This window comes from Streptomyces javensis (genome assembly GCF_039525925.1).
In the GTDB taxonomy this organism is placed as follows: domain Bacteria; phylum Actinomycetota; class Actinomycetes; order Streptomycetales; family Streptomycetaceae; genus Streptomyces; species Streptomyces asiaticus.
Genome location: NZ_BAAAIF010000041.1, coordinates 33097 through 88348 on the forward strand (window position 1 = coordinate 33097; position 55252 = coordinate 88348).

A 55252-nucleotide genomic window follows, 5' to 3' on the forward strand; every position below is an offset into this window, starting at 1 on the left:
ACCGCAAGCCGGGGCTCCGCCCCAAACCCCGAACCAGGGCGGCTCCGCCCCGGGCCCGAGCCGGGACCCCGGCCCAGACCCCGAATCGGGGCTCCGCCCCGGGCCCCGAATCTGGGGCTCCGCCCCAAACCCCGAGCCAGGGCGGCTCCGCCCCGGGCCCCGAATCGGGGCTCCGCCCCAGACCCCAAGCCGGGACTCCGGCCCAGACCCCAAGCCGGGGCTCTGCCCCGGGGCCCGGGGGTTCCAGGGGCGAAGCCCCGCCGCGCGTGTGGATACCCCGTAGGGTCCCCACATGATCGCGACACTTCAGTGCACCGTCATCGACTGTCCCGACCCCGCCGCGCTGGCCGCCTTCTACGGCGGGATCCTGGGCTGGCGGCTGGATGACAGCGATCCCGAGTGGGCGACCCTTACGGCCGAGGACGGCCGCAAGCTGGCCTTCCAGCTGGCGCCGGACCACCGGCCGCCGCGCTGGCCGGATCCGGCCCACCCGCAGCAGGTCCATCTGGACTTCGACGTGGCGACGCGCGCGGACGCGGAGCGGGCGCAGCGGGAGCTGATCGAGCTCGGGGCGGTGTTCCTGCACGACAGCGGCGGGGAGCGTTCGGGGTTCCGGGTCTTCAACGATCCGGCCGGGCACCCGTTCTGCATCTGCTACGGACAGCTGGAACCGAGCTGACCGGGGCCGGCACGGTGGCCGGGCCCCGGTCAGTTCCCGTCGAAGGCGATGCTGAGGAGGGGTCAGCCGCCGAGCTGGGTCGCGCCCGCCTTGATGTCCTTGGCGAAGGTGCTCACCTCGGTGTAGACGCCGGGCTTACCGGGCCGTGCGCAGCCCTCGCCCCAGCTGACGATGCCGACCTGGATCCACTGGCCGCTGTCGTCCTTGCGGAACATCGGGCCGCCGGAGTCGCCCTGGCAGGTGTCCACGCCGCCCTCGGCCATCTTCCCGGCGCAGATCTCCTCGCCGGTGACGAGCTCGTCGTAGGCGGACTTGCAGGTGGCGTCGTCGACGAACGGCACGCTGGCCTTCAGCAGGTAGCGCTGCTGGCCGCCGCCCTCGACCGCGGCGCCCCAGCCGGCCACGGTGAAGTCGCCCTTGTTGTACGCCGTGGTCTCGGCGATCTTCAGGGTGGGCTGGTTGATCGGCTTGGCGAGCTTGATGAGCGCCCAGTCCTTGCCGGTGCCGTTGTAGCCCGGGGCCTGGAGCACCCGGGTGGACTTGACCTTGATGGCGCTCGAGCTCTGGAGGTCCACGACGCCCGCGGTGGCGGTGATGGAGGTGTTGGCGCCGGAGCCGTCCACGCAGTGGGCGGCGGTGAGGACGATGTCCTGGGTGTAGAGGGCGCCACCACAGCCCATGGACAGCCGGACCATGAAGGGGAATTCGCCCTGCGCGGCGCGGGTGCCGCCGACCACGGAGGGGCTCGGCTCGGGGCCGGTGGGCTGGGCGTTGGCGCTGCCGGGGGTGAGGCTGAAGGCGGCGAGGGCGACCGCACCGAGGGCCGAGGCTCTCTTGATGTGCTTCAGCGTGTTCCGCAACGGACTGTCCTTTCGTGGGGGGTTCGAGGCGCATGTCAGGCTCATGCCAAGTCGATCCGCGGCTCCGCCGCATGACGGAAATCCGGAAACCTCTCCGAAATCCCGTGGATGAGCCGGTAAAACGCCCTGTGATTATGTGGACCGGGTCAACGGGGTGACAAGGGTCGGTTTCAAGCCAGCGCGGCCTACCCACAGCCCCGCCGAACGACCGTAAGGTTGACCTGAGACAGGGCGCACGGCTGGCGACGGGCACGGGGTGACGGCGTGGCGGCACCGGGCAGCGACATCGAGCACGGCTTTCCCCACCTGGACACCGTCCGGGCCGCGATCACCGCGCTCTACCACCGCCTGTCCCGCGACACGGTGGACACCTTCGGACTCAGCGTGATCCCCGGCGATGTCGCCTTCGCCGACCAGGACGACCTCTACCTGGGCGTACAGCGGGTGGCCCGGGTCATGGTGCAGCACCTGCGGCTGCCGGACGCCCGGATGATCGTGAGCTTCCGGGAGATGCGGCACGCGGGGAACGTGGAGCTGGCCGCGGGCCCGGAGTACTTCATCGAGCTCAACTCCCGCTTCAAGACCCACCGTCGGGACATCGGCGCGGCCCTGGCCCATGAGGTCACGCATGTGTATCTGCACCGCCTGGACCTGTCGTTCCCCGGCACACGCGACAACGAGATCCTCACCGACACCACCGCCGCCTATCTCGGCACGGGCTGGTTGCTGCTCGACGCCTACCGCCAGGACTCGGTTTCCAGCCAGAAACTGGGCTATCTGACACCGGAGGAGTTCGGCTACGTCCTGGCCATGCGGGCGCTGCTCTTCGACGAGGACCCGTCCCCCTGGTTCACCTCTCCACAGGCGTACGAGGCGTACACCAAGGGGCTGGAGCTGGCCCGCCGCGAGCGGGCCCGGCCGCCGCTCACCGCCGCCGGCTGGACCGGCCGCCGCCGCTACGCCAAGGACCGCCGGGCGGCCCAGTCCGGCCACCCCTCCCCCACCGGAGGGGACTACGCCTTCGACACCGGCCCTCCGCTGAGCGTCTCGTTCCCCTGCCCGACCTGCCGTCAGCGCATCCGGGTCCCGGTGCGCGGGCGGCTGCGGGCCCGCTGCGGGCTGTGCCGCACGGTGCTTGAGTGCGACACCTGACCCAGCACCTGACCCAACACGTGGCGCGGCACCTGGCGCGGCACCCGGTGCGGCACACGACGCGGCGCCGGTCCGTGTCGGCGGCCGTAAGGCCTTGGAGTGCGCTCGACGTCGTACGCTCGCCTGCATGAGCCCCTCCATCGCCACCAACACCCAAGTCGGCCTCGACGAGCTGCTGGAGTTCGTACGCCCGCGCCACCGTGCGCTGCTGATGACCCGCCGGACGGATGGCTCGCCCCAGGCGTCCCCGCTGACCTGCGGAGTCGATGACTCCGGCCGGATCGTCATGTCCACCTATCCCGAGCGCGCCAAGGTGCGCAACGCCAAGCGCGACCCCGCCGTGAGCCTCGTCGTGCTGTCCGACGAATGGAACGGCCCGTGGGTGCAGATCGACGGCACCGCCGAGGTGATCGACACCCCGGAGTCCGTCGAGCCGCTGGTCGAGTACTACCGCAATATCGCGGGCGAGCACCCGGACTGGGACGAGTACCGCGAGGCCATGCGCAAGCAGGGCAAGTCGCTGATCCGGGTCACCCCCGAGCGCTGGGGCCCGGTGGCCACCGGCGGCTTCCCGGCCCGGCTGGTGGAGAACGAGGGCTGACGGCGCCCGGCGGCGTTCAGCACTTCCCCGCGCGCCCGTAGAGCACGATCCGCATCCCGGTGACGTCCCGGACGGCGCACCGGTGGAAGTGTTCCGCGAGCACCTCCCGTTTCGCCCGCTCCTGAGGGGTGGCGTCCAGCGGCTGGCCGGGCGGGTCGTTCACCGTGACGATCCGCCCGGCCGTCAGCATCCGGGCCCTGATCAGCGGTGCGGGCAGCTCGATGCCGTGCAGGGTGCCCGAGGGGATCGCGTGCCAGGCCAGCGCCAGCTCCCGCAGGCCCCGGAAGTCCCCCGGTCTTGACATGATCGGCTCCCGGCGCCGGGCGGGCATGAAGAGCACCCCGTCGCCGGGTCGGCTCAGCTCCCGTACGGCGCGCGCGGCCGCGAGGGTGTCGTCGAGCCGGCTCTGCGGGGTCCGCAGCTGGAGCGAGTACGGCAGCAGGGCCGCCACGGCGGCCACCGCCAGCCCCCCGGCCAGCGCCCGTGGGACGGCGACCGTACGCGCCAGCGCGTCCAGCCGGGCCCCGATCAGCAGCGCGAGACCGACGTAGGCGTAGAGCACATACCGGTCGACGTAGAGCGGATGGAGATACGACACCGCCAGCAGCGCGGCCGGTGGCAGGATCAGCAGCGCGAGCGCGAGGTCGCGCAGCGGGACGGGCCCGTGCGCGGGCAGCGGTCCCCGGGCGCAGCCGAGGCCCACCAGGGCGAGCGCGCCGAAGCCGAGCAGTTCGGGCGGGCCCGGCGCGGAGATCCAGCCGACCAGCGCCGCCTGCTGCTGACTGACGATCACCAGCGGCGCCAGCACCACGGCCACCACGGAGGCCGCCTGCGCCCACGCCCAGCCGAAGCGCGCGCCCACCCGGGCCCGGTACAGCGCGACGCCGTGCGCGGCGACGGCCAGGATCGCGAACTCGTGCAGCAGACAGGCCAGCGAGGCGACGGCGGCGTAGCCGATCCAGGTGCGCTTGCGAGGCCGGGCCACCGCGCTCAGCAGCAGATGGGTGGCCGCGACGACGGCGGCGCAGACCAGGGCGTACGACCGCCCCTCCTGTGCGTACCGCTGCACCGCGGGGGCCAGCGGGAAGACCAGCCCGGCGGCGAGTCCGGCGCGGGGCCCGGCGAGCCGCTGGCCGAGCAGTCCCACACCGGCGGCCGCGGCGGCCATGGCCAGCACGGAGGGGAGCCGGAGGGCGACGAGACCGCCGTCCCAGAGGGCGAAGACACCGTGCATGAACAGGTAGTACAGGCCGTGCACGACATCGGCGTCGCCGAGCAGGCGCAGGATCTCGCCCAGGCTCCGGTGGGCGACCTGATACGTCGTCGACTCGTCCCGCCACATGCTGTTCTCGCGGCGGATCCCCCACAGCCCGAGCGCCAGCGCCAGCCCGGCCGGGGCGAGCGCGACGCCGGCCGGGCCGGGGCGGCGGCGCACCGGGGGCGCCGGGTGGACGCGTGGGGCGCCCCGGGCGGTGTCGAGGGCGGGCGAGATGGCCATGGGAAAGGGGACTCCGATCGGAGCGGAAGGAGAAGAGCCGCGGGAAGGTGCGGAGCTGTCGTGGAACGGCGCGCCGGTCAGGCCCGTCTGCGCCCGATCCACCACACGCAGAACGCGGCGAGCGCGACGGCCACGGCCAGGCAGATCCCGGCCTGGATCCACTGCATGGGCCAGAAGTGGCCGATGGGGTGGTAGTCCTCGTACTCCTCGGCCAGCCGGCGGCGGTCGAGGCAGCGGAAGATGGCCGGCCACCCGCCGAGCCCCTTGCAGACCGCCCCGTCGACCCTGGCACCGGACCCGTCGAGATACCCCGAGCCGACGTACCACCCTCCGAACGGCGCCTCCGCGTGGACGTGGACGTCCGCCGTCACGGTGAGCCGGGGCATCAGATGCGGGCGCAGCTGCTGGAGGCCGTACACGACACCGGCGGTGACGGCGAGGGTGCAGGCCATGGCGGGCAGCGTCCGCCGGAGCAGCAGGCCGAAGGCCGTGCCGAGCAGGAGGGACAGCAGGGACAGCGCCACGAAGGCCGGACCCATCACGTCGAAGGGCAGGGTGTCGCCCCAGTGGACGTCCGGGAAGGTGCCGCGCACCGGCCACCACCACCAGGTGAACAGCGCGGCCAGCAGGGTGGTGGCGGCCAGGGTGGCGACGACGGGGAGGGCGAGCGTGGCGATGAGCCAGCGCACCCTGCCGATCGACTGGGACCAGACGAGCGCGGCGGTGCCGCTCTCGAATTCGCGCGCGATCAGCGGGGCGCCGACGAAGGCCCCGATGACGGCCGGGATCGCGAGCATCAGCCGTGCGGTGTCGAGCAGCGCCGCACGGTAGGTCTCCAGCCGGACGAACGCGTCGGACAGCCTGTCCGAGGACTCCAGGGGCGCCCCGTCGCAGTCGCGCCACAGCCGGCAGTCGGCGACGTCCCGGTCGTGGATCAGGGCGGCCATGCCGGTGCGCTGGTACACGAGGTATCCGGCGAGGGCGAGGATCAGCACGCCGCCCGTCACCAGGACGGTCCGCTGGCGGCGCCAGGCCAGCCAGAGCGCACCGCGCGGGCTCAGCGGGGAGCCGGTGTGCCGCGGCCTCGGCGGGGATCCGGTGTGCGGCGGGGCCAGGCGCGGGGCGGTTCCGGTCCTCACGCCGCCTCCTTCCCCGCGGGCCGCCGCCGGATCCACCACACGCAGAACGCGGCGAGCGCGACGGCCACGGCCAGGCAGATCCCGGCCTGCATCCACTGCATCGGCCAGTAGTGGCTCGCCGGGTGCAGCTCCTCGTACTGCCTGTCGGTGGCGCCGAACCGGGCGAGGCAGCGGTCCCAGCCGTCCTGGCCGATGGCCGACGAGCAGCGGTCCGAGGGGATCTTCGCCCCGGAGCGGGTCAGGAAGCCGTCGCCCATACCGCGCCAGGAGGTGAAGAAGACCTCGACGGGGGTGTGGACGAAGTCGCCACTGGCGTTGGAGACGACCGTGCGCGGGGTCATCAGATGGGGGCGCAGGGCGCCGAGCCCGTACTGGACACCGGCGGTGGCCCCCAGGGTGACGGCCATGGCGGGGACGGTGCGCCGCAGCAGCAGCCCTGCCGCCGCGCCCAGGAAGAAGGCCAGTGGGGCGAGGGCGACGGCCGCCGGGCCGGTCGCGTCGAACGGCACGGCGGTGCCCCAGGCGATGTCCTGGAACTGGGTCCGGGCCGCCCGCCACCACCAGGTGTAGAGGGCCGCGAGGACCGCGGTGCCGGCCGTGACGGCGACCAGGGGCAGGGCGAGTTTGGCGATCAGCCAGCGGGTCCGGCTGATGGACTGGGTCCACACCAACTGGTGGGTGCCCATCTCCAGTTCCCGGGCGAACAGGGGCGCGCCGATGAAGACGCCGATCAGCGCGGGCAGCGCGATGAGCAGCCGTCCGGTGTGGAGCAGCGGCGTGCGGTAGGTGTCGGTGAGGTGGCGGAGCGCGTCGATCGTCGGGTCGCCCCGCTCCAGCCGGGTCCGCCTGCCGTGGCAGAACCGCTTCCAGTCCGCGCAGCCCTCGATGTCGTGGGCCCGCAGATAGCCGACCATCCCGGCGCGCTGCCAGACGATGTACGCGGCGATCGCCACGAGCGCGGCGAGGCCGGCCCAGAGGGCGGCCCGGTGCTGCCGCGCCACCAGCCACACCAGCCCTCGGGTGCGGGGCCGGGCGCCGGCTGTGCCGAGCCGTATGCCGACCGAGCTCATGCCCCCACCTCCGTATCGGGTGTCCGCGTGCCGTCCGCGAGCAGCGGCGGGGCGTCGGGAGCGCGCAGATAGCCGAGCAGGACCTCTTCGAGGGAGGGTTCGGTGACGATCCAGCCGTCCTCGCCCGGGGTGCCCTCCGGGCGTATCAGCGCGGTGAGCTGACGGCCCGTCGTGCGGGTCTCGACCACGGTGTGGCGGGCGAGCGCGGCCGGTGTGCCGCCGCCGGTCTCGCTCGGGCCGGTGACGAGGCGGTGGGCGGCCTGGATCTCGTCCGCCCCGCCCGCCAGCCGGATCCGGCCGCCGCCCATCAGCAGCAGGTAGTCGCAGACTCCGTCGAGTTCGGCGAGCACATGGGTGGAGATGACCACGCCGGTGCCGCGCTCGGCGGCCTCGGCCATCAGCACGCCCATCATCCGGTGGCGGCGCAGCGGGTCCTGATCGGACATCGGCTCGTCCAGCAGGAGCAGATCGGCGCGTTTGCCGAGGGCGAGGGCGAGGGCCACACAGGTGCGCTGGCCGCCGGAGAGCGAGCCGACCCGGGCGGACAGCGGCACCTCGGCCTCCGCCACCACCCGCTCGGCGGCCCTCTGGTCCCAGCGGGGGTTGAGCTCCCGGCCCAGGCGCAGGGTGTCGGCGACGGAGAAGCGCGGGTAGAGCGGCTTGTCCTGGGCGACGAAGGCGACGCGCTCGCGGGCGGCGGGCGCGGAGGGCTCCTGGCCGAAGACCCGCAGCGTGCCGTTGGTCGGGGTCAGCAGTCCGGCGGCGAGGGACAGCAGGGTGCTCTTGCCGGAGCCGTTGGGGCCCACCAACGCGCAGATCCGTCCGGCGGGCAGATGGAAGGCGACATCTCTCAGGGCCCAGCCGCGCCGGTACGTCTTGCCCAGCCCGGACGCCTCCAGCGCGCCGGCCGCGTCGTTCTCGTCGGTCACCGGTTCTCACCGTCTTCCTCGTGGCCACGCTCGCTGAGGGTGGCGGTCTCGCCGAAGCGCTCTTCGAGGACCGAGGCCACCAGCGCCGTCACGTCCTCGCGGCCGAGCCCGGCGGCGCGGGCCCGGTCGGTCCAGTCGGCGAGCTCCGCGCGCAGCGGCGAGTCCGCGGCGGCGCCGGGCCGGGCCAGCGACCGGCGGACGAAGGTGCCGAGCCCCGGCCGGGGTTCGACCAGGCCCTCGCGCTCCAGCTCGCGGTACGCCTTCAGGACGGTGTTGGGGTTGATGGCGGTGGCCGCGACGACCTCCTTGGCCGTGGGCAGCCGGTCCCCGGGCTCCAGCAGTCCGAGGCGGAGCGCCTGTTTGGTCTGCTGGACGATCTGTAGATAGGTGGCGATGCCGCTGCGCCGGTCGATGCGGTACTCGACCATCCGTCCACCACCCTTTCACTAATCAGTTAGTGGAATGATGGTGGAGCGCGCCCGGGGCAATGTCAACTCCCGGGCGAGGGCCGACCGGTGAGCGAAGGGCGCAAACGCCACGCGGCGCCTTCCCCCGGTCGGGAGGGGGAGGCGCCGCGCGGCCGGTCCGTACGCCGTTGTACGGGCGGAGATCCGGGAAGGCCGGAAGACCGGGGTCAGACCATGAGGGCCCGGTCGGTGGGGCGGATCGGGGCGGGCAGCTCGCTGGCCCCGGCCAGATAGCGGTCCACCCCGCGCGCCGCGGAGCGGCCCTCGGCGATGGCCCAGACGATCAACGACTGGCCGCGGCCCGCGTCACCGGCCACGAAGACACCCGGCACATTGGTGGCGAAGTCGGCATCGCGCGCGACATTGCCGCGCTCGTCCAGCTCCAGGCCGAACTGCTCGACCAGGCCGTTCTTCTGGTCGGTGCCGGTGAAGCCCATGGCGAGGGTGACCAGCTGGGCCGGGATCTTCCGCTCGGTGCCCGGCTTCTGCTCCAGCTTGCCGTCCTTGAACTCCACCTCGATCAGGTGCAGCCACTGGACGTTGCCGTCCTCGTCGCCCTCGAAGTGGGTGGTGGAGACGGAGTAGATCCGCTCGCCGCCCTCCTCGTGCGCCGAGGTGACCTTGTAGAGCATCGGGAAGGTCGGCCAGGGCTGGCCCGCGTGCCGCTCCTCGCCCGGCTTGGGCATGATCTCCAGCTGGGTGACGGAGGCGGCGCCCTGCCGGTGGGCGGTGCCGACGCAGTCCGCGCCGGTGTCACCGCCGCCGATGACCACGACGTGCTTGCCCTCGGCGGTGATGGGGGACGTGGTGAGGTCGCCCTCCTGCACCTTGTTGGCGAGCGGCAGGTACTCCATCGCGAAGTGGATGCCGTTCAGCTCCCGGCCCGGGACCGGCAGATCGCGCGAGGTGGTGGCACCGGCCGCGATGACCACGGCGTCGTACCGCTTGCGCAGCTTGGCGGCGTCGATGTCGCGGCCGATCTCGGTCTCGGTGCGGAACTTGGTGCCCTCCGCGCGCATCTGCTCGATACGGCGGTTGATGTGCCGCTTCTCCATCTTGAACTCGGGGATGCCGTAGCGCAGCAGCCCGCCGATGCGGTCGGCCCGCTCATAGACGGCGACCGTGTGACCGGCCCGGGTCAGCTGCTGGGCGGCGGCCAGGCCCGCCGGGCCCGAGCCGATGACGGCGACGGTCTTGCCGCTGAGCCGCTCGGGCGGCTGCGGGGTGACATCACCGGCGTCCCACGCCTTGTCGATGATGGTGACCTCGACGTTCTTGATGGTCACCGCCGGCTGGTTGATGCCGAGCACACAGGCCGACTCGCACGGGGCGGGGCACAGCCGCCCGGTGAACTCCGGGAAGTTGTTGGTCGCGTGCAGCCGCTCGCTGGCCTCGCGCCAGTCCTCCCGGTAGGCGTAGTCGTTCCACTCGGGGATGAGGTTTCCGAGCGGACAGCCGTTGTGGCAGAACGGGATGCCGCAGTCCATGCACCGGCCGGCCTGCTTGCTGATGATCGGCAGCAGCGAGCCGGGGACGTAGACCTCGTTCCAGTCCTTGACGCGCTCCTCCACCGGACGGGTTTCGGCGACCTCGCGGTCAGTGCTCAGGAAGCCCTTGGGGTCAGCCATTGATCGCCGCCTCCATCATCTTCTCGTGGGTCTCGGACTCGGAGAGTCCGGCACGCTCGGCGGCGTCCTTGGCGGCGAGCACGGCCTGGTACGTAGCGGGGATGATCTTGGTGAAGCGGGTGCGGGCGGTCTCCCAGTCGTCGAGCAGCGCGCCCGCGACGGTGGAGCCGGTCTCCTCGTGGTGGCGGCGCACCGCGTCGTGCAGCCACCGCTGGTCGGTGTCGTCCAGCGTGCCGAGGGCATCCCGCAGATCGACGTTGACGTTGTCCGGGTCGAGGTCGATCACATACGCGATACCGCCGGACATCCCGGCCGCGAAGTTACGGCCGGTGGGGCCGAGGACGACCGCGTGACCGCCGGTCATGTACTCACAGCCGTGGTCGCCCACGCCCTCGGAGACGACCGTGGCGCCGGAGTTGCGGACGCAGAACCGCTCGCCGACCCGGCCGCGCAGGAACATCTCGCCACCGGTCGCGCCGTACGCGAGGGTGTTGCCCGCGATCGTCGAGTACTCGGCGAGGTGGTCCGCGCCCCGGTCCGGGCGGACGATCACGCGGCCGCCGGACAGGCCCTTGCCCACGTAGTCGTTGGCGTCGCCCTCCAGCCGCAGCGTGACACCGCGGGGCAGGAACGCGCCGAAGGACTGACCGGCCGAGCCGGTGAAGGTGATGTCGATGGTGTCCTCGGGCAGGCCCCCGCCACCGAAGGTACGGGTCACCTCATGGCCGAGCATGGTGCCGACGGTCCGGTTGATGTTGCGGATCGCGACCTGGGCGCGGACCGGCTCGGCGGCCTCGGCGCTCTCGGCGTTCAGCGCGTCGGCCGCCAGCTTGATCAGCTGGTTGTCGAGCGCCTTGGCCAGGCCGTGGTCCTGCTCGACCGCCTGGTGGCGGGCGGCGCCCTCGGGCAGCTCGGGCACGTACAGCAGCGGGGCGAGGTCCAGGCCGCGGGCCTTCCAGTGCTGGACGGCGCGGGTGGTGTCCAGCAGCTCGGCGTGGCCGATGGCCTCGTCCAGGGAGCGGAAGCCCAGCTCGGCGAGGAGCTCGCGGACCTCCTCGGCGATGAACTGGAAGAAGTTCACCACGAACTCGGCCTTGCCGCTGTAGCGCTCGCGCAGCACCGGGTTCTGGGTGGCGATGCCGACCGGGCAGGTGTCCAGGTGGCAGACGCGCATCATCACGCACCCGGAGACCACCAGCGGCGCGGTGGCGAAGCCGAACTCCTCGGCGCCGAGCAGCGCGGCGATCACCACGTCACGGCCGGTCTTCAGCTGGCCGTCGGTCTGCACCACGATGCGGTCGCGCAACCCGTTGAGCAGCAGCGTCTGCTGAGTCTCGGCGAGGCCGAGCTCCCAGGGGCCGCCCGCGTGCTTGAGCGAGGTGAGCGGCGAGGCGCCGGTGCCGCCGTCGTGGCCGGAGATCAGCACCACATCGGCATGGGCCTTGGAGACACCCGCGGCCACCGTGCCGACGCCGACCTCGGAGACCAGCTTGACGTGGATCCGGGCCCGCGGGTTGGCGTTCTTCAGATCGTGGATCAGCTGGGCGAGATCCTCGATCGAGTAGATGTCGTGGTGCGGCGGCGGGGAGATCAGGCCGACGCCCGGGGTGGAGTGCCGGGTCTTGGCCACCCACGGGTAGACCTTGTGGCCGGGCAGCTGGCCGCCCTCGCCGGGCTTGGCACCCTGCGCCATCTTGATCTGGATGTCATCGGAGTTGACCAGGTATTCGCTGGTCACACCGAAGCGGCCGGAGGCCACCTGCTTGATCGAGGAGCGCCGGGCGGGGTCGTGCAGCCGGTCGGAGTCCTCGCCGCCCTCACCGGTGTTCGACTTGCCGCCGAGCTGGTTCATGGCGATGGCGAGGGTCTCGTGCGCCTCCTGGGAGATGGAGCCGTACGACATGGCGCCGGTGGAGAACCGCTTGACGATCTCGCTGACCGGCTCGACCTCGTCGATCGGGATCGAGGGGCGCTCGCCCTTGAAGGAGAACAGACCGCGCAGCGTCATCAGCCGCTCGGACTGCTCGTTCACCCGCTCGGTGTACTTCTTGAAGATGTCGTAGCGGCGCGACCGGGTGGAGTGCTGGAGCCGGAAGACCGTCTCGGGGTCGAAGAGGTGCGGCTCGCCCTCGCGGCGCCACTGGTACTCGCCGCCGATCTCCAGCGTGCGGTGGGCGGAGGGGACGCCGGAGGCGGGGTACGCCTTGGCGTGGCGGGCGGCCACCTCCTTGGCGACCACGTCCAGACCCGCGCCGCCGATCTTGGTGGCGGTGCCGTGGAAGTAGGTGTCCACGAAGGACTCGTCCAGGCCGACGGCCTCGAAGACCTGCGCGCCCCGGTAGGAGGCCACGGTCGAGATGCCCATCTTGGACATGACCTTCAGGACGCCCTTGCCGAGCGCCTTGATGAGGTTCTTGATCGCGGTCTCGGCCTCGACACCGGGCAGGAAGGTGCCGGCCCGGACCAGGTCCTCGACCGACTCCATGGCCAGGTACGGGTTGACGGCCGCGGCGCCGTAGCCGATCAGCAGCGCGACATGGTGCACCTCGCGGACGTCGCCCGCCTCGACCAGCAGCCCCACCTGGGTGCGCTGCTTGGTGCCGATGAGGTGGTGGTGGACCGCGGAGGTGAGCAGCAGCGAGGGGATCGGGGCGTGCTCGGCGTCCGAGTGGCGGTCGGAGAGCACGATCAGCCGGGCGCCGTCCTCGATGGCGCGGTCGGCCTCGGCGCAGATCTCGTCCAGCCGGGCGGCGAGCGCCTGACCGCCGCCACCGACCCGGTACAGGCCCGAGAGGTTCGCCGCCTTGAGTCCTGGCATGTCCCCGTCGGCGTTGATGTGGATGAGCTTGGCCAGCTCATCGTTGTCGATCACCGGGAAGGGCAGGGTGACGCTGCGGCAGGAGGCCGCGGTCGGCTCCAGCAGATTGCCCTGCGGGCCCAGCGAGGAGATCAGCGAGGTGACCAGCTCCTCGCGGATCGCGTCCAGCGGCGGGTTGGTGACCTGCGCGAACAGCTGGGTGAAGTAGTCGAACAGCAGCCGCGGGCGCTCGGAGAGGGCGGCGATCGGCGAGTCGGTGCCCATCGAGCCGATCGGCTCGGCGCCGGCCTTGGCCATCGGCGCCAGCAGGACCCGCAGCTCCTCCTCGGTGTACCCGAAGGTCTGCTGGCGGCGGGTGACCGAGGCGTGGGTGTGCACGATGTGCTCGCGCTCGGGAAGGTCGGCCAGGTCGATCAGACCGGCCTCCAGCCACTCGCCGTACGGCTCCTCGGCGGCCAGCTCGGCCTTGATCTCGTGGTCCTCGATGATGCGGTGCTCGGCGGTGTCCACCAGGAACATCCGGCCCGGCTGGAGCCGGCCCTTGCGGACCACCTTGGCCGGGTCGATGTCCAGGACGCCGACCTCGGAGGAGAGCACGACCAGGCCGTCGTCGGTGACCCAGTAGCGCCCGGGCCGCAGACCGTTGCGGTCCAGCACGGCGCCGACCTGGGTGCCGTCGGTGAAGGTGACACAGGCCGGGCCGTCCCAGGGCTCCATCATCGTGGAGTGGTACTGGTAGAAGGCGCGCCGGGCCGGGTCCATGGAGGGGTGGTTCTCCCACGCCTCGGGGACCATCATCAGCACCGAGTGCGGCAGCGAACGGCCGCCGAGGTGGAGCAGCTCCAGGACCTCGTCGAAGGTCGCCGAGTCGGAGGCGTCCGGGGTGCAGACGGGGAAGATCCGCTCCAGGCCCTGCTCCCCGAAGAGGTCGCTGACCAGCTGGGACTCCCGGGCCCGCATCCAGTTGCGGTTGCCCTGGACGGTGTTGATCTCACCGTTGTGGGCGACGAAGCGGTACGGGTGGGCCAGCGGCCAGCTCGGGAAGGTGTTGGTGGAGAACCGGGAGTGGACCAGCGAGACGGCCGTGGCGAAGCGGCGGTCGGAGAGGTCCGGGAAGAACGGCTCCAGCTGACCGGTGGTCAGCATGCCCTTGTAGACCAGGGTGCGCGCGGACAGCGAGGGGAAGTAGACCCCCGCCTCGCGCTCGGCGCGCTTGCGCAGCATGAACGCCTTGCGGTCCAGGGCCACGCCGGTGCTGGTGCCGTCGGCGACGAAGAGCTGGCGGAAGGCGGGCATGGTGGCCCGGGCGCCGTTGCCCAGCAGCTCGGGGGCGACGGGCACCTCGCGCCAGCCGAGGACGGTCAGGCCCTCCTCGGCGGCGAGCCGCTCGATGTGCTCCGCGGCGGCCGCGCTCTCGGTCTCGCCCTCCGGGAGGAACGCGATGCCCACCGCGTAGGCACCGGCTTCGGGCAGCTCGAAGCCGGTCACAATGGCCCGCAGGAAGGCGTCCGGAACCTGGACGAGGATGCCCGCGCCATCGCCGGAGTCGGGCTCGGAACCGGTGGCGCCGCGGTGCTCGAGGTTCCTCAGCACGGTGAGAGCCTGCTCCACGAGCTCATGGCTGGCCTCGCCGGTGAGGGTCGCCACGAAGCCGACGCCACAGGCGTCGTGCTCATTGCGCGGGTCGTACATCCCTTGGCGGGCAGGGTGGGATGCGGAACGCATCGGCTCTCCCGTCGTCGTCATGGCATTGTGCGTGTGCCGAGGGACGACGTTGGCCCTCCGCGAGAATTTCGTGCAGGTTACATGATGGGGTGAATCTCGGGAAGCGGAAATTCCGTTCCATCATGCGGACACCCCAGCGGTGGGGTGAGGTGAGGCAGTACGGGCATTGGGGATGGGGCGACCGGCGTCGCCATGGCGCGGATCGGGCGACACTGCCCAAGCGCTTCGGGCTTATGCCCGCCCGTAAAAGGATCGAAACCGAGGAGTAACGGCGTGGTGATCGCGGCTCGCCGTATGACCGTCATCCTACGGCCGTTCCGAAGAAAGTGCCCAGGGCATAGGTCACACCCGCCGCCGCGCCACCCAGTGCCAGCTGCCGCAGCCCGCTGTACCACCAGCTGCGGGCGGTCACCCGCGCCACCACCGCACCGCAGCCGAAGAGCCCGATCAGCGCCAGCACCAGGGCCGGCCACAGCGCCGAGGCGCCCAGCAGATACGGCAGCACCGGCAGCAGCGCGCCCAGCGCGAAGGAGCCGAACGAGGAGACCGCCGCGACCAGCGGCGACGGCAGGTCGTCCGGGTCCACGCCCAGCTCCTCGCGGGCGTGGATCTCCAGCGCCTGCTCGGGGTCGCGGGAGAGCTGCTCGGCCACCTCACGGGCCAGGGCCGGCTCCACCCCGCGCGACTCGTAGAGCGCGGCCAGCTCCTCCAGCTCGTCCACCGGGTGCTTGCGCAGCTCGCGCCGCTCCACCTCCAGCTCGGCCTGGACCAGATCGCGCTGGGAGGCGACGGAGGTGTACTCACCGGCGGCCATCGAGAAGGCACCGGCCGCGAGGCCCGCGAGACCGGTGATCACGATCGTCTGCCGGTCCACCGCGCCACCGGCCACACCGGTCATCAACGCGAGGTTGGAGACCAGTCCGTCCATGGCCCCGAAGACGGCGGGGCGCAGCCAGCCGCCGTTCACATCACGGTGGGTGTGGTTGTCGCGGTGGGCGATGTGCGGTGGCTCCGCGCTGTCAATGACGGACATATGAAGATGTGCTCCCTTCGAGAAGGGTGTGGCGATGCGGCCCTCACCCCAACGGTTCGAAGGTACGCACGAATTCCCCTGCTCCGCCAGCAAGGAAGGCCGAACTTACCTCGCTGACCTGCGCAAACGCAGAAGGGCCGCCAAACCCGAGGGGTTCGGCGGCCCGATGGACGCAGCGCGGGCGCGCGTCAGGGGTTCTTGGTGGGCTCCGCCTCGGCGGCCACCGCACCGGCCTCGTCCGCGCCGTCACCGGCCTCGTCCGCGCCGTCGCTCCTGGCCGTGCCGTCGCTCTTGGCCGTGCCGTCGCTCTTGGCCGCGCTCCCGGCCGGGGCGTCGCCGCTCGTCCCGGTGGCCGGGGCCGCGCCGTCCTCGACCGCGGCCGGCTCCACGACCTCCTCGCGGCCCGGTGCCCGCTTCGCGGAGATCACCAGATAGGCGACGGCGGCCAGGAAGACCACGACGGACGTCCAGTTGTTGAGCCGCAGCCCCAGCACATGGTGGGCGTCGTCCACCCGGAGGTACTCGATCCAGAAGCGGCCTACGGTGTACGCCGCGACGTAGAGGGCAAACGCCCGGCCATGCCCCATCTTGAAGCGGCGGTCCGCCCAGATCACCAGCACCGCCACGCCGACGCACCACAGCGACTCGTACAGGAAGGTCGGGTGGTACGTGCCGGCCACCCGGCCCGCGTCGGCGTCGCCGTCGATCTTCAGCGCCCAGGGCAGCGTGGTGGCCTTGCCGTACAGCTCCTGGTTGAACCAGTTGCCCCAGCGCCCGACGGCCTGGGCGAAGGCGATTCCGGGGGCGATGGCGTCCGCGTACGCCGGGAGCGGGATCCCCCGGCGGCGGCAGCCGATCCAGGCGCCGAGCGCGCCCAGCGCGATGGCCCCCCAGATCCCCAGGCCGCCCTGCCAGATCTTGAAGGCGTCCACCCAGTCACGGCCGTCGGTGAAGTACAGCTCGTAGTCGGTGATGACGTGGTAGAGGCGGCCGCCGACCAGGCCGAAGGGCACCGCCCAGACGGCGATGTCGGCGACGGTGCCGACCTGGCCGCCACGGGCGACCCAGCGCCGCCCGCCGTACCAGACCGCGACGAAGACGCCGATGATGATGCAGAACGCATAGCCGCGCAGCGGGACCGGACCGAGGTAGATCACGCCGGACGACGGGCTGGGGATGTAAGCGAGGAGGTCCATGACAGGACCGACGCTACCGTGCCGGGCGGGAGATGCGGCAACCCACCCGGCAACGGCTGCGTAACAAGGATCAGTACAAGGATCAGCCGCGGGCCGCCGCGAGGACCATGCGCTTGAGCTTGTTGGGGCTCAGTGGCTTCTTGGGGTCGCCGTAGATCGACTTGCCGCCCAGCAGCACGGTCGGCGTGGAGGCGTAGCCGGAGTGGGCGAAGACGTCATTGGACTTGCGCACCCAGGCGTCGTGCCTGCCGTCCTCGACACACCTCCGGAAGGCGGGCGTGACCAGCCCGGGGACCTGGTCCGCGAGCTTGATCAGCCTGCCGTTGTCGGCGTAGGTGTCCCGGGTCTCCTGGGACTGGTGGCGGTAGAGCACATCGTGGTACGCCCGGAACTTCGCGGGGTCCTTGTCCTGGGCGCAGGCCGCCGCGTTGGCGGCGCGGAGCGAACCGGTGCCGCCGAGGTTTCCGTCGATGATCGTCACCAGGTGGTACTCGACCCGCATCCGGCCGGTGTCCTGGAGTTCGTGGACGGTCTTGCGGAAGACGTCCTCGAACTGCTTGCAGCCCGGGCAGCGGAAGTCCTCGTAGACCGTCAGGGTCACCGGGCCTGCCTTGCCCGCCTTCCCCTCCTGCGCGGACTTCTCCGACTTCCCCGAGGGGATCACCAGACGTCCCTTGCCGACGGCCCCGCGCGGCGGCACCAGGGCGCTGCTCGACCTGCCCGAGTCGTCGTCGGTCCTGGACGCGACGATGCCCACGCCCACCGCGGCGCCGAGGACGGCCACCACGGCCCCCAGGACGCCCAGCGTCCGCTTGCGCTTCGCGCGCGCCCGGTCCCGCTCGCGCTGTTCCCGCAGGCGCTCTCGGGCGCCGCGCTTTCCCTCACGGTTTCTCTGGCTCACGCCCTCGCCTAACGAGGCGGAGGAGCACCGCTGAGCTCCTCCGCCCCGTTGTTCCCTCGAACGAGCGACCCCCTGACGGGTGACCGGCGGGCCGCGCGGCGGAGCCGCATATCGATACTTCCCCCTCCCCGCCCCTTCCCGCAGCACCGATATGCGGCTCCGCCGCGTGGCAGGGACTCCGCCCCCGGCCCGCGGGGTCTGGGGCGGAGCCCCGCCACCCAGCCCCTCCAGGGGGCACCTCCCAGCGGTAGCTGGGGGAGCTTGAGGAGCGGGGTCTGGGGCGGAGCCCCGCCACCCAGCCCTCCGGCGATTGAGGAGCGGGGTCTGGGGCGGAGCCCCAGTTGTGGGAAGGGGCGGGGAGGGGAGCAGCCCGCCGCAGGCGTACGCGCGCCCCCGGACACTCCCTAACGCGCGGTGCGGACGCCCTCCGCCAGCTCACCCGCGAGCTCGCGCAGCCCCGCCAGACCGGCCTCGGTGTCACCCTCGGCGTCCAGCAGCCGCTTGACGAAGGCCGAGCCCACGATGACCCCGTCGGCGAACGCCGCGACCTCCGCCGCCTGGGTGGCGTTGGAGACGCCGAGGCCCACGCAGACCGGGAGCGAGGTGGTGGAGCGGGTGCGCTCCACCAGCGCGCGCGCCTCCTGACCCACCGATTCCCTCGTTCCGGTGACACCCATCAGGGACGCCGCGTAGACGAAACCGCTGCCCGCCGCCGTGATCTTCGCCAGCCGCTCATCACGGCTGCTGGGCGCGACCACGAACACGGTCGCCAGACCGTGCTGCTCGGCGGCCTTCCGCCAGATCTCCGACTCCTCGACCGGCAGATCGGGCAGGATGCAGCCCGCGCCGCCCGCCTCGGCGAGATCGGCGGCGAACCGCTCGACGCCGTACCGGTCCACGGGGTTCCAGTACGTCATGCACAGGATCGGGGCGCCGGTGCGGGCGTGCACCTCCCCCACCGTGCGGATCACATCGCGGATCCGGACCCCGTTGCGCAGCGCGATGTCGTCCGCGGTCTGGATCACCGGCCCGTCGAGCACCGGATCGCTGTGCGGCAGCCCGACCTCGACGATGTCGCAGCCGCCCTCGATCATGGCGGTCATCGCGTCCACCGCGCCGTCGATGGTGGGGAAACCGGCGGGCAGATAGCCGACGAGCGCGGCGCGCCCCTCGTCCTTGGCGCCCGCCAGGACGGATCCCAGCAGCTCCAGGTTTCCGGCCATCACTTCGCCCCCTCGTCGCCCTGCTGCTCGTAGAGCCCGAAGTACCGGGCCGCCGTGTCCATGTCCTTGTCACCGCGCCCGGAGAGATTGACCAGCACCAGGCCGTCGCTCCCCAGCTCCCGGCCGAGGTCCAGGGCGCCCGCGAGTGCGTGGGCGCTCTCGATCGCCGGGATGATGCCCTCGGTCTCCGAGAGCAGCCGCAGGGCCCGCATGGCCTCGTCGTCGGTGACCGCCCGGTACTCGGCGCGGCCGACGTCCTTCAGATACGCGTGCTCAGGGCCGACGCCGGGGTAGTCGAGACCGGCCGAGATCGAGTACGGCTCGGTGATCTGGCCGTCCTCGTCCTGGAGGACGTAGGACCGGGAGCCGTGCAGGATCCCGGGCTCGCCCTGGCTCAGCGTGGCCGCGTGCTCGCCGGTGGCCACGCCGTGCCCGGCGGGCTCGAAGCCGACGATCCGCACGCCCTCGTCCGGCAGGAAGGCGTGGAACAGCCCGATCGCGTTGGAACCGCCGCCCACACAGGCCGCGACCGCGTCCGGCAGCCGCCCGGTCCGCTCCAGGATCTGCCGCCGCGCCTCCACGCCGATCACCCGGTGGAAGTCGCGCACCAGCGCCGGGAAGGGGTGGGGTCCGGCCACGGTGCCGAAGAGGTAGTGGGTGCGGTCCACATTGGCGACCCAGTCCCGGAACGCCTCGTTGATGGCGTCCTTGAGGGTGCGGCTGCCGGACTTCACGGCGATGACCTCGGCGCCCAGCATCCGCATCCGCGCCACGTTGAGCGCCTGCCGCTGGGTGTCGACCTCGCCCATGTAGATGGTGCACTCGAGCCCGAACAGCGCGCACGCGGTGGCCGTGGCCACCCCGTGCTGGCCGGCGCCGGTCTCGGCGATGACGCGGGACTTGCCCATCCGCTTGGTGAGCAGGGCCTGCCCCAGCACGTTGTTGATCTTGTGAGAGCCGGTGTGGTTGAGGTCCTCCCGCTTGAGGAAGACCCGGGCACCCCCGGCGTGCTCGGCGAACCGCGCCACCTCGGTCAGCGCGCTGGGCCGACCGGTGTAGTTGACCAGCAGATCCTCGAGCTCGGCCGCGAAGGCGGGGTCCGCCTTGGCCTTCTCGTACTCGGCGGCGACCTCGTCGACCGCGGCGACGAGCGCCTCGGGGATGAACTTGCCGCCGAAGGCACCGAAATACCCCTCGGCGCTGGGCACCTGGCCCTCCGGGTCAGGGATGAAGAAATCAGAGGACATGCGACGTACTCCTCGATCGGGGCAGCGCCCCGTGACAGGTCGGGGCAGCGCCCCGCGACGGGTGGGATGGCTGGGGAAGCGTGCGGCGTGCGCTCAGCGCGCCGCCGCCCGGCGCCATCGCCGCCCGTTGATCTGCCCCGGCTCGCATCCGATGTGGTAGCGCACGCGCCGCCCCCGCACCCGCCTCGCGGGCGCGCGGCAGCCCCGGGGCCGACAGCCCCGTGCCAGGCGCGCGTACGTCTCCATGGTCCGCCGAACCCGCCTCGTCGTCAGTCCCGGCCGTGGCGCAGCGCCGGATGGGCGCCCGCCGCCACCAGATCGGCCACCGCGGCCTTGGGGTCGCGCCCGGTCACCAGGGACTCGCCGACCAGCACCGCGTCCGCGCCGTCGTTGGCGTAGGCGATCAGGTCGTGCGGGCCGCGCACCCCGGACTCCGCGATCTTGACGATGTGGTCCGGGATCTCCGGTGCGATCCGGGCGAAGTTCGAGCGGTCGACCTGGAGGGTCTTGAGGTCACGCGCGTTGACACCGATCACCCGGGCCCCGGCGTCGACCGCCCGGGCGGTCTCCTCCTCGTCGTGCACCTCGACCAGGGGCGTCAGCCCGATCGACTCGGCCCGCTCGATGAGCGAGACCAGCGCCTGCTGCTCCAGCGCGGCGACGATCAGCAGGATGACGTCGGCGCCGTGCGCCCGCGCCTCCCACAGCTGGTACGAGGTGACGATGAAGTCCTTACGGAGCACCGGGATGTCGACCTTCGCCCTTACGGCTTCCAGGTCGGCCAGCGATCCGCCGAAGCGCCGCTGCTCGGTCAGCACGCTGATCACGGCCGCGCCGCCCGCCTCGTAGTCCGCGGCGAGCCCGGCGGGGTCGGCGATCGCGGCGAGCGCGCCCTTGGAGGGGCTGGACCGCTTGACCTCGCAGATCACCTTGACGCTGTCGCCCTTGAGCGCCGCGACACCGTCCTTCGCCGGCTGGGCCTTGGCCGCCCGCTCCTTGAGCTCGTCGAGGGTGACGCGCGCCTGCCGCTCCGCGAGGTCGGCACGGACTCCGTCGATGATCTCGTCGAGCACACTCACCGAGCGGCCCCCTTCCGTGACGGGGATGAAGCTTCTGATCTGTACCGGGTGGGGCGGTCCACCGCGTCACCTGGCACTGCGATGGTAGCCGCCGGTAGGCCGAGGTCTCGCATCCGGTTGACGCGGACGCCCGCCACATGCACTTACACAACACCGGTCAGGGCACCAGTAGTCCCCCGAACGGGAAATTCCGGACGATTGTGAAGACCAGGGCCAGCACGCCGAGCGCCCCAGCGTGCCACAGCCGCGGCGCGGGGAAGCGTCCGCGTACGCACCACACCGCCCAGCAGACGGCGAACGCCGCGTAGCAGCCGACGGCGAGGGCGTTGTCGCGCAGCGCGGCCGCCAGATCGCCGTGGGCCAGGGCATGGGCGCCGCGCAGCCCGCCGCAGCCGGGGCAGTACAGCCCGGTGAGCCGCAGCAGCGGGCAGACGGGGTAGTGGCCGGGCTCCCGGGGGTCCACGGCGCCGACGTAGCCGAAGGCGGCGAGGACGCCCGCGAGCACGCCGAACGGGGCGGCCAGACGCCGCACCAGGCGCACCAGGCGCACCAGGCGCACCAAGCGCGCAGGGTGGGCGGGGGCGGTCGGCGGTGGTTCGGTCACACCGCCGAGTCTGCCCCGGCATCCACGAAGGTGCAGCTCAGGGCCGATGTGCCGGCCTCCGTACGGCTCAGTGCCGGACCCGGTGGAGGCGGGCGCGGCCCCGGGCCGCGCCAGGGCTCAGCTCTGGGTCTGCGCCTGCGACTGCGCCTTGGGCTGCGGCTGCGGCGGGTGCTGCGTCTTGGGCATGCCCAGCCCGGCCGCGCGCATCGCCGCGCCGACGACACCGCCGAGGGCGATGATCACCATGCCCGCCCAGAAGCCGAGCGGGTTGGCCGCCACGGTGAACGCGCCAGCGACGCAGAAGCCGATGAAGGCGATGGTGACACCGGTCCAGGCGGCCGGGGTGTGTCCGTGGTCGTGACCCGCCATGAATTCTCCTCGTATCTGTACGCGCCTGGTCCGGGCGCTCGGGGGCGAACGCTCCCACGCCATTGTCCCCGATGCGCGAAACGCCCTTGAGCGGGGGTGGGACCTTACGGTGCGAGGCGGGACGGCGCGAGCGAGGGCGGCGCCCTGGGGCAGGGCCTACGGGGGGTGTCCGGCGGCCCACGGGGGCGGAGCCGGATGCCGATGCTTTCCCCTCCCCGCCCCTTCCCGTTACCAGGGGCTTCGCCCCTGGACCCCGGAGGCCATGGGCGAAGCCCCTGCCACGCGGCGGAGCCGCATACCGATGCCGCGGGAAGGGGCGGAGCCCCGGCTGCGGGCGCTGGGGCGGAGCCCCGGTCCAGGGTCAGGGGCAGAGCCCCGGCTGCGGACGCTGAGGCAGAGCCCCGGTTTCGGGGCCAGAGGCAGAGCCCCGACTGCGAACACTGGAGCAGAGCCCCGGCTGCGGGGCCAGAGGCAGAGCCCCGACTGCGAACACTGGAGCAGAGCCCCGGCTGCGGGGCCAGAGGCAGAGCCCCGACTGCGAACACTGAGGCAGAGCCCCGGCTGCGGGGCCAGAGGCAGAGCCCCGACTGCGGACACTGAGGCAGAGCCCCGGCTGCGGGGCCTGGGGCGGAAGCCCCGGTTTCGGGGCCTGGGGCGGAAGCCCCGGTTTCGGGGCCCGGGGCGGAGCCCCGGTTTCGGGGCCCGGGGCGGAGCCCCGGTTTCGGGGCCCGGGGCGGAGCCCCGGTTTCGGGGCCCGGGGCGGAAGCCCCGGTTTCGGGAAGGGGCGGGGAGGGGGAACAGCCCGCCGCAGGCGGCACGAACCGCCGGGCACCCCTAGCGCTCGGCCTCCCGCCGCGCCGAGCCAGTCTGGGCCTCCGTCGGGTCCTCTCCGCGGTCCAGGGCCTTCCACAGCTCCTCGGGGCGGTCCGGGTCGGAGGAGTCGGCGGCGCGCCGGGTACGGCTCCGGGCCGGGGTGCCCCCGGTGCCCGCGCGCTCGTACCGACCGGACATGGCGGGCCAGTGGCGGCCGTAGCCCAGGGCGAGCACGCCCGCGAGCAGCAGCAGCACCCCGCCCGCCGCGGCGACCCACGGCCAGGGGGTGTACGCCACGTCGTGGATCGGGCTGTGGGTCAGCCCGCTCACCTTGGACGCCTTCTCCTCCAGCGCCGCCTTGTCGGACGCGCCAAGGGCCGCGCTGATCACGATGCCCGCGCCGCTGAGGGTCAGCAGCGCCGCGACGACGACGCGGCCGAGGCGGCGCACGGCGAAGACCGCGACCAGCGCGGCGAGGCCGACGACCGCGAGGGCGCCGGGGAGCCCGGTGATGTCATCGCCGTTGGCGCTCTGCGGGAGGGATCCCTGGGCCACGGATGCGGTGCCTTCGGCCCACTTGCGGCTGGTGGCCAGCAGGACGAGGGCGGCGCCGAGCGCACCGGCGAGCAGGGCGATGGCAAGGCTGCTTCGGCGGCCGCGCGCGGCGGAGGCGGAGGGCTCGTGCTCGGCCCTGGGCTGGGGTACGGCTGCTGCGGTCACGCCTACCACTATCCCCCACCCGGGAACTGGATCGTTCCCGGGTGGGGGATATGGGACCTACCGGGAGCCACCGGCCACCGGGAACCACCACCCTGGGAAGCCGCCGGGCACCGCCGATGGCCTCCCACCCTGGGAAGCCACCGGGCGCCGATCACCTCCCACCCCGGGAAGCCACCGGGCGCCGATCACCTCCCACCCCGGAAAGCCACCGGGCGCCAATGACCTCCCGCCCCCGGGAAGCCACCGGGCGCCGATGAACTACCGCCCCAGACGCCCCGCCGCGTGCACCGCCCGCAGCACCGCCGCCGCCTTGTTGCGGCACTCCGCGTCCTCGGCCACCGGATCGGAGTCGGCGACGATCCCGGCGCCCGCCTGGACATACGCCGTGCCCCCGCGCAGCAGCGCGGTGCGGATGGCGATCGCGGTGTCGGAGTCGCCCGCGAAGTCGAGATAGCCGACACAGCCGCCGTACAACCCGCGGCGGCTCGGCTCCAGCTCCTCGATGATCTGGAGCGCCCGCGGCTTGGGGGCGCCGGAGAGGGTGCCCGCGGGGAAGCAGGCGGTGAGCACGTCGAAGGCCGTACGGCCCTCGGCGAGGCTGCCGGTGACGGTCGAGACGATGTGCATGACATGGCTGTAGCGCTCGATCGACATGAAGTCGACGACCTCCACGCTGCCCGGCTCGCAGACCCGCCCGAGGTCATTGCGCCCGAGGTCGACGAGCATCAGATGCTCGGCCCGCTCCTTGGGGTCGGCGAGCAGCTCCTCGGCGAGCGCGGCGTCCTCCTGCGGGGTGGCCCCCCGGTGGCGGGTGCCGGCGATGGGGTGCAGCATCGCCCGGCCGTCCTCGACCTTGACCAGGGCCTCGGGGCTCGAGCCCACCACGTCGAAGCCCTCGAACCGGAAGAGGTACATATAGGGGCTCGGGTTGGTGGCCCGCAGCACCCGGTAGACGTCGAGGGCGCTGGCCGAACACGGCGTCTCGAACCGCTGCGAGGGGACGACCTGGAACGCCTCGCCCGCGCGGATGCGCTCCTTGATGTCGTCCACCGCTGCCATGAAGTCCTCGCCGCCCCACAGCGCGGTGTACTCGGGCAGCTCGGATTCGGGCAGCGCGGCGGGGTCGGTCGCGACGGGGCGGACCAGGTCGGCGGCCATCGCGTCGAGCCGGGCCACGGCGTCCGCGTACGCCTCGTCCACGCCCGTGTCGAGGTCGTTGTGGTTGATCGCGTTGGCGATCAGCAGCACGGTGCCGTCCCAGTGGTCCAGCACCGCCAGGTCCGAGGTGAGCAGCATGGTCAGCTCGGGCAGGCGCAGATCGTCCCGGCCGTGCTCGCCGACCTTCTCCAGGCGGCGGACGATGTCGTAGCCGAGGTAGCCGACCATGCCACCGGTGAACGGCGGCAGTTGGGCCAGTCCGCCGAGGTCGCGCGGGGTGTGCAGGGTCTCGACGGTGGCGCGCAGCGCCTGGAGGGGGTCGCCGTCGGTGGGGACGCCGACCGGCGGGGTGCCCAGCCAATGGGTGCGGCCGTCGCGTTCGGTGAGGGTGGCGGCGCTGCGGACGCCGATGAAGGAGTAGCGGGACCAGGAGCGGCCGTTCTCGGCGGATTCGAGGAGGAAGGTGCCGGGGCGCTCGGCGGCCAGCTTGCGGTAGAGGCCCACGGGGGTGTCGCCGTCCGCGAGCAGCTTGCGGCTCACGGGGATGACGCGGCGGTCGGCCGCCAGCTTGCGGAAGGTCTCGAGATCCATCGTGACAGCGTCCTGGGTCTGGGGCTGGGGAGCCCGGCGGGGCACGGGGGCTGAGGGCTCGCTGGGAGCTTGGTCGGGGTGGTGGCCGGTCTACCGGCCGGTCCGCGGGCCGAGCGGGAGCTCGTCGGCGTCGAAGCAGGTGCGGTCGCCGGTGTGGCAGGCGGCGCCGACCTGGTCGACCTTGACGAGGACGGTGTCGGCGTCGCAGTCCAGCGCGACGGACTTGACCAGCTGGACATGGCCGGAGGTGTCACCCTTGACCCAGTACTCCTGGCGGCTGCGGCTCCAGTAGGTGCAGCGGCCGGTGGTGAGGGTGCGGTGCAGCGCCTCGTCGTCCATCCAGCCGAGCATCAGCACCTCACCAGTGTCGTACTGCTGGGCGATGGCGGGCAGCAGGCCGTCGGCGCCGCGCTTGAGGCGGGCGGCGAGGGCCGGGTCGAGGGCGGAGGGGCGGTCGGAGCCGGTCATGCGACCATTCTGCACGTCCGGAGGGGGGTCCCCGCGAATGATCTCCGCAGACCCGGGGCCCGGGCTGCGGAACCGGGCCGGAAAACCGGCCGGTAAGCCGGGCCCGTGGGGCGGATTGTCAGTGGAATGGGGCATGCTTCGGGCATGACGTATCCGCCGCCGTCGAACGACCCCAACCGGCCTGGAAACGGCGGGGGGTTCGGTCCACCGCCGCAGCCGCGGCAGCAACCACCACAGCCACCGTCCGCGCAGCCGCAGCAGGGCTTCGGGCCGCCGCCCCCGGCGGACCAGCCCGCGCAGCCCGGTCCGCCCGCGCAGCCGAGCGGCGGTTTCGGGCCGCCCAGCCCACCGGCGCTGCTGCCCGGCGGCCCGCCGCCGGGCGCGCTGCCGCCGGGGTCCATACCCCCGGGCGCGCTGCCGCCCCCTCCCCCGCCGCCCGGCACCGGCGGCTCCAGGACCACGGCGATCGTCATCGCGGCGGTGGTGGCCGTGGCGGTGGTCGTCGGCGCGATCGTCATCGGGACGAAGGACGACGGCGGCAAGGAGACGTCGGCCGACGCCGGACCGTCCGCCTCGGCCTCGGACCGCCCCCTCTCCTCGCCCTCGGACGCCGGGTCGTCCGCCGCCCCGTCGGGCTCGGAGGACCCCGGCGAGGGCGCGCCGCTGGGCGGTGGAAGCGAGGCCCCCGACGGGGATCCGACCGCCTCGGAGTCGGCGGCCCCGGACGCGTCGGAGTCCGGCGCGCCCGGTGACAAGGTGCCGTATGTGGTGCTCGACCCCGGTCAGTGCTTCGACCACCCGGCGATGGACAGCAGCGTCACCAAGGTCGAGAAGCGGTCCTGCCGCGGCCCGCACGACGGTGAGGTGATCGCCAACGAGACGCTGAGTGGCGACTTCTCCACCGAGAAGTCGATTCAGACCAAGGCGCTCGCGCTGTGCGCGACGGATGCCAAGAAGCGGCTCAAGAGCATCCCCAACGACGGCCGGATGTACTACTACTACGCGCTGTACCCCGCGCTGGGCACGTACTCCATCCAGGGCGAGGACCAGGTCTCCTGCGCGCTCACGCTGAGCGCCGGGCGCGACGGCAAGAAGCTGGGCAAGCCCCTGCCGGGTTAGGGAGCGTCGGGCGGTGCGCGTAGGCATGCGACGGGCTGCTCCCCTCCCCGCCCCTTCCCACAACCGGGGCTCCGCCCCAGGCCCGCTCCTCAATTGCCGGAGGGGCTGGAAAGGGGGCTCCGCCCCAGACCCCGGACCCAGGCGCCACTCCAGACCCCGGGGTCCAGGGGCGGTGCCCCTGCCACGCGGCGGAGCCGCACCCCGTAGGCCGGGCGGAGCCGCCCCGCCGGGGCGCGCGGCGGCGCTCCTCATGGCAGCGGGCGGGCCCCGGTCGTAGGCTGGACGCATGTCCACTCACGCGAAGCGCGAACGCCTGCTGCTCGCCGACCTCTTGGACGGCGCGGGCCCCGGGGCCCCGACGCTGTGCGAGGGCTGGAGCACCCGCGATCTGGCGGCCCATCTGGTGGTCCGCGAGCGCCGCCCCGACGCGGCCGCCGGGGTGCTGGTCAAGCCGCTGGCCGCGCGGCTGGCCCGGGTGCAGGAGGAGTTCGCGGCGCGGCCGTACGAGGAGCTGCTCCAGCTGTTCCGCACCGGCCCGCCGCGGATGTCGCCGTTCGCGCTGAAGCAGGTGGACGAGGCGGCCAACAGCTTCGAGTTCTACGTCCACGCCGAGGATGTGCGCCGCGCCCGGCCGGACTGGACGCCGCGCGAGCTGGACCCGGTCTTCGCCGACACGCTGTGGGCCCGCATCGAGCGCGGCGCCCGGATCTTCGGCCGCCGCTCCCCCGTCGGCCTGGTGCTGCGGCGCCCGGACGGCCGTACGGCGGTGGCCAATCGCGGCACCCCGGTCGTCACGGTCACCGGCGAACCGGGCGAGCTGGCGCTCTTCCTCACCGGCCGCCAGGATTCCGCCCGGGTCGAGCTGGAGGGCGACAAGGAGGCCGTGGCGAAGGCGCACGAGGCCAAGCTGGGCATCTGAGCCGCCCGCCGCACACGAAGCGTCCCCGCCCGCGGGGCGTCCCGCCGCACACGAAGCGTCCCCGCCCGCGCGGGGCGGACGGGGACGGCACCAGGGGATCCCCTAGCAGGTCTCGCGAACGTAGCCGTCCTCGCCCGCGGGAGAGACGTCCTCGTCCCGCCGGACGACGCTGAGCCGGTCGCCCCAGCCGTCGCACGCCTTGGCGAAGCCCTCGTCGCCGTACTCGACCACCACGACGTGGTCGTCGTACGCCTTCGCGAACTCACCGCACTCGTCGTACTCGCCGCACTCCTCGACCACCGCGAAGTCCAGCCCGGCCGCCTTCCGGTCGGGCAGCAGCTCAGCGGTGTTCTTCTGCGCGATGGCCAGCCCCTGGGCGTGGGCGTGCTCCGACAGCAGGGCCATGAACGCCTTGGCGTGAGCGGTGGTCAGCAGCTTCTTGGAGCGTTCGTAGCTGTCGTAGTTGTCGGGTTCGACGGCGTCGAAGCCCTTGTCGGCACAGCCGTCGATCCAGCCGTCGACCTTGTCCGCCACCCGCTCGCGCTTGTCGGCGGTACGGAGGTCGAGCAGCGGTTCCTTCCACTTGGTGTCGATGACGAGATCGCCGTTGCGGTCGCGCAGCAGCAGGTCGTCCGGCCACTGGTCGCGCTCGCCCGGCTGGACCTGGAAGGCGTTGACGTAGCAGATGTTGTACAGCCCGTCCGCCGGGGAGTCCCCGCGGTCGCGGCTGACGATGTCGACGCCCTTCGGCGGGGTGTACGCCCCGCCGATCTGGTAGTCGAAGCCACCGTGGACGGGCGGCAGCGCCACTTCGGACGCGCTGGCTCCCGAGGACATGGACACGGTCACGACGGCGGCCGCGGCGGCGGCCGTCACCACCGACGCGAGGGCCCAGCGGCGACGAAGGCGTGCGGCATGGCTGGCTGGCATGAAAGCTCCAACACTCGCGGGTAGCGTCCCCGCCTCGGATGGCATCCGCCGTCCTGGCGACTGTGTCCGGGCTCGGGACCGGCACCGGGTCCCCTACCGGCTGGGCGCACCTCTTGCGCGGCACGGGGCAGGTACACCGTGCGGCTGCTGCGATCAAAGCGGGCCCCGGCAACGGCGTCAAGTCGGCCGTCCCGCCGGACCGGACGGCACCGAGGCGGCCGTCCCCCGGACCAGATGGCGTCAAGTCAGCAGACCCCGGACCAGATCCGCTGGAGCGGCCGGTAGTCGATCACCACAACGCCCTCCTCCGCCAGCAGTTCGCGGGCCCGCGCCGACGTCAGGAACGCGTGGTCGCCGTGGCGCACCCGCCATCCGCCACCGGGCTCGGCGGCCCTCGACCGGGCGTCGTCGAGACCGGGGTGGACCGCCCACTCGCTGAGTCCGGGCGGAAGAGCGCGCAGCAACTCGGCGTAGCGGGCCGCCTTGCCGTCGATGTCGAGGGCGAAGCTGTCCAGGAAGTCGTGGTCGGTGACCGGCAGCCCCCGCCCGCGCGCCGTCCGGCGGCCGCCGTCGAGCCAGACCCGCACCGCCAGTCCGTACTCCCCCGCCAGGGCCACGGTCACCTCGAAGACGTCCTCGTGGCCGCCGTCGGCCAGACAGTGCCAGTCCAGGTGGGTCGGCGTCAGTCCCGCGTCGGCCACGGCCTCGATCTGGGCCCGGAACTCCCGCTCGACCTCCTCGGGGCGCGCCCGCGCGAGCAGCTCCTCCCGGCGGTCGGCGGTGAAGAGCTCGCCCCGCTCGTCCAGCAGCGAGGCCACCGTCGCCCGCGCGCTCAGCGGTCCCCACCGGAGGTGGTCCGCGTCGCGGACGAGCGTGAGGTGGATGCCGAATGGGACGTCCGGCCGCGCGCGCAGCATCCGCAGGGCCTGCGGCGCCCCCGGACACGGCACCATCAGACTGCATGAGCTGGCGATCCCCTCCTCGATCGCGTCGATGACGGCGACGTTGACCGACTCGTGCATGCCGAGGTCGTCGCAGTTGAGGATGAGCACCCGCGCATCGGGCGGGAACCCCAGCAGCTGACTCGACGCGACTCCATCCATGCCCTCAGTGTGAGCCGCCGTCACTGATCGCCCTACCGGTTTTCCGCCCTCCCCTACTGGACGACCCGCCCCTACTGGGCGCTCGCGGCCGGGCGCACCACGATCTCGTTGACGTCGACCTCGGGCGGCTGTCCGATGGCGTACGCGATGGCGTCGGCGATGGCGGAGGCGGGGATGGCCACCGAGCGGTAGGTCTTCATGGCCTCGCGGGCGCTCGGATCGGAGATGGACTCGGCGAGTTCGGACTCGGTCACGCCCGGGGAGACCAGGCTGACCCGGATGTCACCGGCCGACTCCTGGCGCAGCCCCTCCGAGATGGCGCGTACGGCGAACTTGGTGGCGCAGTAGACCGCGGCGGTGGGCGACACCTCGTACGCGCCGACCGAGGCGATGTTCACCATGTGTCCGCCGCCCTGCTCCTTCATCACCGGCAGGGCCGCCGCGATGCCGTACAGCACACCGCGCACGTTCACATCGAGCATCCGGTCCCACTCGTCGACCTTCAGCGCCGCCAGCGGCGAGAGCGGCATCAGCCCGGCGTTGTTGACCATCACATCCACCCGCCCGAACCGCTCCCGGGCGGCGGCCACGAAGGCCCGCACATCGTCGGCCGAGGTGACATCGAGCCTCTGGTACGCGGCGGTGCCGCCGTCCGCGGTGATCTTCCCGGTCAGCTCCCCCAGCCGCTCGGTCCGGCGCGCCCCCAGAAAGACCCGGTGCCCGTCGGCGGCGAGCCGACGCGCGGTCGCCTCCCCGATCCCGCTGCTGGCCCCGGTGATGAGTACGACCTTGCCGGTCCCGGTCCCGGTCCCGGTCGTGGTGTTCGTGGCGTTCATGGCGGTAATCCCTTCCGTCCTGGTGCGGCTCTGTGCTGACTCCACCGAGTCTGCGCAGGTCAGAGCCCCCGTACCAGGACGTGCTCCTCCTGGGTGCGACACTCCCAGTCAGCACGGCACGATGGGCGGGAACCAGTTCCGCCACCGCTGGGACACGAAGGGGAGCGCACAGACGATGGGCCGACAGCACACCTACCGCGCCACCGTCCGGTGGACCGGTAACACCGGTTCGGGGACCAGTGGTTACCGGGACTACGGGCGGTCGCACGACATCTTCGGCGAGGGGAAGCCGACCCTGCGGGGCAGCGCGGATCCCGCGTTTCTGGGGGATCCGGAGTGCTGGAACCCGGAGGAGTTCCTGCTGGCCTCGCTCTCGCAGTGCCACATGCTGACCTACCTCTCCGTATGCGCCCGGGACGGGGTGACGGTCACGGCGTACGAGGACGTCGCCGCCGGGGTCATGGAGGAGACGGCCGGGCACGGCGGGCGCTTCACCGAGGTGGTGCTCAATCCGGTGGTCACCGTCGCGGACGAGGCGATGCTGGAGCGGGCGCGTTCGGCGCATCACGACGCCCATCAGGCGTGCTTCATCGCGAACTCGGTCAACTTCCCCGTCCGCCACCAGCCGGCCGTCCGGGTCGGCTGAGCTCAGATTGCCGCCAGGGTGGGGTAGTCCGTGTAGCCGGTCTCGCCGCCCACGTACATCAGGTAGGCGTCCCGGATGGGGTTGAGCGGGGCGCCGGTGCGCAGGCGGGTCACCAGGTCGGGGTTGGCCAGGAAGGTGCGGCCGAGGGCGATCAGATCGGCGCCCTCGGCCAGCAGCGCCCCGGCCTGGCGCATACCGCCGTCGGCGGGGACGCCGTCGCCGGGCAGTGCCGGGTTGGCGATCAGCGTGGCCGGCCAGGAGGCGCGGAGCTCCCGGAAGAGGGACTGGTCCGGCCGGGCGCGGACGATGTGCAGATAGGCGAGGCCGGTGTCGGCGAGCTCCTTGATGAGGGCGGGGTAGAGGGCCTCGGTGTCGCCCTCCTCGATGCCGTTGACGGTCGATCCGGGCGAGATGCGCAGGCCCACCCGCTCGGGGCCGATCGCGTCGGCGACGGCGTGGACCACCTCGGCCACGAACCGGACGCGTCCGGCCACCGAGCCGCCGTAGGCGTCGGTGCGGCGGTTGGTGCCCTGGGCCAGGAACTGGTGGAGGAGGTAGCCGTTGGCGGCGTGCACCTCCACTCCGGCGAAGCCCGCGTCCCGGGCATTGCGCGCGGCGGCGGCGAAGTCGGCGATGGTGGAACGGATCTCCTCGAGCGTCATCTCGCGCGGTACGACGGCCTCCTGATGGCCGCTCGGAGTGAAGATGGTCTCCGGGAGCGGCACCGGCGAGGGCGCCACCGGCGTCAGCCCGCTGTTGTCCGGGTGGCCGACCCGGCCGCCGTGCTGGAGCTGGAGGAACATCCGGCCGCCCGCCGCGTGCACCGCGTCGGTCACCCGGCGCCACCCGGCCACCTGCGCCGCGCTGTGGATCGCGGCGATGTCGGGGTAGGTCTGCCCCACCGCGTTGGGCGTGGCGGCCTCGGCGACGATCAGCCCGGCCGTGGCGCGCTGGGCGTAGTAGGTGGCCATGATCGGCAGGGGCACGCCGTCGGCGGCGGCGCGGTTGCGCGTCATCGGCGCCATGACCAGGCGGTTGGGGAGGTCGAGGGGGCCGAGTCGGGCGGGTTCGAAGAGGCTGGCTATCTCGGGTGTGTGCGTCATGCGGGTACGGTAGAACTTGCCATTGATGTCAGATTCAAGCCCGGACTCGGATTCAAGCCCGGACTCGGATTCAAGCCCGGACCGGCAGACGAGGTGTGGAATGCGGATCGGTGAACTGGCGCGGCGCACCGGCGTCAGCGAGCGCTCGCTGCGCTACTACGAGCAGCAGGGCCTGATGACGGCCGAGCGCACCCCGGGCGGCCATCGCGAGTACGGGGAGGGCGCGGTGGACCGCGTCATCCGCATCCAGGAGCTGTACGCCGCGGGGCTGTGCAGCGAGAAGATCGCCCAGTTGCTCCCCTGCATGCGGGACTCGGACGGCGGCCCGTCGCGGACGGCCAGCGGGAAGCTGGTCTCCGATCTGACGGTGGAGCGGGAGCGCATCGACCGCATGATCGCGGACCTGCTCCGCTCCCGTGAGGTCCTGGACGAGGTGATCGAGGCGGCGTCGGTCCCGGCCGAGTAACCGGGCGCGACCGGACACCCGGTAAGCGCCCGCGCCCCCATGTGGCGCAGGTCACGGGAACCACCTCCGCCGTGCGGAGAGGCACGGGTGTGAGGTGTGAACGAGATGAGTGATGGTCTGCGCGCGCGGGTCCGGGCGGGTGACCGTGAGGCGTTCGCGGAGCTCTACGAGAGTTACGCGCGCATGGTCTACAACCATGCCTTCCGGCTGACCGGCGACTGGTCGGTGGCCGAGGAGGTGATGGGCGATACGTTCCTCGACGCCTGGCGCACCCGGGCGCGGCTGGAGCCGGGCGACGGCACGCTGAAGCCGTGGCTGCTGGGCATGGCGACGAACAAGGCCCGCAACGCCAACCGCGGCATCGGCCGCCGCCTGGCCTTCCTGGCCCGCCGCCCGGCCCCCGCCCCGATGGCGGACTTCGCGGACGAGGCCGCGGGCCGGATCGACGACGCCCGCCGGCTCGCCGCCGTGCGCACGGTGTTCGGCCGGCTGCGGCGCGGGGAGCAGGAGGTGCTGGCGCTGTGCGTCTGGTCCGGCCTGGACTACGCACAGGCGGCCGAGGCCATGGGCATCCCGGTGGGGACGGTGCGTTCACGGCTTTCCCGGGCCCGCGCCCGGCTGCGCACCCTCGCCGACCAGCGGCTCGCGGAGGAGAAGAAGGAAAAGGCGGAAGAAAAGAGGAAAAAGAAGGAACCGCGGCGCCGCCGCGGAGAGGTACAGCGTGAGGCCGCGTTCGCGGCCCTGCCCTTTCAGGAGTTTCAGGAGGACCCCCGATGAACGCCGTCGGCTCCGGGCCCGCCCGGCCCGAGCGCGAGCGCGAGGACGCCGCGTACGAGGACACCGCGCGCGAGGAGCTCGCCCGGCTGCTTCCTCCCGTCCCGGCCGAACGGGACGTGCCCTCCGCTCCGTACCTCCACCACAAGGACCGATTGATGCAGCACATCGATGACGACCAGAACCGCACCCCCGCCGCCCGGAAGGTCCGGCGGCTGCCGCGCCCGGCGCTGCTGATGCCCGCCGCGGCGCTGGCGTTGGCCGGGGCGCTGGCCGTCACCTTCACCGGGGGCGGGACGTCCGGCGACACCACCGCCCAGCCGCGCGAGACCGCCACCGTCCTGCTCGACCGGATCGCCGGAACCGCGGCGAAGTCGGACGTCAAGCCGGTGCGACAGGACCAGTTCGTCTACGTCAAGAGCCTCACCGCGGGGGCCGAGATGAAGGAGGACGGTTCCTCGACACTGGAGCCGCGGCATGAGCGCGAGGTCTGGATGTCGCAGCAGGTGAAGCGGATCACCAAGACCGGCGAGATAAGGGAAAACGGGGAGTGGGGCCGGATGGCCGAGTTGGGCGGGTCCCCGGCGGGCGCCTACCGCCCCACGTACCAGTGGCTGGCGTCCCTGCCGACCGACCCGGACGCCCTGCTCGACGAGCTGTACCGGATGGCCACCCCGGACGAGGACGTGGAGAAGGCACAGGCCGTCTTCAACCGGATCGGCTCCTTCCTGGGCGAGACGGTGATGCCGTCGGAGAACGCCGCCGCGCTCTACAAGGCCGCCGCGAAGATCCCCGGGGTGACGCGGAAGGAGGACGCGGTGGACGCGGCGGGCCGCCATGGGGTCGGGATCGCCCGCGTCGACAAGGAGTCGGGGGAGGCCACCGAGTGGGTCTTCGACCGGGACAGCCTGACCCTGCTCGGTGAGCGCAGCTACCTGACGAGGGACGTCAGGGCGGGCAAGAAGGGCGACGTCATGGAGAAGACCGCGTACCTGAAGCGCGGGATCGTCGACCACTACCGCGAGCGGCCGGCCGGCTGAGACGCGACGCGGCGGGGGATCACCGTCCGGTGGTCCCCCGCCGCCGTGACGTACCTCAGCGGACCGGGTGCCCCGCGTCCCGCAGCGCGCCCTTGACCTCGCCGATGCGCAGGTCGCCGAAGTGGAAGACGGAGGCGGCCAGTACCGCGTCCGCGCCCGCCGCGACCGCCGGGGCGAAGTCGGTGAGCTTGCCCGCGCCGCCGCTGGCGATCACCGGAATGGTGACGTGCTTGCGGACGGCCTCGATCATGGCCGTGTCGTAGCCGTCCTTGGTGCCGTCCGCGTCCATGGAGTTCAGCAGGATCTCCCCCGCGCCCAGCTCCGCCGCGCGGTGGGCCCATTCGATGGCGTCGATGCCGGTGCCGCGGCGGCCGCCGTGGGTGGTGACCTCGTAGCCGGAGGGGGTCACCGTGCCCTCGAGGCAGCGGCGGGCGTCGACCGAGAGGACCAGCACCTGGCTGCCGAAGCGCTCGGCGATCTCGCGGATCAGCTCGGGGCGGGCGATGGCGGCGGTGTTGACGCCGACCTTGTCCGCCCCCGCGCGCAGCAGCTTGTCGACGTCCTCCGGGGTACGGACGCCGCCGCCGACCGTGAGCGGGATGAAGACCTGCTCGGCGGTGCGGCGGACCACGTCGTAGGTGGTCTCGCGGTCGCCCGAGGAGGCGGTGATGTCGAGGAAGGTGAGCTCGTCCGCGCCCTCCTCGCCGTAGATCTTGGCCATCTCGACCGGGTCGCCCGCGTCGCGCAGATTCTGGAAGTTGACGCCCTTGACGACCCGGCCGTTGTCCACGTCCAGGCAGGGGATGACTCGGACCGCCAGGGTCATGACCGTCGTGCTCCTCGGAATGCTTCCAGTTCGACTTCCACCAGGACCCGCGAGTCGACGAAGCCGGACACCACGACCAGCGTCGCGGCGGGGCGCACGGCGTCGAAGAGCTCCTTGTGGGCGCGGCCCACCTCGTCCACGTCGCGGGCGTGGGTGATGTACATACGGGTGCGGACCACCGACTCGACGCCGAGGTCGAACTTCTTCAGCGCGTCCAGCGCATGGCGGAACGCCGCGAGCGTCTGCTCGTACGGATCCCCCTCGCCCTCCAGTACGCCGCGCTCCGCGAGCGGCATCGTCCCGGCGACGAGCACCAGGTCACCGGCCTCGACGGCACGGGCGAACCCGATGGTCTGCTCCCAGGGACTGTCGGTCTGGACCCGTCGCCCGATCTCGGGTGAGGTCATACGGCCACCGCCTCCAACGCCTCTTCCAAGGTGAACGCCTTGGCGTAGAGCGCCTTGCCCACGATGGCGCCCTCGACACCTTCCGGTACCAGGGTCGCAAGGGCACGCAGGTCGTCAAGCGAGGAAACGCCGCCGGACGCGACGACGGGCCGGTCGGTCGCGGCGCAGACATTGCGCAGCAGCTCCAGGTTGGGGCCCTGGAGGGTGCCGTCCTTGGCGATGTCGGTGACGACGTAGCGGGCGCAGCCCTCGGAGTCGAGGCGGGCCAGCGTCTCGTACAGATCGCCGCCGTCGCGGGTCCAGCCGCGGCCGCGCAGCGTGGTGCCGCGCACATCGAGGCCGACGGCGATGAGGTCGCCGTGCTCGGCGATGACCTTGGCGACCCACTCGGGGGACTCCAGCGCGGCCGTGCCGAGGTTCACCCGGGTGCAGCCGGTGGCCAGGGCGGCGGCCAGCGAGGCGTCGTCGCGGATCCCGCCGGACAGCTCGACCTTGAGGTCCATGGCACGGGCCACCTCGGCGATCTGCGCGCGGTTGTCCCCGGTGCCGAAGGCGGCGTCGAGGTCCACCAGGTGCAGCCACTCGGCGCCCGCCCGCTGCCAGGCCAGGGCGGCCTCCATCGGATCGCCGTACGACGTCTCGGAGCCGGACTCGCCGTGGACGAGGCGGACGGCCTGGCCGTCACGGACATCGACGGCGGGGAGGAGTTCGAGGCGGTGCGTGCGCATGCGGACAACCTTCGGTGAGAGCGTGCGGGCGGGGGGAGCTGACGCGGGGCGCCGGTCAGAGCGTGTCGAGCCAGTTGCGGAGCAGCCGCGCCCCGGCGTCGCCCGACTTCTCGGGGTGGAACTGGGTGGCCCACAGCGGGCCGTTCTCGACGGCGGCGACGAACGGCTCGCCATGGGTGGCCCAGGTGACCTTGGGGGCGGGGATATGCGGGTTGGTGACCTCGAGCTCCCAGGTGCGGACCGCGTAGGAGTGGACGAAGTAGTACCGCTCGCCCTCGTCCAGGCCCGCGAAGAGCCGGGAGTCGCCGGGCGCCTTGACCGTGTTCCAGCCCATGTGGGGGACGACGGGGGCGCGCAGCGGCTCGACCGTGCCGGGCCACTCGTCCAGGCCCTCGGCCGGGGCGCCGTGCTCGATACCGCGCCCGAAGAGGATCTGCATGCCGACGCAGATGCCCATGACCGGGCGGCCGCCGGACAGCCGACGCCCCACGATCCAGTCGCCGCGCGCCGCGCGCAGCCCCTTCATGCAGGCGGCGAAGGCGCCGACACCGGGGACGAGCAGACCGTCGGCGGCCATGGCCTTGTCGTAGTCACGGGTGATCTCGACCCGCGCGCCGACATGGGCGAGGGCCCGCTCGGCGGACCGGACGTTGCCGAATCCGTAGTCGAGGACAACGACGCTCTTGTTGCTCAATTCCATACCTCAAGCCGCAGGACGCCGGCGAGCAGCGCCATCGTGGCGCCGATCCCGAGCAGCGTGATGATGCTCTTGGACATGCCCTGCTTGACGAAGGAGATGACCCCGCCGAGCAGAAACAGTCCCACGAGGATGAAGACGGTCGACAGGCCGTTCACGTCAGAGCGCGCCCTTCGTGGAGGGGAGGATCCCGGCGGCGCGGGGGTCGCGCTCGCTGGCGTAGCGCAGGGCCCGCGCCAGCGCCTTGAACTGGCACTCCACGATGTGGTGGGCGTTGCGCCCGTAGGGCACGTGGACATGCAGGGCGATCTGCGCCTGGGCCACGAAGGACTCCAGGATGTGCCGGGTCATCGTGGTGTCGTAGGTGCCGATCATCGGCGCGATGTTCTCCGGCTCGGTGTGCACCAGGTACGGGCGGCCGGAGAGGTCGACCGTCACCTGGGCCAGCGACTCGTCCAGCGGCACCGTGCAGTTGCCGAAGCGGTAGATGCCCACCTTGTCGCCGAGCGCCTGCTTGAAGGCGGCGCCCAGCGCGAGGGCGGTGTCCTCGATGGTGTGGTGGGTGTCGATGTGCAGGTCGCCCTCGGTCTTGACGGTGAGGTCGAAGAGGCCGTGGCGGCCGAGCTGGTCGAGCATGTGGTCGTAGAAGCCGACCCCTGTCGACACATCGACCTGGCCGGTGCCGTCGAGGTCGATCTCGACGACGACCGAGGTCTCCTTGGTGGTGCGCTCCACGCGTCCCACGCGGGTCATGCGCTCGTCTCCTTCATCAGCTCGCGTACCGCGTCGAGGAACGCGTCGTTCTCGGCCGGGGTCCCCGCGGTGACCCGCAGCCATCCCGGCACACCGTTGTCCCGGACCAGGACGCCCTGGTCCAGCAGGCCCTGCCACGCCGCGTGGGCGTCCTCGAAGCGGCCGAACTGGACGAAGTTGGCGTCGGAGTCGGTCACCTCGCAGCCGATGGTGCGCAACTCGCTCACCAGCCGGTCGCGCTCGGCCTTGAGCGCCTCGACGTACCCCAGCAGCGTATCGGTGTGCTCCAGGGCGGCCAGCGCGGTGGCCTGGGTGACGGCGGACAGGTGGTACGGCAGGCGGACCAGCTGGACGGCGTCGACGACCGCCGGGTCGGCGGCGAGGTAGCCCAGTCGCAGCCCGGCCGCGCCGAACGCCTTGGACATGGTCCGCGAGAGCACCAGCCGCGGCCGCCCCTCGATCAGCGGCAGCAGCGACGGACGGTGGCTGAACTCCCCGTACGCCTCGTCCACGACGACGAGCGCCCCTGCGGTGTCCGCCCTGGCGTCCTGCGCCGCGTCGTGCAGCGCCAGCACCGCCTCGGCGCCGACCGCCGTCCCCGTCGGATTGTTCGGCGAGGTGATGAAGACGACATCGGGGCGGTGCTCGGCGATGGCCTTACGGGCGGCATCGACATCGATGGTGAAATCGGCGTTCCGGGGACCGGAAATCCAGCCGGTGCCGGTGCCACGGGAGATCAGGGCGTGCATCGAGTACGAGGGCTCGAAGCCCATCGCGGTGCGGCCCGGTCCGCCGAAGGCCTGGAGCAGCTGCTGGAGCACCTCGTTGGACCCGTTGGCCGCCCACACCTGGGCGACGCCGACCTCGAGACCGGCCGTACGGCTGAGGTAGCGGGCCAGCCCGGTGCGGAGCTCGACCGCGTCCCGGTCCGGGTAGCGGTTGAGGTTACGGGCCGCCTCGACGACCCGCTCGGCGATCCGGGCGACCAGCGGCTCGGGCAGCGGATAGGGGTTCTCGTTGGTGTTCAGCCGTACGGGCACGTCCAGCTGCGGAGCGCCGTACGGGGATTTGCCACGGAGCTCGTCCCGGATCGGGAGATCGTCAATGCCGGTCACTTGCTCGGTGGCACCTTCCAGTCGAACCTTGCCTTCACCGCGGCGCCGTGGGCGGGCAGATCCTCCGCCTCGGCCAGCGTCACCACATGGCCGGCGATCTCGGCCAGCGCGTCCCGGGTGTAGTCCACCACATGGATGCCGCGCAGGAAGGACTGCACGGACAGCCCCGAGGAGTGGCAGGCGCAGCCGCCGGTGGGCAGCACATGGTTGGAGCCCGCCGCGTAGTCACCGAGCGACACCGGGGCGTAGGCCCCGACGAAGATCGCCCCGGCGTTGCGCACCCGGGCCGCGACGGCCGCCGCGTCCTCGGTCTGGATCTCCAGGTGCTCGGCCGCGTACGCGTCCACGACGGCCAGGCCCTGCTCCAGACCGTCCACCAGTACGATGCCGGACTGCCGCCCGGCCAGCGCCGGACCGATCCGGTCCGCGACGTGCTTGGTGGCCCCGACCTGGACCTCGAGCTCCTTCTCGACCGCTGCGGCCAGCTCCTCGGAGTCGGTGACCAGCACGGAGGCGGCCAGCGGATCGTGCTCGGCCTGGCTGATCAGGTCCGCGGCGACATGCACCGGGTCGGCGGTGGCGTCGGCGAGGATGGCGATCTCGGTCGGCCCGGCCTCGGCGTCGATGCCGATCCGGCCCTTGAGCAGCCGCTTGGCCGCCGCGACCCAGATGTTGCCGGGCCCGGTCACCATCGAGACCGGACGGCAGTCCTCGGTGCCGTAGGCGAACATCGCCACGGCCTGGGCGCCGCCCGCCGCGTACACCTCGTCCACGCCCAGCAGCGCGCACGCCGCGAGGATCGTGGGGTGCGGCAGCCCGCCGAACTCCGCCTGCGGCGGGGAGGCGACGGCCATCGAGGCGACCCCGGCCTCCTGCGCGGGCACCACGTTCATCACCACGGACGAGGGGTAGACCGAGCGCCCGCCCGGTACGTAAAGACCGACGCGCTCGACCGGCACCCAGCGCTCGGTGACCGTGCCGCCCGGCACCACCTGGGTGGTGTGGTCGGCGCGCCGCTGGTCGCGGTGGACCAGCCGGGCCCGCCGGATGGACTCCTCCAGGGCGGCCCGCACGGCCGGGTCCAGCTCGGCGAGGGCGCTCTTCAGCGCCTCCGCGGGGACCCGCACCCGCTCTATGGTCACGCCGTCGAACCGATGGGCGTAGTCGATCAGCGCAGCGGTACCGCGATGGCGCACGTCGTCGCAGATGGGCCGCACCTTCTCCAGGGCGGCCTCGACGTCGAGCTCGGCACGGGGCAGCAGGTCGCGGTCGATCCCGCCCTCCGGGAAGGCGGTACCGCGCAGATCGATACGGGAGATCACGCGATCAATTGTCTCAGACCCGCCACGAGGCCCCTCCCCCCGTATCAGCCAGTGATACGGACCCCCTAAGTTGACCCTGACCGTTAGCGTTCAACCGGTTACTCAGCGGGAATGTGCTCCGTACGGGGACACGGAGAATCAGGAGGGGACACGGCTGTGACCGAGCCGCACGATGGCGACCCACCCCCGGGCCTCGACCTGACCACCGCCGAATGGGGCATGTGGCAGGCGTTCCGCAATGGCAGCACCCATGATCTGCGCACCTCCCACCCCCAGCGGAACGACCCCTCAGGACCGTACGCCTGGGGCCCGGAGCGCAGTGTCCGCGCGCGTGTCGTGGCCCTCCTGCTGCTGGACGGACCGCCCGCGCAGCCGGGCCGGGTCTCGGCGCTCAAGCTCAACGGGGTGCACATCACCGGCACCCTCGATCTGGCCGGCGGGAACATCGAGCCCTATGTGGAGCTCAAGAACTGCCGCTTCGAGCGGGAGGTGCTGGTCCCCGAGGCGCAGTTCACCACCCTGCGCCTGGTGGGCTGCTCGCTCCCCCGGCTGGAGGCGGCCCGGCTGCGCACCGAGGGCGATCTGCATCTGCCGCGCTGTGTGGTCGAGCACGGCATCCGGCTCACCGACGCCCATATCGGCACCGATTTACTCCTCAACCAGCTCATCGTGCGCCGCGACCGCCGGGGCATGTCGATCAGCGCCGACGGGCTGACCGTCGCCCAGGACTTCCAGGCCGACATGATCGAGTCGTACGGCGAGCTGAGCCTGCGGGGGGCTCAGATCGGCGTGTCGCTCAGCCTGCGCGGCAGCCGGCTGCGCAATCCTTACGGCCGCCGCGCGCTGAACGCGCCGCAGCTGACCGTGGAGCGCAGCCTCTACCTCACCGCGGGCGGGGTGAGCACCTACTCCAGCGGCTCCACCCCGCCGTACGGCACCGCCTCCACCCCCACCCGTGGCACCCGGATCCAGCGCTTCGAGTGCGAGGGCGGGATCCGGCTGGACGACGGGCGGATCGGCGACGCGATCGACTTCGACCAGGCCCGCTTCATCATGGAGAACGACCAGGAGCTGTCGCTGCGCCGGGTCCAGACGCCCGAGCTGCGCTTCCTGGGGGAGCGGCCGCAGCGCGGACGGGTGATCCTCTCCGGCGCCCGGGTGGTCAATCTCGTCGACAAGTCGGTGAGCTGGCCGGGGCCCGGCGGGCTGACCATGGCCGGGTTCAGCTATGAGTGCCTGATCCCGCGCGGCCACTTCCCGCTGGCCCGGCGGCTGGAGTGGGTGGCCGCCGCCACGCCCGAGTACGCGCCCGAGCCGTACGAGATGCTGGCCAACACGATGCGGGCCAGCGGCGAGGACGCCGACGCGCGCGAGGTGCAGCTCGCCAAGCAGCGCCGCCGCCGGGAGACGCTGCCGCTCGCCGGGAAGGTGTGGGGCTATCTCCAGGACTGGACGGTGGCCTACGGCTACCGTCCGGGCCGGGCGGCGGTGTGGATGGCGGTGCTGTGGGCGGTCGGCTCGGTGTTCTTCGCCCACAACCGGCCGGAGGCGCTGAAGCCCGATGAATCGCCGAACTGGAACGCCTCGCTGTACACGCTCGATCTGCTGATCCCGGTCATCGATCTGGGCATGGACGGCTACTGGAAACCCCAGGGCGCCGTCCAATGGGCGTCCATCGTCATGATCCTGCTGGGCTGGGTGCTGGCCACCGCGGTCGCCGCCGGCGCGTCCCGGCTGCTGCGGCGCCAGTGACCGTTGCTCCGGCGCCAGTGAAAGGGAACGCGCGGGGCCATTAGGCTTACGCCCCGTGACCTCCGCGCGCCTTCCGCTCTTCCCGCTGAACACGGTGCTGTTCCCGGGGCTCGTCATGCCCCTGAACGTCTTCGAGCAGCGGTATCGCTCCCTGATGCGCGATCTCTCGGCGCTCCCCGAGGACGCACCGCGCCGGTTCGGGGTGATCGCGATCAGGGACGGCCACGAGGTCGCGCCGAGCGCGATCGGCCTCCCGGACACCCACACGCCGCCGGACCCCGGCCCCACGGCCGGGTTCGGCCCGGACCCCGCCAAGTCCTTCTACTCCGTGGGGTGCGTGGCCGACGCGGCCACCATCCGGGAGCAGGAGGACGGCACCTTCGAGGTGCTGGCCACCGGCACCACCCGCTTCGAACTGGTCTCCGTGGACTCCTCGGGCCCGTATCTGACGGCCGAGGTCAAGGAGCTGGAGGAGGAGCAGGGCGAGGGCGCCGGGGCGCTGGCCTCCGGGGTCGTACGGGCCTTCCGCATGTACCAGAAGCGGCTCGCGGGCGCCCGGGAGCGGACCCTGGCCGCCGAGCAGGACCTGCCGGGCGAGCCGTCCGTCCTCTCCTACCTGGTGGCGGCCGCGGCGGTGCTCGACACGCCCGCGAAGCAGCGGCTGCTCCAGGCGCCGGACACCGCGAGCCGTCTTGCCGACGAGCTGAAACTCCTTCGCGCCGAGAGCGCGGTCATCGGTAAGCTCCCGTCGCTCCCCGCCGTCGATCTGACCCGCGGTCCCACCAGCCCCAACTGACGCGGACGAACATGCCGAAGAAGCCCAGGAAGAACTCGGCGGGCACCCCCGCCACCACCGCCCTGACCGCCGCGGGCACGGACTTCACCGTGCACTCCTACGAGCACGACCCGGCGGCCCCGTCCTACGGCGAGGAGGCCGCCCAGGCGCTCGGCGTCGCACCGGAGCGGGTCTTCAAGACGCTCGTGGCGAGCGTCGATGACCGCCTTACGGTCGCCATCGTGCCCGTCTCGGCCACCCTCGACCTCAAGGCGCTCGCCTCGGCGGTCGGCGGCAAGCGCGCCACGATGGCCGACCCGGCGGTGGCCGAGCGCACCACGGGCTATGTACGCGGCGGAATCTCCCCCCTCGGCCAGCGCAAGCGCCTCCCGACGGCCCTGGACGCGTCGGCCGACGCCCACGAGACGATCTGCGTCTCGGCGGGCCGCCGCGGCCTGGAGGTCGAACTGTCCCCCAAGGACCTGGCATCGCTGACGGACGCGGTGGTGGCACCGATCGCCCGCTCGTAGCTCCCACGGCGGGACCGCTCATGGCTCGCGCGGCAGGTGCGGGCCCGCACCACGTGCCCGTCGCGGATCTCCACGTCGTACCAGGCGGCGGGACCGAGCGGGCCCCGGACGGCGAGGGCGTCCCCGTCCAGCCGGCCGCTCTGCCGGATCCACTCCAGCCGGACCAGCGTGTCGGCGGCCAGGGCGCAGGGGTCCGGGCCGGTCGGCGGTGGCCACAGGGCGGGCGCGGGACGGGCCCAGGCGTCCGCCACGCCCTCCACCCGCTCCAGATAGCGGCGGGTGGACCAGCGGGGCGCGGCGAGCGCGGCGATGACGGCGCTGGCCGTGGCCCCGGAGTCCACCACCGCCACCGTCCCGGGCGCCTCCAGCGCGGCGTCGGCGCTACGGGCCCCGCCCGGGGCGACGCGCAGCACCACGCCCCGGCGCCGGTCCTCCTCCGCGGGCACGGACAGCGGCCCGGACGGCCGCGCGCGGTCCGGGGACGCCGGTTCCGCTCCGGGGGCCCAGCGCCGTACGGCGGCCACCAGGGCGACCAGCCCCGCACAGGCCGTGGTCGCTCCGGTGGGTCCGGTCACCAGCCAGCCGCCGCTCCCGACCGCCACCCGCACCCCGGGCCGGTCCACCGTGCCGACCGCGGCGGCCACCGCCCGGCGGGCGGCGGCCCCGCTGACCCAGGGCCGCGCCCAGTCGAACGCGCCCCGCTCACCGCAGGCCCCGCACATCCCGCCACCTTCCTTCTTCCGCCGTTCCCGGCTACGGCATCACGTCGCCGCTGTTGGGGCCGAGGGTCTGGCCGACGTACAGATTGCCGCCGGGGTCGCTGGCGAGCAGCACGGCGGTCGGGGCGACCTCCTCGGGCCGGCCGAACCGCCCCAGTGGCAGTTCGGCCTGTTTGGCCGCCTTCCACTCCGGGGTGATCCCGGCGACCAGCGGGGTGTCGATCGGCCCCGGCGCGATGGCGTTCACCAGGACGCCCCGCTCCGCGACCTCCAGGGCCAGCGACTTGGTCAGCCCGATGACCCCGGCCTTGGCCGCCGCGTAGTGGGACAGCGACCGGCCGCCCTTGATGCCGAGCTGCGAGGCGACGTTGATGACCCTCCCCCAGCCCCGTTCGGCCATCTGGGGCACCGCGTAGCGGCAGCAGAGGAAGACGCCCGTCAGATCGACCGCCAGGGTCTCGGACCACATCCGCGGGTCCATCTCCATCAGCGGCGCCTCCGTGAGGATGCCCGCGGCGTTGACGAGGACGTCGATCCCGCCGAACTCCCGGACCGCGGCCGACATCACCGCCTCCACGGCGGCCGGATCGCTCACGTCCACCGCCGTGTGCCCCGCGGCGCCGGTCCGCTCGGCCACGGCCCTCGCCCGCTCCCCGTCGCGGTCGGCCACCACCACCCGGGCCCCTTCGGCCGCGTAGGACTCGACGACGGCGCGGCCGATCCCGCTGGCCCCGCCGGTGATGAACGCGGTCCGTCCGTCCAGCGCACCCATCAGCGCTCCCTCCTCATGCCGGCATCCTCACGGTGAGGCCGCCGTCGACGACCAGGCTCTGACCGGTGATGTACGAGGCGCCGTCCGAGGTCAGATAGGCGATCGCGGAGGCTATCTCCCCGGGCCTCCCGACCCGTCCCCAGGGGATGTCCCCGGCGGCACGGGACAGCCCCTCGGGGCCGAGCGAGTTGACGGGGTCGGAGGACTGGGGGGTCTCGACGAGCCCCGGAATGACGGAGTTGACGCGGATGCCCCGCGGGGCGAGTTCGACCGCGAGACTGCGGCACAGCCCGAGCACACCGGCCTTCGCGGCGGCGTAGTGGGCATGGTCGTCCCAGCCGTAGACCCCGCCCGCGATGGAGGACACGGCCACCATCGCGCCCGGTCCGTCCATCCGCCGCGCGGCGGAGCGCAGGGTGCGCAGCACCCCGGTGAGGTCCACGGAGAGCATGTCGTCCCAGGCGTCGTCGGTGAGCTGATCGAGCGGTGCCCGGCGCAGCACCCCGGCGTTGGCCACGGCGATGTCCAGGCGGCCGAAGGCCGTAAGGGCGTGTTCGGCGAACGCCTCGACCTGAGCGGGGTCGCGCACATCGACCTCGTACCGCGTGCACTCCCCGCCCGCCGCCTTCACCAGGCGCTCGGTCTCGGAGGGGTCGTGGGGGTCGCCGGGGTAGCTGCCGATGACGGTGCGCACCCCGTGGCGGGCGTACTCCACGGCGAGCGCGCGGCCGATGCCGCTGGCCGCCCCGGTGATGACGGCGACGCGCCGGTCCGTGGAATGGTCGGTCCTTGCCACTGTGGTCCTCTCCCGATGGTTTCAGGCTTCGACGGTGTCGACGCGCCGGGCGGCGAACATCACGAAGCCGGACAGAAATGTGCCGACCGCCCCGATGAGCAGCGCGGTGCGATCCCAGTGGGCGCCGGAGGCGAGCATCGCGGTGGCGATCGCCCCGGCGGCGATGGCCCCGGGCTGGCTGAAGGCGTTGATGAACGAGGTGCCGGTGGCCCGGCAGCGGGTGTCGTAGCACTCGCCCATGTAGAAGAGCATCGCGGCGTACGGGCCGACCAGGAAGAACATCCCCAGCGAGTAGAGCACCACCACGGCGACGGTGCCGTGGGCGACGGTCAGCATGAGGGCGAAGAGCACGCCTGAGAGGATCCAGCCGCAGGCGATCACGTTCCGGCGTCCGAAGCGGTCACCGGCCCAGCCGTGGAAGAGATATCCGGCGAAGGCCACAGCGTTGATGATGATGAAGAGCACCAGGGAGTTGGCGAAGCTGACACCCTTGGCCTTGGTGAGCACCGTGGTGCCCAGGACGCTGAAGGTCTGGATGCCGAACCAGTTGGCCAGCCAGGCGAAGCTGAGCACCAGGGTGTTGCGCCGGGCGCGGCCGCGGAAGATCTCCAGCAGCGGTGCGGAGGGCCTCTCGTCCACGCCGTACTCCGCCGCGACCCGACGTGCCTCGTCCACCTTGCCCTCCCGGTGCAGCCCGCGCAGCCGTCGCTCCAGTTCGAACTGCGGGGTCTCCGGCAGTCCGCGGCGCAGCAGGGCGATGACGACGGCGGGGAAGGTGGCCAGCAGGAAGCAGCCGCGCCAGCCGACGAGCGGGAGGAACACGGCGACGAACGCCGCGGCCACGAGCGTGCCGGTCGGCCAGCCGGCCTGCACCAGGCTGTAGACGAAGCCGCGGCGCTTCTTGATCGCCTCGTCCTCGGTGACGGCGTAGATCTCGTTGAGGTAGGTGGTGTTGACGGACTGTTCGGACAGCCCGATGCCGCCCAGGGAGCGGACACCGACCAGATACCCGGCGTTCACGGTTCCGGCCGAGGCGGCCGACGCCAGAGCGGTGCCCGAGACGGTGAGGATCATGCCCTTACGGCGGCCGAGCCGGTCGACGAGCGGGCCGACCCCGAGGACCACGATGGCCGTTCCGGCGGAGATCAGGGTGGAGACCAGCGCCGCTCGTTCCTCGCTCCAGCCGAAGCGGTCGGAGATCTCCGGCAGCAGGGTGCCGAAGAGTATGTAGTCGTAGACGGCGAAGACCCATGCGAAGAACGCGATGGCCGTCGCCTTACGGGTGTGCCGCACCCCGATGCGCGGCAGTCTGCGGGTGGGCGCGACGGGATCGGAGGAGACTGTGGTCATGACGGGTGCCCCTTGTCGGAAGCGGGGGATCGCCGCGCCGTCGCGGCGAGGGGAACGGAAATGCTTCGGCCGGGGGTGGGGCCGGGGCCCGGCGGCATGAGACCTGTCGCCCGGGAAGGGGCCGCGCCGCGCACGGGATGACCGCGCTGGGGGCGGGACGGAGAACGGGTTGATCAGGCGCGGGGGAAGCGCGCCTTGAAGTCGGTGGCGATGTCGTCGAAGGTCGACCAGCGCACGCCCTCGTGGCCGCCGATGTACTCGATGAGCCGCTCCAGCATCAGCAGCGTCTGGGGCCTGCCGGAGACATCGGGGTGGATCGTCATGGTGAAGGCGGCGTAGTCCATCTCCCGGTACACCCAGTCGAACTGGTCGCGCCAGGTCTGCTCCAGTTCGCGCGGGGAGACGAAACCGTGGCTGTTGGCGCTGGCCTTGACGAACATCATGGGCGGCAGATCGTCGAGGTACCAATTGGCCGGGATCTCGACCAGTCCGGTCTCCTGACCGCGCACCAGCGGTTTCATCCACTCCTCGGCCGGTCGCGAGTAGTCGATCTTCGTCCAGCTGTCGCCCACCCGGACGTAGTAGGGCGTGAAGTCGTTGTGCATCAGCGAGTGGTCGTAGGTGATACCGCGCTCGATCAGCAGCTCGTTGGTCACCGGCGAGAACTCCCACCAGGGGGCGACATAACCGGTCGGGCGGCGCCCGCAGACCTTCTCGATCAGATCGATGCCGCGGTCCAGGACGGCGCTCTCCTGGGCCCGGGTCATCGCGATCGGGTTCTCGTGCGAGTAGCCGTGGGCGCCGATCTCATGGCCCGCGTCGACCACCTGACGGGTCTGGTCGGGGAAGGTCTCCAGGGAGTGGCCGGGGATGAACCAGGTGGTGCGCAGCTCCTTCCGCTCGAACAGCCGGAGCAGCCGTGGCACCCCGACCTCCCCGGCGAACATCCCGCGGGAGATGTCACAGGGCGAGTCCTCGCCGCCGTAGGAGCCCAGCCAGCCGGCCACCGCGTCCACATCGACGCCGAACGCCACGAAGATCTCTTTAGCCATGGGTGTTCCTCTCCAGTGAATCGTTGAATTCGGCCCGCACCCGCTCCGGATCGCCGTAGGCGCCGAGCAGGGCGATGAGCAGGACCCGCGCCTGGGAGGGGCGCAGGGTTCCGGTGGGGACGGCCCCGGCCCGCACCAGATCCGCGCCGCCGCCGTTTCCGTAGAGCGCGGCCACGGGGCCCGCCTGCACCCGGGTGGACAGGGCGACGACGACGCCGGACGCGGTGAGCCGGGCGACCTCCGCGGCGACCTCCGGGTTGGCGTTGCCCGCCCCGGTGGCTTCGAGCACCACCCCGCGGGCACCCGCGTCGGCCACCGCGCGCAGCGCCCGGACATCGCATCCGGGGTAGCAGGCCACGATGTCGGCGCGGATCCCATCGGGGCGGAAGGCGCCGAGGTCCAGCGGTTTGGGGCGCACCGGCACCGCCGAGATCCGCACCTCGCCGTCGCCGACCCGCCCCAGCGGGCCGCCGTCGGGTGCCGCGAACGCGGCGGGCGCCGTGGTGTGCGCCTTACGGGTGCCACGGGCGGGGTAGACCTGGCCGTCGAAGCAGACCAGCACCCCCAGGTCGCGGGCGGCGACGGCGTCCGCGACCGCGATCGCGTCCGCCAGATTGCGCGGGCCGTCGCCGTCCGGGGCGTCCGCCGGGCGCATCGCCCCGGTGAACACCACGGGCCGGGGGTCGCCGTGAAAGAGATCCACCAGATAGGCGGTCTCCTCCAGGCTGTCGGTGCCGTGGGTGACGACGACCCCGGCCACCGTCTCGTCGGCCAGCGCCTCGCGAACGGCCAGGGCGACGCCGCGCATATCGGCCGGGGTCAGCAGATAGCTGCCCAGGCAGAACACGTCCCTCGCCTCGATCGCCACCCCCGGCGGCCACGGGAGCCGCTCCAACAGGGCGTCCGCGGACTCGGCGGCGAGCCTGGTGCCATGGGCGTCCTGCCGCGTGGCAATGGTTCCGCCCGTCGACAGCACGACGATCCTGCGCACCCTGCCTCCTCATCGATGACGCGAAACCGATTGTGTGTGGCTCGATTTCGCACCCAAACGTTTGGGCCAATCGTTTGGGTAGGATGTGGGCCACCAGCGGCGAGTGTCAAGAGGTCCGCTGTTACCATCGCGCCAACTGGCCGTAACCGAGGTCCGGCTGCGGCGGCGGGACAACCGGAGGCCGAGCGGAGTGGGCACGCAGCGATCACAACCGGTCACCCTGCGCACCATCGCCGATCAACTCGGCCTACATGTCTCGACCGTCTCGCGGGTGCTGCACGCCAAACCCGACGAAAGCCTGCGCGCCGCCTCGACCAGCACCGTCGAGCGCATCCGCCGCCTCGCCGACGAGCTCGGCTACCAGCCCAACCCGCACGCCACGAGCCTGCGCACCCGGCGCAGCAATCTGGTGGGCGTGCTGGTGCCCCGGCTGTCCGACATGGTGCTGGCCACGATCTACGAGGGCATCGAGGAGGCCGCCGCCGAGCACGGACTGTCCACGTTCGTCGCCAACACCGGCGACCGGCCCGAGGCACAGCGCACCCGCACCAATATGGTCATCGGACGGCGCGTCGACGGCATGATCTTCGGCGACGCGTATGTGGACGGGCGGTTCCTGGACGAGGTGGCCGGCCGCGGCATTCCGTTCGTCCTGGTCAGCCGCACCGCCGGGGCCCATCCCTCGGTGACCTGCGACGACTATCTCGGCGGGCGGCTGGTGGCCGAGCATCTGCTGGAGCTGGGCCACCGCGATGTCGCCGTCGTCGCGGGCGAGCCGTACGCCAGCACCGGTATCGACCGCACCGCGGGCCTGGTGGACCGCTATCGGGAGGCGGGGCTGTCCGTTCCGGCGGACCGCATCGCCCAGTCCCGCTTCGACGTCTCCGGCGGCCACGCCGCGACGGCGCGGCTGCTGGACACCCCGAACCCGCCGACGGCCATCTTCGCGGTCAACGACTTCGCGGCCATCGGCGCGATAGGCGCGCTGCGCAACCAGGGGCTGCGGGCGGGGGACGACGTGGCCGTCGTGGGCTTCAACGACACGCCGCTGGCGGCGGAGTTGCCGGTGCCGCTGACGACGGTGCGGTCACCGATGCTCGACATGGGGCGCGAGGGGCTGCGGACGCTGCTGCGATTGCTGGAGGGCGAGGCCGTGGAGTCCAGGCGGCTGCGCCCCGAACTCATCGTCCGCGCCTCCAGCGTCCCCTCTCCTTGAGGGCGTCCCCGCTCCCTGAGGGCGTTCCCTCTTCTTGAGAGCGTCCCCTCTCCTTGAGAGCGTTACTTCTCCCTGAGTCAGGCTCCCTGAGCCGGGAGGGAGGCGGCTCTCCCTGAGCCGGGAGGGAGGCGGCTCTCCCTGAGCCGGGAGGGAGGCGGCGGACCGGGCCCGCGGAGACCGGGGCCCGGCAAGGGACGCGCTCCGCTCAGCGCGCTCCCGGCGTCGCCGGGTGCGGCAGGGCGGGCTCCGGGTCCCTCGGGCCGAAGAGCCCGGTCAGCGCCAGGTGGATCACCATCGCCGCCACCGACCACGCCAGCAGCGCACCCTTCGCGCCCAGCTTGAGCGGCCCGTCGAAGGTGACGCCCTTACCGGCCGACTTGGCGTGCGCCACGACGTCCGAGGTGGGCCCCAGCCATACGCCCAGCCGCCAGGCGATCACCGATGCGAGCACCCCGCCGACCGCAAGACCGACGACCAGCGCGATACCGCCGTGGCGGAAGAGCAGAAAGACGATGAAGGCCGAGACGGCACCGAAGGCGAGCCCGAGCAGCGTGAACATCCCGTCCGCGCCGACCGCGTCCTCCCCTTCCGAGTTCTTCAGATAGACGGCGGAGCCGTCCGAGACCAGGGGAACCTTCGGCGCCAACCACAGCCACAGCAGCCCGAGAAGCACCCCGGAGACCGCCACCGCGATGGCGACCAGCGACGCCTGCACCAGTTCGGCACGCAGCTCGGGCCCGGGCTCGGAGTGCTCGGAGAACTCGGCGTGCTCATCAGGGTGCTCGGCGTGCTCAGCGTGCTCGGCGTGCTCGGAGTGCTCCGAATGCCCCGAAGCCTGCCCCGGGTGCGCGGGATACCCGGTCGGGTAGGGCACGGCGGCGTCCCCGGCAGACTGCTCATGGGACGGCGGCCGGCCCTCGGCGGGCTCGTCGTGCGGCGAGTGCTGATCGTGCGGCGTCAACGGTGCGGTCACCCCGTCATCGTGCCAGGCGGACGGCGTACTTCGGTCGGCGGGACGTTCGCTGCGGCGCGTCACCGCACCGCCGCCCGCCGATAGGCCCAGGTCGCGGCGGCGAGGGACACCACGGCCACCCCGGCGCACACCCCGAGGTCGGCGCAGACCACCCACCAGTCGGGCTGCCCGTCGAAGGATCGGGCCAGGGCCTCCACACCGTACGTCGACGGCAGCAGATCCCGCGCGTACGACACCACCTGCGGCATCCGGGCCGCGGGGAGCACGCCGAGCAGCAGCGCGGCGGACATCCCCAACTGCCCGCACAGCGTAGCGAGTTCCTGGCGCGGGGCGAGCAGCCCCAGTGCGGCGCCGAGTCCGGCGAGGGCGGCGCCGGACAGGGGGATCACGGCGAGGAGGATCCACAGGTTCGTCATGGGCAGCTGGAAGAGCACACTGCCCATCACCGCGGTGACGGCGGTCCCGGGCACGGTGAAGGAGGCGTACGCGGCGGCCGCCCCGAGCACCACGGCCGAGGGCGGCACCGGCAGGGTCGCGTAGTGGTCGAGACCGCCGCTGGCCCGCAGCTGGCCGAAGTACTGCGCCAGCAGGTTGAGCGCCACGAAGGCGACGACCAGCACGCTCGACCCGGCCACCACCGACCGCGCCTCGCTTCCGCCGTCCACCACCCCGCGCATCAGGATCATGATCCCGATGGACTGGAAGGTGGCCACGAAGAGCAGCGGGATCCGGGCCACCCGGGCCCGTGAGAGCTGGGCGCGGTAGACCGCGACGAGCGCGGGGAGGAGCCGCGCCCGGGCCGCCAGCGGCGCGGGCATGTCACCGGCCTCACCGGAGTCACCGGACGCCCCCGAGGTGCCGGAGACACCGGACGCACTGGACGCACCGGACGCACTGGGCAGCCCAGCAGACGCACCGGACACACCAGACACACCAGTGGCCCCGGACACACCGGATACACCGGACACGGCGGGCATGACACTCACGTTGTGCTGCTCCTCTTCGCCTCTTGCGGCTTGAATACGGTCACGGTCACCGACGCGTTCACCGGCTCGCCCCGGCGGTCACGCCTTCACCAGCCCCTCCGCGCCCTCCGCACGGCCCCCCAGGGCGATGTACACATCCTCCAGGCTCGGCGTGGCAAGGGTGAAATCGTCCAGCGCGGCGAAGGCGGGGCCGCCGGTCACGGTGGCGATGGCGGCGCGGGCGTCGTCCTGCGGCAGCCGGAGCGTCCAGCGCCGCCCGGAGGCGCCACCCGCGGCCCGGGCCGCCTCGGCGGTTTTCCACAGGGCGGCGACCTCGGGCACCTCAAGCGGCGGCTCGGTACGCCACACCAGCTCCAGCCGCACCTCGTCGGCCACCAGCGCCTTGAGCCCGGCGGGCGTGTCGCAGGCGATGACCCGGCCGCGGTCCAGCACGGCGACCCGGTCCAGCACCGTCTCCGCCTCGATCACATTGTGGGTGACCAGCACCACCGTCACGCCCCGTTCGGCGCGCCGCCGGTCCACGGCCGCCCATACGGCGCGCCGGGCGACGGGGTCCATCCCGCTGGTGGGCTCGTCCAGCACCAGCAGCGGCCGCTCCCCCACCAGCGCGGCGGCGACGCAGGCCAGCCGCCGCTGCCCCCCGGACAGCTTCTTCAGCGGGCGCCCAGCGACCTCCCCGAGCCCCAGCTCCTCGATCACCGCGTCCCGCTCGGCGCGGGCCGCGCGGGTCTCCAGGCCGCGCAGCCGCGCGGTGGTCTCGGCGGCGAGGGAGACGGTCAGCTCGTCCAGCGCGGTCGAGTCCTGGCCGAGATAGCCCAGCAGCCGGGCGGCGCGCTCGGGGTGGCGTACGAGATCGTGGCCGAGCACCCGCACCTGGCCCTCGTCGGGCCGCAGCAGGCCGGTGAGCTGCCGTACGAGGGTGGACTTGCCGGCGCCGTTGGGCCCGAGCAGCCCGAAGACCTCGCCGCGCACCACATCGAGGTCGATGCCGTCGCTGGCCCGGACGGCGGGCGTGGCGGGCGCGCCGCGGCGGCCGCGCGCCGCGGGATAGGTCTTTACCAGGCCGCGCACGGTGCACACCAGATCGCCACTCGTCGCCTGTTTCGCGCCCGTCCTCACGAGCTATGAGGGTACGCGCCCAAACAGCCGCTCCCGCCCTCGGGGCCCTCAGGCCCCTCGGCTCCCGGCTCGCGGCTCCCGGCTCCCGGCTCCCGGCTCGCGGGCCAGGGCCGGACCGCGGCCCACGGGTGCCCGCCGGATCGTGCCGCCTGCGGCGGGCTGTTCCCCTACCCGCCCCTTCCCGAAACCAGGGGCTCCGCCCCTGGACCCCTCGAGGCCGGGGCCCCACCACGCGGCGAAGCCACATATCGATGCCGCAGGAGGCGGAGCCCCGACCTGAGGGGGACTGGGGCGGAGCCCCGGCCCGGGGTCTGGGGGCGGAGCCCCGGCCCGGGGTCTGAGGCGGAGCCCCACCACGCGGCGGGAGCCCCACATCGACGCCCCGGGAAGAGGAGCCCCGGCCCGGGGACTGCGGCGGAGCCCCGCCGCACAGCGAAGCCCCACATCGCCCCCCGGGGAGGGGAACCCCGATCCGCGGGGACCTGAGGCGAACCCCCAACCCGGGGACTGGGGCGAAGCCCCACCACACGGCGAAGCCGCATATCGGCGCCGCAGGAGGCGGAGCCCCGATCCGGACTGGGACGGAACCCCGCCACGCGGCAGAGCCCCATATCGACGCCTCGGAAAGAGGAGCCCCAATCCGCGGGGACTGAGGCGAAGCCCCGGCCCGGGGCCCAGGGCGGAGCCCGGTCCGGAGTCAGGGCGGAGCCCGGTCCGGAGTCAGGGCGGAGCCCGGTCCGGAGTCCGGGGCGGAGCCCGGTCCGGAGTCCGGGGCGGAGCCCAGCCCGGGGTCCGGGGCGGAGCCTCCCATGCGGCGGAGCCGCATATCGTCAGGTGGCGGGGAGGGAGCAGCGCGCCGTAGGCGGCAGGGTCGCCGGGTGGTCCCTAGCCGCCGGTCTGGGCGTGCTCCGCCGCCGAGCGGAGGTCGATCTCGCGCCAGAAGCCCGCCCGGATCGCATAGCGGTCGTGCTCGTCGATCTGGTCGTCCTTGTGGGCCAGCAGCCCGAAGCGGGCCGCGTAGCGCAGCAGTTCACCGTCGATGCGGTGCGGGATGCGGGGGTACTCCGTGGAGAGCTGCTGGAGATGGCCCGAATCGGCGAGCCGTTCGGTCCAGCGGCGGGCGAAGACCTGGCCGACCTCGAACGGGTCGCCGCTGACCGCGGTGATGTCCTCCTCGCGGTCGGCCCAGCGCTGCTCGGCGCTGGTGAGCTGGGCCAGCATGGGGAGGTTGGCGGTCTCCGGCGGCTCCCCCACCCCGGAGCCGGGGCCCCGGTCGATCCAGCCCTTGTCGGAGGACCAGCGCAGCGTGGCGCCGGCCGGCTGCCGGTCCGTCTGGCCGCCGGGCCCGGCGGGACCGCGGCCCAGGTCGGCGAGGTCCTTGGGGGTGGGCACCCCCTTGGCCGCGGCCCCCGCCGCGACATCCGCCCCCGCCGCTACGTCCGCGCCCGCCTCGGCGGCCGCGGCGGCGG

The 55252-nt window shown here is 72.6% G+C and carries 53 protein-coding genes and 1 pseudogene; 13 read left to right on the forward strand and 41 right to left on the reverse strand.

Annotated elements, in window-relative coordinates:
* Positions 1-292: 292 nt before the first annotated feature.
* Positions 293-679: a VOC family protein gene (locus ABD329_RS30070; RefSeq protein WP_198277716.1), complete on the forward strand. Its 387-nt coding sequence runs from the start codon at positions 293-295 to the stop codon at positions 677-679.
* Positions 680-741: 62 nt separating this feature from the next.
* Here ABD329_RS30070 and ABD329_RS30075 read toward each other — a convergent pair whose 3' ends face one another.
* A complete protein-coding gene (locus ABD329_RS30075; RefSeq protein WP_198277717.1) occupies positions 742-1539 on the reverse strand; it encodes a S1 family peptidase in 798 nt (265 codons plus the stop codon).
* Between the two features lie 264 nt (positions 1540-1803).
* On the opposite strand from ABD329_RS30075, the gene ABD329_RS30080 reads away from it, so the two are divergent.
* Both ABD329_RS30080 and ABD329_RS30085 read left to right on the forward strand, forming a co-directional pair.
* On the forward strand, positions 1804-2691 hold the full coding sequence (locus tag ABD329_RS30080) for a hypothetical protein (RefSeq protein WP_198277718.1): 888 nt from the start codon (positions 1804-1806) through the stop codon (positions 2689-2691).
* A gap of 127 nt (positions 2692-2818) precedes the next feature.
* Positions 2819-3292 carry a PPOX class F420-dependent oxidoreductase gene (locus ABD329_RS30085; protein ID WP_086883360.1) on the forward strand — a complete coding sequence of 158 codons (474 nt, stop codon included), beginning with the start codon at positions 2819-2821 and terminating at the stop codon, positions 3290-3292.
* Positions 3293-3308: 16 nt separating this feature from the next.
* Here the strand turns inward: ABD329_RS30085 and ABD329_RS30090 are convergent, their stop codons facing one another.
* The 19 genes from ABD329_RS30090 to hisI form a co-directional block, all read right to left on the reverse strand.
* Positions 3309-4790 (reverse strand): glycosyltransferase family 39 protein, encoded by a 1482-nt coding sequence (locus tag ABD329_RS30090; protein WP_198277719.1) that lies wholly within the window; start codon positions 4788-4790, stop codon positions 3309-3311.
* A gap of 77 nt (positions 4791-4867) precedes the next feature.
* On the reverse strand, positions 4868-5929 hold the full coding sequence (locus ABD329_RS30095) for a transporter (RefSeq protein ID WP_198277720.1): 1062 nt from the start codon (positions 5927-5929) through the stop codon (positions 4868-4870).
* On the reverse strand, positions 5926-6999 hold the full coding sequence (locus tag ABD329_RS30100; RefSeq protein WP_198277721.1) for a translation initiation factor IF-2: 1074 nt from the start codon (positions 6997-6999) through the stop codon (positions 5926-5928). Before ABD329_RS30100 ends, ABD329_RS30095 begins: the two co-directional genes overlap by 4 nt.
* Positions 6996-7928 carry an ABC transporter ATP-binding protein gene (locus tag ABD329_RS30105; RefSeq protein WP_198277722.1) on the reverse strand — a complete coding sequence of 311 codons (933 nt, stop codon included), beginning with the start codon at positions 7926-7928 and terminating at the stop codon, positions 6996-6998. Before ABD329_RS30105 ends, ABD329_RS30100 begins: the two co-directional genes overlap by 4 nt.
* Positions 7925-8356 carry a GntR family transcriptional regulator gene (locus tag ABD329_RS30110; protein WP_198277723.1) on the reverse strand — a complete coding sequence of 144 codons (432 nt, stop codon included), beginning with the start codon at positions 8354-8356 and terminating at the stop codon, positions 7925-7927. The genes ABD329_RS30105 and ABD329_RS30110 overlap by 4 nt, the downstream gene beginning before the upstream one ends.
* A gap of 206 nt (positions 8357-8562) precedes the next feature.
* Entirely contained in the window at positions 8563-10023 is a 1461-nt protein-coding gene (locus ABD329_RS30115; RefSeq protein ID WP_198277724.1) for a glutamate synthase subunit beta, read from the reverse strand.
* A complete protein-coding gene (gene gltB, locus ABD329_RS30120; protein WP_198277725.1) occupies positions 10016-14566 on the reverse strand; it encodes a glutamate synthase large subunit in 4551 nt (1516 codons plus the stop codon). The genes ABD329_RS30115 and gltB overlap by 8 nt, the downstream gene beginning before the upstream one ends.
* A gap of 301 nt (positions 14567-14867) precedes the next feature.
* Complete coding sequence (locus ABD329_RS30125; RefSeq protein ID WP_198277726.1) at positions 14868-15599, reverse strand: VIT1/CCC1 transporter family protein; 732 nt, start codon at positions 15597-15599, stop codon at positions 14868-14870.
* Positions 15600-15787: 188 nt separating this feature from the next.
* Positions 15788-16795, reverse strand: coding sequence for a prolipoprotein diacylglyceryl transferase (lgt, locus tag ABD329_RS30130; RefSeq protein WP_198277727.1), 1008 nt, complete (start codon positions 16793-16795; stop codon positions 15788-15790).
* 82 nt (positions 16796-16877) lie between these two features.
* Positions 16878-17696: a thioredoxin domain-containing protein gene (locus ABD329_RS30135; protein ID WP_198277728.1), complete on the reverse strand. Its 819-nt coding sequence runs from the start codon at positions 17694-17696 to the stop codon at positions 16878-16880.
* Positions 17697-18100: 404 nt separating this feature from the next.
* Positions 18101-18919, reverse strand: a complete 819-nt coding sequence (gene trpA, locus ABD329_RS30140; protein WP_037948877.1) for a tryptophan synthase subunit alpha — start codon at positions 18917-18919, stop codon at positions 18101-18103.
* Positions 18919-20166 (reverse strand): tryptophan synthase subunit beta, encoded by a 1248-nt coding sequence (gene trpB, locus ABD329_RS30145; RefSeq protein WP_344317182.1) that lies wholly within the window; start codon positions 20164-20166, stop codon positions 18919-18921. The genes trpA and trpB overlap by 1 nt, the downstream gene beginning before the upstream one ends.
* 93 nt (positions 20167-20259) lie before the next feature.
* Entirely contained in the window at positions 20260-20412 is a 153-nt protein-coding gene (gene trpM / locus ABD329_RS48325; protein WP_369075658.1) for a tryptophan biosynthesis modulator TrpM, read from the reverse strand.
* A gap of 23 nt (positions 20413-20435) precedes the next feature.
* Positions 20436-21245, reverse strand: a complete 810-nt coding sequence (trpC, locus tag ABD329_RS30150; RefSeq protein WP_344317183.1) for an indole-3-glycerol phosphate synthase TrpC — start codon at positions 21243-21245, stop codon at positions 20436-20438.
* Positions 21246-21402: 157 nt separating this feature from the next.
* The gene (locus ABD329_RS30155) at positions 21403-21849 is read right to left on the reverse strand and encodes a DUF2752 domain-containing protein (RefSeq protein WP_425574397.1); all 447 of its coding nucleotides are present in this window, start codon (positions 21847-21849) and stop codon (positions 21403-21405) included.
* A 117-nt stretch (positions 21850-21966) separates the two neighbouring features.
* Positions 21967-22218, reverse strand: a complete 252-nt coding sequence (locus ABD329_RS30160) for an HGxxPAAW family protein (RefSeq protein ID WP_344317184.1) — start codon at positions 22216-22218, stop codon at positions 21967-21969.
* 834 nt (positions 22219-23052) lie between these two features.
* A complete protein-coding gene (locus ABD329_RS30165; protein ID WP_344317185.1) occupies positions 23053-23751 on the reverse strand; it encodes a TIGR02234 family membrane protein in 699 nt (232 codons plus the stop codon).
* 258 nt (positions 23752-24009) lie between these two features.
* Positions 24010-25545 carry an anthranilate synthase component I gene (locus ABD329_RS30170; RefSeq protein WP_344317186.1) on the reverse strand — a complete coding sequence of 512 codons (1536 nt, stop codon included), beginning with the start codon at positions 25543-25545 and terminating at the stop codon, positions 24010-24012.
* A 45-nt stretch (positions 25546-25590) separates the two neighbouring features.
* The gene (gene hisI / locus ABD329_RS30175; RefSeq protein ID WP_198282522.1) at positions 25591-25968 is read right to left on the reverse strand and encodes a phosphoribosyl-AMP cyclohydrolase; all 378 of its coding nucleotides are present in this window, start codon (positions 25966-25968) and stop codon (positions 25591-25593) included.
* Between the two features lie 144 nt (positions 25969-26112).
* On the opposite strand from hisI, the gene ABD329_RS30180 reads away from it, so the two are divergent.
* Positions 26113-27087, forward strand: coding sequence for a hypothetical protein (locus ABD329_RS30180; protein WP_344317188.1), 975 nt, complete (start codon positions 26113-26115; stop codon positions 27085-27087).
* 286 nt (positions 27088-27373) lie between these two features.
* The gene (locus ABD329_RS30185) at positions 27374-28006 is read left to right on the forward strand and encodes a TIGR03085 family metal-binding protein (RefSeq protein WP_198276787.1); all 633 of its coding nucleotides are present in this window, start codon (positions 27374-27376) and stop codon (positions 28004-28006) included.
* A gap of 102 nt (positions 28007-28108) precedes the next feature.
* Here the strand turns inward: ABD329_RS30185 and ABD329_RS30190 are convergent, their stop codons facing one another.
* The 3 genes from ABD329_RS30190 to ABD329_RS30200 all read right to left on the reverse strand — a co-directional run bounded on the left by ABD329_RS30190 (position 28109) and on the right by ABD329_RS30200 (position 30875).
* Positions 28109-28936 (reverse strand): endo alpha-1,4 polygalactosaminidase, encoded by an 828-nt coding sequence (locus ABD329_RS30190; protein WP_198276788.1) that lies wholly within the window; start codon positions 28934-28936, stop codon positions 28109-28111.
* A 245-nt stretch (positions 28937-29181) separates the two neighbouring features.
* A complete protein-coding gene (locus ABD329_RS30195; protein WP_198276789.1) occupies positions 29182-30039 on the reverse strand; it encodes a polysaccharide deacetylase family protein in 858 nt (285 codons plus the stop codon).
* A gap of 71 nt (positions 30040-30110) precedes the next feature.
* Entirely contained in the window at positions 30111-30875 is a 765-nt protein-coding gene (locus ABD329_RS30200) for an SDR family oxidoreductase (protein WP_198276790.1), read from the reverse strand.
* Between the two features lie 175 nt (positions 30876-31050).
* Between ABD329_RS30200 and ABD329_RS30205 the strand changes: the two genes are divergently transcribed.
* The gene (locus ABD329_RS30205; RefSeq protein WP_198276807.1) at positions 31051-31521 is read left to right on the forward strand and encodes an OsmC family protein; all 471 of its coding nucleotides are present in this window, start codon (positions 31051-31053) and stop codon (positions 31519-31521) included.
* Positions 31522-31523: 2 nt separating this feature from the next.
* Here the strand turns inward: ABD329_RS30205 and ABD329_RS30210 are convergent, their stop codons facing one another.
* Positions 31524-32624, reverse strand: coding sequence for an alkene reductase (locus ABD329_RS30210; protein ID WP_198276791.1), 1101 nt, complete (start codon positions 32622-32624; stop codon positions 31524-31526).
* Positions 32625-32724: 100 nt separating this feature from the next.
* Between ABD329_RS30210 and ABD329_RS30215 the strand changes: the two genes are divergently transcribed.
* The 3 genes from ABD329_RS30215 (at position 32725) to ABD329_RS30225 (ending at position 34904) form a co-directional block, all read left to right on the forward strand.
* Positions 32725-33090 (forward strand): MerR family transcriptional regulator, encoded by a 366-nt coding sequence (locus ABD329_RS30215; protein WP_198276792.1) that lies wholly within the window; start codon positions 32725-32727, stop codon positions 33088-33090.
* 105 nt (positions 33091-33195) lie between these two features.
* Positions 33196-33867 carry an RNA polymerase sigma factor gene (locus tag ABD329_RS30220; protein WP_198276793.1) on the forward strand — a complete coding sequence of 224 codons (672 nt, stop codon included), beginning with the start codon at positions 33196-33198 and terminating at the stop codon, positions 33865-33867.
* Positions 33864-34904, forward strand: coding sequence for a CU044_5270 family protein (locus ABD329_RS30225; protein WP_198276794.1), 1041 nt, complete (start codon positions 33864-33866; stop codon positions 34902-34904). The genes ABD329_RS30220 and ABD329_RS30225 overlap by 4 nt, the downstream gene beginning before the upstream one ends.
* Before the next feature lie 55 nt (positions 34905-34959).
* On the opposite strand, the gene hisF is transcribed toward ABD329_RS30225, so the two are convergent.
* From hisF to hisD, 8 genes are read right to left on the reverse strand one after another with little or no spacing between them, the layout of a single operon-like run.
* Positions 34960-35730 carry an imidazole glycerol phosphate synthase subunit HisF gene (gene hisF / locus ABD329_RS30230; RefSeq protein WP_198276795.1) on the reverse strand — a complete coding sequence of 257 codons (771 nt, stop codon included), beginning with the start codon at positions 35728-35730 and terminating at the stop codon, positions 34960-34962.
* Positions 35727-36137 carry a RidA family protein gene (locus ABD329_RS30235; RefSeq protein WP_198276796.1) on the reverse strand — a complete coding sequence of 137 codons (411 nt, stop codon included), beginning with the start codon at positions 36135-36137 and terminating at the stop codon, positions 35727-35729. The genes hisF and ABD329_RS30235 overlap by 4 nt, the downstream gene beginning before the upstream one ends.
* Positions 36134-36865 (reverse strand): bifunctional 1-(5-phosphoribosyl)-5-((5-phosphoribosylamino)methylideneamino)imidazole-4-carboxamide isomerase/phosphoribosylanthranilate isomerase PriA, encoded by a 732-nt coding sequence (gene priA, locus ABD329_RS30240; protein WP_198276797.1) that lies wholly within the window; start codon positions 36863-36865, stop codon positions 36134-36136. Before priA ends, ABD329_RS30235 begins: the two co-directional genes overlap by 4 nt.
* Before the next feature lie 55 nt (positions 36866-36920).
* The gene (gene hisH / locus ABD329_RS30245) at positions 36921-37559 is read right to left on the reverse strand and encodes an imidazole glycerol phosphate synthase subunit HisH (protein WP_425574398.1); all 639 of its coding nucleotides are present in this window, start codon (positions 37557-37559) and stop codon (positions 36921-36923) included.
* Positions 37556-37720, reverse strand: coding sequence for a hypothetical protein (locus ABD329_RS30250; protein WP_037948925.1), 165 nt, complete (start codon positions 37718-37720; stop codon positions 37556-37558). The genes hisH and ABD329_RS30250 overlap by 4 nt, the downstream gene beginning before the upstream one ends.
* Before the next feature lies 1 nt (position 37721).
* On the reverse strand, positions 37722-38315 hold the full coding sequence (hisB, locus tag ABD329_RS30255; RefSeq protein WP_014059975.1) for an imidazoleglycerol-phosphate dehydratase HisB: 594 nt from the start codon (positions 38313-38315) through the stop codon (positions 37722-37724).
* Positions 38312-39430, reverse strand: coding sequence for a histidinol-phosphate transaminase (locus ABD329_RS30260; RefSeq protein ID WP_198276799.1), 1119 nt, complete (start codon positions 39428-39430; stop codon positions 38312-38314). The genes hisB and ABD329_RS30260 overlap by 4 nt, the downstream gene beginning before the upstream one ends.
* Complete coding sequence (hisD, locus tag ABD329_RS30265; protein ID WP_198276800.1) at positions 39427-40752, reverse strand: histidinol dehydrogenase; 1326 nt, start codon at positions 40750-40752, stop codon at positions 39427-39429. Before hisD ends, ABD329_RS30260 begins: the two co-directional genes overlap by 4 nt.
* Before the next feature lie 156 nt (positions 40753-40908).
* Between hisD and ABD329_RS30270 the strand changes: the two genes are divergently transcribed.
* From ABD329_RS30270 to ybaK, 3 genes are read left to right on the forward strand one after another with little or no spacing between them, the layout of a single operon-like run.
* Complete coding sequence (locus tag ABD329_RS30270) at positions 40909-42504, forward strand: oxidoreductase (protein WP_198276801.1); 1596 nt, start codon at positions 40909-40911, stop codon at positions 42502-42504.
* Positions 42505-42559: 55 nt separating this feature from the next.
* Positions 42560-43300 carry an LON peptidase substrate-binding domain-containing protein gene (locus tag ABD329_RS30275; protein ID WP_198276802.1) on the forward strand — a complete coding sequence of 247 codons (741 nt, stop codon included), beginning with the start codon at positions 42560-42562 and terminating at the stop codon, positions 43298-43300.
* Between the two features lie 11 nt (positions 43301-43311).
* Complete coding sequence (ybaK, locus tag ABD329_RS30280) at positions 43312-43809, forward strand: Cys-tRNA(Pro) deacylase (protein ID WP_198276803.1); 498 nt, start codon at positions 43312-43314, stop codon at positions 43807-43809.
* 753 nt (positions 43810-44562) lie between these two features.
* On the opposite strand, the gene ABD329_RS30285 is transcribed toward ybaK, so the two are convergent.
* From ABD329_RS30285 to ABD329_RS30305, 5 genes are all read right to left on the reverse strand, one after another.
* The gene (locus tag ABD329_RS30285; protein WP_198276804.1) at positions 44563-45300 is read right to left on the reverse strand and encodes an SDR family NAD(P)-dependent oxidoreductase; all 738 of its coding nucleotides are present in this window, start codon (positions 45298-45300) and stop codon (positions 44563-44565) included.
* 13 nt (positions 45301-45313) lie between these two features.
* Complete coding sequence (locus ABD329_RS30290) at positions 45314-46096, reverse strand: SDR family NAD(P)-dependent oxidoreductase (protein WP_198276805.1); 783 nt, start codon at positions 46094-46096, stop codon at positions 45314-45316.
* A 21-nt stretch (positions 46097-46117) separates the two neighbouring features.
* Positions 46118-47446: an MFS transporter gene (locus ABD329_RS30295; RefSeq protein ID WP_198276806.1), complete on the reverse strand. Its 1329-nt coding sequence runs from the start codon at positions 47444-47446 to the stop codon at positions 46118-46120.
* A gap of 173 nt (positions 47447-47619) precedes the next feature.
* On the reverse strand, positions 47620-48498 hold the full coding sequence (locus ABD329_RS30300) for a polysaccharide deacetylase family protein (protein ID WP_198280831.1): 879 nt from the start codon (positions 48496-48498) through the stop codon (positions 47620-47622).
* Entirely contained in the window at positions 48491-49489 is a 999-nt protein-coding gene (locus ABD329_RS30305; RefSeq protein ID WP_198280830.1) for an asparaginase, read from the reverse strand. The genes ABD329_RS30300 and ABD329_RS30305 overlap by 8 nt, the downstream gene beginning before the upstream one ends.
* A gap of 190 nt (positions 49490-49679) precedes the next feature.
* Here ABD329_RS30305 and ABD329_RS30310 point away from each other — a divergent pair, with 190 nt between their 5' ends.
* Positions 49680-50705, forward strand: coding sequence for a substrate-binding domain-containing protein (locus ABD329_RS30310; protein WP_198280829.1), 1026 nt, complete (start codon positions 49680-49682; stop codon positions 50703-50705).
* A gap of 205 nt (positions 50706-50910) precedes the next feature.
* Here the strand turns inward: ABD329_RS30310 and ABD329_RS30315 are convergent, their stop codons facing one another.
* The 4 genes and pseudogenes from ABD329_RS30315 to ABD329_RS30330 all read right to left on the reverse strand — a co-directional run.
* The gene (locus ABD329_RS30315) at positions 50911-51678 is read right to left on the reverse strand and encodes an ABC transporter permease (protein ID WP_309142898.1); all 768 of its coding nucleotides are present in this window, start codon (positions 51676-51678) and stop codon (positions 50911-50913) included.
* 59 nt (positions 51679-51737) lie between these two features.
* Positions 51738-52496, reverse strand: coding sequence for an ABC transporter permease (locus ABD329_RS30320; RefSeq protein ID WP_214665534.1), 759 nt, complete (start codon positions 52494-52496; stop codon positions 51738-51740).
* Positions 52497-52742: 246 nt separating this feature from the next.
* A complete protein-coding gene (locus ABD329_RS30325) occupies positions 52743-53783 on the reverse strand; it encodes an ABC transporter ATP-binding protein (protein ID WP_198280827.1) in 1041 nt (346 codons plus the stop codon).
* An 885-nt stretch (positions 53784-54668) separates the two neighbouring features.
* Positions 54669-55252, reverse strand: a pseudogene (locus tag ABD329_RS30330) (NYN domain-containing protein); the annotation flags it as partial.

What these genes read in the sequence shown, in the direction of transcription:
- ABD329_RS30070 (WP_198277716.1), top strand. Translation starts at nt 293, where the DNA reads ATGATCGCGACACTTCAGTGCACCGTCATCGACTGTCCCGACCCCGCC.
- ABD329_RS30085 (WP_086883360.1), top strand. Translation starts at nt 2,819, where the DNA reads ATGAGCCCCTCCATCGCCACCAACACCCAAGTCGGCCTCGACGAGCTG.
- ABD329_RS30090 (WP_198277719.1), bottom strand. Translation starts at nt 4,790, where the DNA reads ATGGCCATCTCGCCCGCCCTCGACACCGCCCGGGGCGCCCCACGCGTC.
- ABD329_RS30100 (WP_198277721.1), bottom strand. Translation starts at nt 6,999, where the DNA reads ATGAGCTCGGTCGGCATACGGCTCGGCACAGCCGGCGCCCGGCCCCGC.
- ABD329_RS30110 (WP_198277723.1), bottom strand. Translation starts at nt 8,356, where the DNA reads ATGGTCGAGTACCGCATCGACCGGCGCAGCGGCATCGCCACCTATCTA.
- ABD329_RS30115 (WP_198277724.1), bottom strand. Translation starts at nt 10,023, where the DNA reads ATGGCTGACCCCAAGGGCTTCCTGAGCACTGACCGCGAGGTCGCCGAA.
- gltB (WP_198277725.1), bottom strand. Translation starts at nt 14,566, where the DNA reads ATGCGTTCCGCATCCCACCCTGCCCGCCAAGGGATGTACGACCCGCGC.
- ABD329_RS30125 (WP_198277726.1), bottom strand. Translation starts at nt 15,599, where the DNA reads ATGTCCGTCATTGACAGCGCGGAGCCACCGCACATCGCCCACCGCGAC.
- lgt (WP_198277727.1), bottom strand. Translation starts at nt 16,795, where the DNA reads ATGGACCTCCTCGCTTACATCCCCAGCCCGTCGTCCGGCGTGATCTAC.
- trpA (WP_037948877.1), bottom strand. Translation starts at nt 18,919, where the DNA reads ATGGCCGGAAACCTGGAGCTGCTGGGATCCGTCCTGGCGGGCGCCAAG.
- trpB (WP_344317182.1), bottom strand. Translation starts at nt 20,166, where the DNA reads ATGTCCTCTGATTTCTTCATCCCTGACCCGGAGGGCCAGGTGCCCAGC.
- trpM (WP_369075658.1), bottom strand. Translation starts at nt 20,412, where the DNA reads ATGGAGACGTACGCGCGCCTGGCACGGGGCTGTCGGCCCCGGGGCTGC.
- ABD329_RS30160 (WP_344317184.1), bottom strand. Translation starts at nt 22,218, where the DNA reads ATGGCGGGTCACGACCACGGACACACCCCGGCCGCCTGGACCGGTGTC.
- hisI (WP_198282522.1), bottom strand. Translation starts at nt 25,968, where the DNA reads ATGACCGGCTCCGACCGCCCCTCCGCCCTCGACCCGGCCCTCGCCGCC.
- ABD329_RS30180 (WP_344317188.1), top strand. Translation starts at nt 26,113, where the DNA reads ATGACGTATCCGCCGCCGTCGAACGACCCCAACCGGCCTGGAAACGGC.
- ABD329_RS30185 (WP_198276787.1), top strand. Translation starts at nt 27,374, where the DNA reads ATGTCCACTCACGCGAAGCGCGAACGCCTGCTGCTCGCCGACCTCTTG.
- ABD329_RS30190 (WP_198276788.1), bottom strand. Translation starts at nt 28,936, where the DNA reads ATGCCAGCCAGCCATGCCGCACGCCTTCGTCGCCGCTGGGCCCTCGCG.
- ABD329_RS30195 (WP_198276789.1), bottom strand. Translation starts at nt 30,039, where the DNA reads ATGGATGGAGTCGCGTCGAGTCAGCTGCTGGGGTTCCCGCCCGATGCG.
- ABD329_RS30200 (WP_198276790.1), bottom strand. Translation starts at nt 30,875, where the DNA reads ATGAACGCCACGAACACCACGACCGGGACCGGGACCGGGACCGGCAAG.
- ABD329_RS30205 (WP_198276807.1), top strand. Translation starts at nt 31,051, where the DNA reads ATGGGCCGACAGCACACCTACCGCGCCACCGTCCGGTGGACCGGTAAC.
- ABD329_RS30210 (WP_198276791.1), bottom strand. Translation starts at nt 32,624, where the DNA reads ATGACGCACACACCCGAGATAGCCAGCCTCTTCGAACCCGCCCGACTC.
- ABD329_RS30215 (WP_198276792.1), top strand. Translation starts at nt 32,725, where the DNA reads ATGCGGATCGGTGAACTGGCGCGGCGCACCGGCGTCAGCGAGCGCTCG.
- ABD329_RS30220 (WP_198276793.1), top strand. Translation starts at nt 33,196, where the DNA reads ATGAGTGATGGTCTGCGCGCGCGGGTCCGGGCGGGTGACCGTGAGGCG.
- ABD329_RS30225 (WP_198276794.1), top strand. Translation starts at nt 33,864, where the DNA reads ATGAACGCCGTCGGCTCCGGGCCCGCCCGGCCCGAGCGCGAGCGCGAG.
- hisF (WP_198276795.1), bottom strand. Translation starts at nt 35,730, where the DNA reads ATGACCCTGGCGGTCCGAGTCATCCCCTGCCTGGACGTGGACAACGGC.
- ABD329_RS30235 (WP_198276796.1), bottom strand. Translation starts at nt 36,137, where the DNA reads ATGACCTCACCCGAGATCGGGCGACGGGTCCAGACCGACAGTCCCTGG.
- priA (WP_198276797.1), bottom strand. Translation starts at nt 36,865, where the DNA reads ATGCGCACGCACCGCCTCGAACTCCTCCCCGCCGTCGATGTCCGTGAC.
- hisB (WP_014059975.1), bottom strand. Translation starts at nt 38,315, where the DNA reads ATGACCCGCGTGGGACGCGTGGAGCGCACCACCAAGGAGACCTCGGTC.
- ybaK (WP_198276803.1), top strand. Translation starts at nt 43,312, where the DNA reads ATGCCGAAGAAGCCCAGGAAGAACTCGGCGGGCACCCCCGCCACCACC.
- ABD329_RS30285 (WP_198276804.1), bottom strand. Translation starts at nt 45,300, where the DNA reads ATGGGTGCGCTGGACGGACGGACCGCGTTCATCACCGGCGGGGCCAGC.
- ABD329_RS30295 (WP_198276806.1), bottom strand. Translation starts at nt 47,446, where the DNA reads ATGACCACAGTCTCCTCCGATCCCGTCGCGCCCACCCGCAGACTGCCG.
- ABD329_RS30300 (WP_198280831.1), bottom strand. Translation starts at nt 48,498, where the DNA reads ATGGCTAAAGAGATCTTCGTGGCGTTCGGCGTCGATGTGGACGCGGTG.
- ABD329_RS30320 (WP_214665534.1), bottom strand. Translation starts at nt 52,496, where the DNA reads ATGCCCGCGCCGCTGGCGGCCCGGGCGCGGCTCCTCCCCGCGCTCGTC.